Annotated in this window: 51 protein-coding genes (1 of these 51 only partly in view); 16 read left to right on the top strand and 35 right to left on the bottom strand. The window is 75.1% G+C overall.

Annotated features, from left to right (window positions below; translation table 11 throughout):
- Both JQN70_RS16475 and JQN70_RS16470 read right to left on the bottom strand, forming a co-directional pair.
- Positions 1–1,021, bottom strand: partial view of a Mur ligase family protein gene (locus JQN70_RS16475; RefSeq protein ID WP_204132466.1) — the 5' portion only. 278 nt of this gene lie to the left of the window's left edge; the window shows 1,021 of its 1,299 coding nt (coding positions 1–1,021); it begins with the start codon at positions 1,019–1,021; the stop codon falls past the left edge of the window.
- 55 nt (positions 1,022–1,076) lie between these two features.
- Positions 1,077–2,003: an alpha/beta hydrolase gene (locus JQN70_RS16470; protein WP_204132465.1), complete on the bottom strand. Its 927-nt coding sequence runs from the start codon at positions 2,001–2,003 to the stop codon at positions 1,077–1,079.
- An 86-nt stretch (positions 2,004–2,089) separates the two neighbouring features.
- Between JQN70_RS16470 and JQN70_RS16465 the strand changes: the two genes are divergently transcribed.
- Entirely contained in the window at positions 2,090–2,500 is a 411-nt protein-coding gene (locus JQN70_RS16465) for a hypothetical protein (RefSeq protein ID WP_204132464.1), read from the top strand.
- A 259-nt stretch (positions 2,501–2,759) separates the two neighbouring features.
- Here the strand turns inward: JQN70_RS16465 and guaA are convergent, their stop codons facing one another.
- The 3 genes from guaA to JQN70_RS16450 form a co-directional block, all read right to left on the bottom strand.
- Positions 2,760–4,334, bottom strand: a complete 1,575-nt coding sequence (gene guaA / locus JQN70_RS16460) for a glutamine-hydrolyzing GMP synthase (protein WP_204132520.1) — start codon at positions 4,332–4,334, stop codon at positions 2,760–2,762.
- Between the two features lie 88 nt (positions 4,335–4,422).
- Positions 4,423–4,803: a DUF3817 domain-containing protein gene (locus tag JQN70_RS16455; RefSeq protein WP_434063751.1), complete on the bottom strand. Its 381-nt coding sequence runs from the start codon at positions 4,801–4,803 to the stop codon at positions 4,423–4,425.
- Complete coding sequence (locus JQN70_RS16450; RefSeq protein ID WP_204132463.1) at positions 4,790–5,548, bottom strand: SURF1 family protein; 759 nt, start codon at positions 5,546–5,548, stop codon at positions 4,790–4,792. Before JQN70_RS16450 ends, JQN70_RS16455 begins: the two co-directional genes overlap by 14 nt.
- Positions 5,549–5,622: 74 nt before the next feature.
- Between JQN70_RS16450 and JQN70_RS16445 the strand changes: the two genes are divergently transcribed.
- The 3 genes from JQN70_RS16445 (at position 5,623) to JQN70_RS16435 (ending at position 9,807) form a co-directional block, all read left to right on the top strand.
- Positions 5,623–6,168: an MOSC domain-containing protein gene (locus JQN70_RS16445; protein WP_204132462.1), complete on the top strand. Its 546-nt coding sequence runs from the start codon at positions 5,623–5,625 to the stop codon at positions 6,166–6,168.
- 145 nt (positions 6,169–6,313) lie between these two features.
- Entirely contained in the window at positions 6,314–8,035 is a 1,722-nt protein-coding gene (locus tag JQN70_RS16440) for an ABC transporter transmembrane domain-containing protein (RefSeq protein ID WP_204132461.1), read from the top strand.
- A complete protein-coding gene (locus tag JQN70_RS16435) occupies positions 8,032–9,807 on the top strand; it encodes an ABC transporter ATP-binding protein (protein WP_204132460.1) in 1,776 nt (591 codons plus the stop codon). The genes JQN70_RS16440 and JQN70_RS16435 overlap by 4 nt, the downstream gene beginning before the upstream one ends.
- 9 nt (positions 9,808–9,816) lie before the next feature.
- Here the strand turns inward: JQN70_RS16435 and JQN70_RS16430 are convergent, their stop codons facing one another.
- The 7 genes from JQN70_RS16430 to JQN70_RS16400 all read right to left on the bottom strand — a co-directional run bounded on the left by JQN70_RS16430 (position 9,817) and on the right by JQN70_RS16400 (position 16,588).
- The gene (locus JQN70_RS16430) at positions 9,817–10,530 is read right to left on the bottom strand and encodes a DedA family protein (protein WP_204132459.1); all 714 of its coding nucleotides are present in this window, start codon (positions 10,528–10,530) and stop codon (positions 9,817–9,819) included.
- Positions 10,531–10,568: 38 nt separating this feature from the next.
- Positions 10,569–10,880, bottom strand: a complete 312-nt coding sequence (locus JQN70_RS16425) for a DUF1905 domain-containing protein (protein ID WP_204132458.1) — start codon at positions 10,878–10,880, stop codon at positions 10,569–10,571.
- On the bottom strand, positions 10,877–12,568 hold the full coding sequence (locus JQN70_RS16420) for a GMC family oxidoreductase (protein ID WP_204132457.1): 1,692 nt from the start codon (positions 12,566–12,568) through the stop codon (positions 10,877–10,879). Before JQN70_RS16420 ends, JQN70_RS16425 begins: the two co-directional genes overlap by 4 nt.
- 5 nt (positions 12,569–12,573) lie before the next feature.
- Positions 12,574–14,157, bottom strand: coding sequence for a succinic semialdehyde dehydrogenase (locus JQN70_RS16415; RefSeq protein WP_204132456.1), 1,584 nt, complete (start codon positions 14,155–14,157; stop codon positions 12,574–12,576).
- Between the two features lie 83 nt (positions 14,158–14,240).
- Positions 14,241–14,852 (bottom strand): DUF305 domain-containing protein, encoded by a 612-nt coding sequence (locus JQN70_RS16410; protein WP_204132455.1) that lies wholly within the window; start codon positions 14,850–14,852, stop codon positions 14,241–14,243.
- Between the two features lie 55 nt (positions 14,853–14,907).
- Entirely contained in the window at positions 14,908–15,384 is a 477-nt protein-coding gene (locus tag JQN70_RS16405) for a hypothetical protein (RefSeq protein ID WP_204132454.1), read from the bottom strand.
- A gap of 82 nt (positions 15,385–15,466) precedes the next feature.
- Positions 15,467–16,588 (bottom strand): GuaB3 family IMP dehydrogenase-related protein, encoded by a 1,122-nt coding sequence (locus JQN70_RS16400; RefSeq protein ID WP_204132453.1) that lies wholly within the window; start codon positions 16,586–16,588, stop codon positions 15,467–15,469.
- A 203-nt stretch (positions 16,589–16,791) separates the two neighbouring features.
- Between JQN70_RS16400 and JQN70_RS16395 the strand changes: the two genes are divergently transcribed.
- Together JQN70_RS16395 and JQN70_RS16390 are read left to right on the top strand one after the other, a co-directional pair.
- On the top strand, positions 16,792–18,441 hold the full coding sequence (locus JQN70_RS16395; protein ID WP_307836039.1) for a DHA2 family efflux MFS transporter permease subunit: 1,650 nt from the start codon (positions 16,792–16,794) through the stop codon (positions 18,439–18,441).
- A 77-nt stretch (positions 18,442–18,518) separates the two neighbouring features.
- A complete protein-coding gene (locus JQN70_RS16390) occupies positions 18,519–19,553 on the top strand; it encodes a P1 family peptidase (RefSeq protein WP_204132451.1) in 1,035 nt (344 codons plus the stop codon).
- A 153-nt stretch (positions 19,554–19,706) separates the two neighbouring features.
- Here JQN70_RS16390 and JQN70_RS16385 read toward each other — a convergent pair whose 3' ends face one another.
- The 3 genes from JQN70_RS16385 to guaB are packed head-to-tail and all read right to left on the bottom strand — an operon-like array spanning position 19,707 to position 22,877.
- Positions 19,707–20,639 (bottom strand): serine hydrolase, encoded by a 933-nt coding sequence (locus JQN70_RS16385; RefSeq protein WP_204132450.1) that lies wholly within the window; start codon positions 20,637–20,639, stop codon positions 19,707–19,709.
- Between the two features lie 47 nt (positions 20,640–20,686).
- Positions 20,687–21,271: a hypothetical protein gene (locus JQN70_RS16380; protein WP_204132449.1), complete on the bottom strand. Its 585-nt coding sequence runs from the start codon at positions 21,269–21,271 to the stop codon at positions 20,687–20,689.
- A 4-nt stretch (positions 21,272–21,275) separates the two neighbouring features.
- Positions 21,276–22,877 (bottom strand): IMP dehydrogenase, encoded by a 1,602-nt coding sequence (guaB, locus tag JQN70_RS16375; protein ID WP_239111735.1) that lies wholly within the window; start codon positions 22,875–22,877, stop codon positions 21,276–21,278.
- Positions 22,878–23,092: 215 nt separating this feature from the next.
- Here guaB and JQN70_RS16370 point away from each other — a divergent pair, with 215 nt between their 5' ends.
- Positions 23,093–23,383 carry a WhiB family transcriptional regulator gene (locus JQN70_RS16370; protein ID WP_204132448.1) on the top strand — a complete coding sequence of 97 codons (291 nt, stop codon included), beginning with the start codon at positions 23,093–23,095 and terminating at the stop codon, positions 23,381–23,383.
- A gap of 230 nt (positions 23,384–23,613) precedes the next feature.
- Positions 23,614–23,841, top strand: a complete 228-nt coding sequence (locus tag JQN70_RS16365; RefSeq protein WP_204132447.1) for an RNA-binding S4 domain-containing protein — start codon at positions 23,614–23,616, stop codon at positions 23,839–23,841.
- A gap of 75 nt (positions 23,842–23,916) precedes the next feature.
- Here the strand turns inward: JQN70_RS16365 and JQN70_RS16360 are convergent, their stop codons facing one another.
- The 6 genes from JQN70_RS16360 to groES form a co-directional block, all read right to left on the bottom strand.
- On the bottom strand, positions 23,917–24,624 hold the full coding sequence (locus JQN70_RS16360) for an aspartate/glutamate racemase family protein (protein WP_204132446.1): 708 nt from the start codon (positions 24,622–24,624) through the stop codon (positions 23,917–23,919).
- A 22-nt stretch (positions 24,625–24,646) separates the two neighbouring features.
- Entirely contained in the window at positions 24,647–26,056 is a 1,410-nt protein-coding gene (locus JQN70_RS16355) for an FtsX-like permease family protein (protein ID WP_204132445.1), read from the bottom strand.
- A complete protein-coding gene (locus JQN70_RS16350) occupies positions 26,053–26,781 on the bottom strand; it encodes an ABC transporter ATP-binding protein (protein ID WP_204132444.1) in 729 nt (242 codons plus the stop codon). The genes JQN70_RS16355 and JQN70_RS16350 overlap by 4 nt, the downstream gene beginning before the upstream one ends.
- Positions 26,778–27,311 carry a PadR family transcriptional regulator gene (locus tag JQN70_RS16345; protein WP_204132443.1) on the bottom strand — a complete coding sequence of 178 codons (534 nt, stop codon included), beginning with the start codon at positions 27,309–27,311 and terminating at the stop codon, positions 26,778–26,780. Before JQN70_RS16345 ends, JQN70_RS16350 begins: the two co-directional genes overlap by 4 nt.
- 183 nt (positions 27,312–27,494) lie before the next feature.
- Complete coding sequence (gene groL / locus JQN70_RS16340) at positions 27,495–29,114, bottom strand: chaperonin GroEL (protein WP_204132442.1); 1,620 nt, start codon at positions 29,112–29,114, stop codon at positions 27,495–27,497.
- A gap of 141 nt (positions 29,115–29,255) precedes the next feature.
- Positions 29,256–29,549, bottom strand: coding sequence for a co-chaperone GroES (gene groES, locus JQN70_RS16335; RefSeq protein ID WP_055810586.1), 294 nt, complete (start codon positions 29,547–29,549; stop codon positions 29,256–29,258).
- A 247-nt stretch (positions 29,550–29,796) separates the two neighbouring features.
- Between groES and JQN70_RS16330 the strand changes: the two genes are divergently transcribed.
- The gene (locus JQN70_RS16330) at positions 29,797–31,059 is read left to right on the top strand and encodes a class I SAM-dependent methyltransferase (RefSeq protein ID WP_204132441.1); all 1,263 of its coding nucleotides are present in this window, start codon (positions 29,797–29,799) and stop codon (positions 31,057–31,059) included.
- A 15-nt stretch (positions 31,060–31,074) separates the two neighbouring features.
- Here the strand turns inward: JQN70_RS16330 and JQN70_RS16325 are convergent, their stop codons facing one another.
- The 3 genes from JQN70_RS16325 to JQN70_RS16315 are packed head-to-tail and all read right to left on the bottom strand — an operon-like array spanning position 31,075 to position 34,922.
- Entirely contained in the window at positions 31,075–33,060 is a 1,986-nt protein-coding gene (locus tag JQN70_RS16325; protein ID WP_204132440.1) for an acyl-CoA dehydrogenase family protein, read from the bottom strand.
- 57 nt (positions 33,061–33,117) lie between these two features.
- The gene (locus tag JQN70_RS16320) at positions 33,118–33,954 is read right to left on the bottom strand and encodes a ribokinase (protein WP_204132517.1); all 837 of its coding nucleotides are present in this window, start codon (positions 33,952–33,954) and stop codon (positions 33,118–33,120) included.
- Positions 33,948–34,922 (bottom strand): nucleoside hydrolase, encoded by a 975-nt coding sequence (locus tag JQN70_RS16315; protein ID WP_307836037.1) that lies wholly within the window; start codon positions 34,920–34,922, stop codon positions 33,948–33,950. Before JQN70_RS16315 ends, JQN70_RS16320 begins: the two co-directional genes overlap by 7 nt.
- Before the next feature lie 112 nt (positions 34,923–35,034).
- On the opposite strand from JQN70_RS16315, the gene JQN70_RS16310 reads away from it, so the two are divergent.
- On the top strand, positions 35,035–36,687 hold the full coding sequence (locus JQN70_RS16310; RefSeq protein ID WP_204132438.1) for a serine/threonine-protein kinase: 1,653 nt from the start codon (positions 35,035–35,037) through the stop codon (positions 36,685–36,687).
- Between the two features lie 235 nt (positions 36,688–36,922).
- Here the strand turns inward: JQN70_RS16310 and JQN70_RS16305 are convergent, their stop codons facing one another.
- The 4 genes from JQN70_RS16305 to JQN70_RS16290 all read right to left on the bottom strand — a co-directional run bounded on the left by JQN70_RS16305 (position 36,923) and on the right by JQN70_RS16290 (position 38,551).
- Positions 36,923–37,270: a type II toxin-antitoxin system PemK/MazF family toxin gene (locus JQN70_RS16305; RefSeq protein WP_204132437.1), complete on the bottom strand. Its 348-nt coding sequence runs from the start codon at positions 37,268–37,270 to the stop codon at positions 36,923–36,925.
- Complete coding sequence (locus tag JQN70_RS16300) at positions 37,257–37,487, bottom strand: ribbon-helix-helix domain-containing protein (protein WP_204132436.1); 231 nt, start codon at positions 37,485–37,487, stop codon at positions 37,257–37,259. The genes JQN70_RS16305 and JQN70_RS16300 overlap by 14 nt, the downstream gene beginning before the upstream one ends.
- Positions 37,488–37,655: 168 nt before the next feature.
- Positions 37,656–38,180, bottom strand: a complete 525-nt coding sequence (locus tag JQN70_RS16295) for a GNAT family N-acetyltransferase (RefSeq protein ID WP_204132435.1) — start codon at positions 38,178–38,180, stop codon at positions 37,656–37,658.
- Between the two features lie 74 nt (positions 38,181–38,254).
- Positions 38,255–38,551, bottom strand: a complete 297-nt coding sequence (locus JQN70_RS16290) for a putative quinol monooxygenase (RefSeq protein WP_204132434.1) — start codon at positions 38,549–38,551, stop codon at positions 38,255–38,257.
- Positions 38,552–39,049: 498 nt separating this feature from the next.
- On the opposite strand from JQN70_RS16290, the gene JQN70_RS16285 reads away from it, so the two are divergent.
- The gene (locus JQN70_RS16285) at positions 39,050–40,090 is read left to right on the top strand and encodes a DNA polymerase III subunit beta family protein (protein WP_204132433.1); all 1,041 of its coding nucleotides are present in this window, start codon (positions 39,050–39,052) and stop codon (positions 40,088–40,090) included.
- 194 nt (positions 40,091–40,284) lie between these two features.
- Here the strand turns inward: JQN70_RS16285 and JQN70_RS16280 are convergent, their stop codons facing one another.
- Entirely contained in the window at positions 40,285–40,731 is a 447-nt protein-coding gene (locus JQN70_RS16280; RefSeq protein ID WP_204132432.1) for a MarR family winged helix-turn-helix transcriptional regulator, read from the bottom strand.
- 62 nt (positions 40,732–40,793) lie between these two features.
- Between JQN70_RS16280 and JQN70_RS16275 the strand changes: the two genes are divergently transcribed.
- From JQN70_RS16275 to JQN70_RS16255, 5 genes are read left to right on the top strand one after another with little or no spacing between them, the layout of a single operon-like run.
- Positions 40,794–41,162: a VOC family protein gene (locus JQN70_RS16275; protein ID WP_204132431.1), complete on the top strand. Its 369-nt coding sequence runs from the start codon at positions 40,794–40,796 to the stop codon at positions 41,160–41,162.
- Positions 41,163–41,216: 54 nt separating this feature from the next.
- Positions 41,217–41,666, top strand: a complete 450-nt coding sequence (locus JQN70_RS16270) for a VOC family protein (RefSeq protein ID WP_204132430.1) — start codon at positions 41,217–41,219, stop codon at positions 41,664–41,666.
- Positions 41,663–42,250, top strand: a complete 588-nt coding sequence (locus JQN70_RS16265) for a dihydrofolate reductase family protein (protein ID WP_204132429.1) — start codon at positions 41,663–41,665, stop codon at positions 42,248–42,250. Before JQN70_RS16270 ends, JQN70_RS16265 begins: the two co-directional genes overlap by 4 nt.
- A gap of 28 nt (positions 42,251–42,278) precedes the next feature.
- Positions 42,279–43,217: an NAD(+)--rifampin ADP-ribosyltransferase gene (gene arr, locus JQN70_RS21065; RefSeq protein WP_307836036.1), complete on the top strand. Its 939-nt coding sequence runs from the start codon at positions 42,279–42,281 to the stop codon at positions 43,215–43,217.
- Positions 43,217–43,858, top strand: a complete 642-nt coding sequence (locus tag JQN70_RS16255) for a class I SAM-dependent DNA methyltransferase (protein WP_204132427.1) — start codon at positions 43,217–43,219, stop codon at positions 43,856–43,858. The genes arr and JQN70_RS16255 overlap by 1 nt, the downstream gene beginning before the upstream one ends.
- 31 nt (positions 43,859–43,889) lie before the next feature.
- On the opposite strand, the gene JQN70_RS16250 is transcribed toward JQN70_RS16255, so the two are convergent.
- The 6 genes from JQN70_RS16250 to JQN70_RS16225 form a co-directional block, all read right to left on the bottom strand.
- Positions 43,890–44,678, bottom strand: coding sequence for a uracil-DNA glycosylase family protein (locus JQN70_RS16250; RefSeq protein WP_204132426.1), 789 nt, complete (start codon positions 44,676–44,678; stop codon positions 43,890–43,892).
- A 116-nt stretch (positions 44,679–44,794) separates the two neighbouring features.
- Positions 44,795–47,113: a fibronectin type III domain-containing protein gene (locus JQN70_RS16245; RefSeq protein ID WP_204132425.1), complete on the bottom strand. Its 2,319-nt coding sequence runs from the start codon at positions 47,111–47,113 to the stop codon at positions 44,795–44,797.
- A gap of 2 nt (positions 47,114–47,115) precedes the next feature.
- Complete coding sequence (locus JQN70_RS16240) at positions 47,116–49,338, bottom strand: transglutaminase-like domain-containing protein (protein WP_204132424.1); 2,223 nt, start codon at positions 49,336–49,338, stop codon at positions 47,116–47,118.
- Positions 49,335–50,519 (bottom strand): DUF58 domain-containing protein, encoded by a 1,185-nt coding sequence (locus JQN70_RS16235; RefSeq protein WP_204132423.1) that lies wholly within the window; start codon positions 50,517–50,519, stop codon positions 49,335–49,337. Before JQN70_RS16235 ends, JQN70_RS16240 begins: the two co-directional genes overlap by 4 nt.
- A 10-nt stretch (positions 50,520–50,529) precedes the next feature.
- Positions 50,530–51,519, bottom strand: a complete 990-nt coding sequence (locus JQN70_RS16230; RefSeq protein ID WP_204132422.1) for an AAA family ATPase — start codon at positions 51,517–51,519, stop codon at positions 50,530–50,532.
- Positions 51,516–55,820, bottom strand: coding sequence for a type VII secretion EssC family protein (locus JQN70_RS16225; protein WP_204132421.1), 4,305 nt, complete (start codon positions 55,818–55,820; stop codon positions 51,516–51,518). The genes JQN70_RS16230 and JQN70_RS16225 overlap by 4 nt, the downstream gene beginning before the upstream one ends.
- Between the last annotated feature and the right edge of the window lie 133 nt (positions 55,821–55,953).

The following is a 55,953-nucleotide window of genomic DNA, read 5'->3' as shown; positions in this document are numbered from 1 at the left end:
AGACGTCCCGGCCGTCGGCGTCGTTGTCGTTGATGGCGACCATCGTCGCGACGGGGGTGCTGCCGTAGGTCGAGAGCGCGACGCCGAAGCCGGCCGGGTTCTTCACGAGGACGAGCTCGAGGGGCTGCCCGTCGACCATGACCACCTCGCCGCGGCCGAACGGCGGGCGGACCTTCGCGAGCGCGTCGACGCAGGTGGCAGGGTCGAAGGCGTCGCCGAGGAGCATCCGGGCGGTCGTCGTCGCGGCGGTCGCGTTGATCATCGCCGCGAGCCCGCGCTGCTGGAGGGTGACCGGGCCGACGACGAGGTCGTCGAAGACGATGTCGAAGGCGCGCTCGTCGTGCGGGCGCAGCCGGGCGTCGCCGGGGCCGGGGTGCCGCTCGGAGGGGCCGTCGTCGAAGCGGGCGTCGTGCTCGGTCAGCTCGGGGAGCCGGTCGGCGATGGAGGCGTCAAGCCCGAACCAGCGCACCGGGACGTCGACGGCGTCGGCCGCCCGGGCGATGAACGGGTCGTCGCAGTTGGCGACGACGCCCTCGGTGCTGGCCTTCCCGAGGCGGGCGAGGAGGTCGGCGGTGTGGTCGATCTCGGCGAACCGGTCGAGCTGGTCGCGGGCGACGTTGAGCAGGAGGGAGTGGGTGGGCGGCACCTCGGCGATGAATCGCATCGCGTGGGCCTCGTCGAGCTCGACGACGGCCATGTCGCTGCGCAGCCGGCCGCTGACGGGGAGCTGCGGGAGCATCTCGGAGAGGACGCCGCGGGTGAAGTTCGACCCGGTGGGGTTGGTGAAGACCGTGCGGCCGTGGGCGCGCAGCAGGGCGACGAGCATCTTCGTCGTCGTCGTCTTGCCGTTCGTGCCGCTGACGACGACGATGCCGCCGCGCACCTCGGCGAGGGCGTGCCGGAGGATGCCGGGGTCGATGCGCTCGGCAACGAGGCCCGGGAAGGCCGAGCCGCCCCCGCGGCGGCGGGCCAGGGCGCGCACGGTCTTGCCCGCGACGACGGCGGCGGCCGTTCTCAGCATCCGCCAACCCTAGCCAGCCGGGGGCGCCGGCCCCGCATCCGGTCCGGGCCGCCGCTCAGGACGGGAGGTGGGCGTCGAGCCAGCGGACGACGTCGGCGGTGACCTCGTCGCGGTTGGTCTCGTTGAACAGCTCGTGCCGGGCGTCCGGGTAGAGCGTGCACGTGACGTCGGTGAGGCCGGCGTCGCGGTACTGCTGGGCGACCGCGCGCGGGCCCTTGCCGCCGTCGCCGACGGGGTCCTTGTCGCCGGAGACGAGCAGCACCGGGAGGTCCCGGCGGACGCCGGCGACCCGCTTCGCGTCGTTGATTCCGGCCAGCCCGCCGAGCAGGTCCTTGAAGAACCCGGAGGTGAAGGTGTTGCCGCACAAGGGGTCCGCGACGTAGGCGTCGACCTCGGCGTCGTCTCGCGAGAGCCAGTCGAAGTCGGTGCGGTTGGGCTTGAAGGCGGCGTTGTACTGGCCGAAGGTCAGCTTGTCGAGCAGCGTGCTCGTGTGCCGGCGGCCGCGCAGGCGGGCCTCGGCGGCGGCGATGCCGGCGCCGACCCTGCCGAGCGCGCCGGGGTCGCCGGCGGTGCCGGAGAGGACGAGCCCGGCGAGGTCGCGGGAGTCCTCGATGACGTAGGCCCGGGAGAGGAACGAGCCCATGCTGTGCCCGAGGAGGAAGACCGGCAGGCCGGGGTGCTCGTCGCGCGCGTGGGTGGTGACCGCGCGCAGGTCGGCGACGACGGTGTCCCATCCGTCGGCGTCGGCGAAGTAGCCGTGGTCGGCGGCCGAGGCGGTGCGTCCGTGGCCCCGGTGGTCGGGGGCGTAGACCGCGTAGCCGGCGCCGGTGAGGGCCTCGGCGAGGCGGGCGTAGCGGGCCGAGTGCTCGGCCATCCCGTGGGCGACGACGACGACCGCCTTCGGGGCGCCCTCCGGCAGCCAGCGGTGGGTGAAGACGGCGGTGCCGTCGCTGGCGGTGACGCTCGTCGTCGAGCTCTCCATGGGGTCCGTCCTCGGGGATGGGTTACCGGCGGGTACTCGGGGCAAGCCTGCCACGGCGAGGGGGCGTCGTCGCTAGGGTCGTGCGCATGTCACAGGTCACGGGGGGACCGGGGGCCCCGCAGCCCCCGACGGGGACGATCCGGTTGACGCTGCACGGCAGCGGCCCGATGGCGGGTCTGACGCCGACCGTGCTGGTCGGCGGGCACCAGGTCCGGGCCCGGTTCGGGGTGCAGGACGTACCGGTCTGGGCCGGCCGGGTACGCGTCGAGGCGTGGTCGCAGTGGATGCGCCGGTACGGGCAGGCCGAGCTCGAGGTGGAGGTGGCGCCGGGCGCCGTCGTGCCGGTGTTCTACGCCGTGCCGTGGCACCAGTTCACGCGCGGGGCGATCGGCACGACGCCGCAGAAGCGCCCCGGCGCGTGGATGCTGCCGGCGACCTTCGGGGTCTTCGCTCTGGCGCTGGCCGTCACATTCGGGATGATCTACCTGCTCGACTGAGGAGCGGCGCGGCCGGCCGCTCGCCGAGCCCCGCCGACCACACCCCTGGTGCTCCAGCTCTCCGTGCCTCACGCAAGCGATCCCTTGCACCCGGCAAGCGATCCCTTGCGGCTCGCAAGCAATCCCTTGCACCGGGCAGGATATCCCTTGCGGCGCGCACGGGATACCTTGCGACCGGCACGGATGGCTGGTGACCCCACAGTCACTCTGGCCGCTCCGGCCCGTGCGCCATCGGGCCACACCCCTCAGGCGGCCCGGCTCACTCCCACTCGATGGTGCCCGGCGGCTTGCTCGTGACGTCGAGCGCGACCCGGTTGACCTCGCGCACCTCGTTGGTGATCCGCGTCGAGATCTTCGCGAGCACCTCGTAGGGCAGCCGCGTCCAGTCGGCGGTCATCGCGTCCTCGGACGACACCGGCCGCAGCACGACCGGGTGGCCGTACGTGCGCCCGTCGCCCTGCACCCCCACCGACCGCACGTCGGCGAGCAGCACGACCGGGCACTGCCAGATCTCCCGGTCGAGCCCGGCCGCCGACAGCTCCTCGCGCGCGATCCGGTCGGCCGCCCGCAGCACCTCGAGCCGCTCGTGCGTCACCTCGCCGACGATGCGGATGCCAAGCCCCGGCCCCGGGAACGGCTGACGCCACACGATGCCCTCCGGCACCCCGAGCTCCAGCCCCACCTGCCGCACCTCGTCCTTGAAGAGCAGCCGCAGCGGCTCGACGAGCGTGAACTGCAGGTCGTCCGGCAGCCCCCCGACGTTGTGGTGCGACTTGATGTTCGCCGTCCCGGTGCCGCCCCCGGACTCCACGACGTCCGGGTACAGCGTCCCCTGCACGAGGAACTCCACCGGGTGGTCCTCGGCGCCCGAGTGCGACCCCACGATGTCCCGCGCCGCCTGCTCGAAGACCCGGATGAACTCGCGCCCGATGGCCTTGCGCTTCTCCTCGGGGTCGCTGACGCCCGCCAGTGCCGCGAGGAAGCGGTCGGCCGCGTCGACGGTCACGAGGTCGACCCCCGTCGCCGCGACGAAGTCCTGCTGCACCTGCTCGGCCTCGCCGGCCCGCAGCAGCCCGTGGTCGACGAACACGCACGTCAGCTGGTCGCCGACCGCCCGCTGGACGAGGGCCGCCGCCACCGACGAGTCCACCCCGCCGGACAGCCCGCAGATGACCCGCTTGTCACCGATCTGCTCCCGCACCGCCCCGACGAGCTCCTCGACGACGTTGGCCGCCGTCCACTCGCCGGCCAGCCCCGCACCCTTGACGAGGAAGTTCTCGAGCACCCGCTGCCCGAAGGTCGAGTGCATCACCTCGGGGTGCCACTGGACGCCGTAGAGCCGGCGCTCGTCGTCCTCGAACCCGGCCACCGGCGCCCCGGACGTCGTCGCCGTGACCCGCATCCCCTCCGGCGGCTCGGCCACCGAGTCGCCGTGGCTCATCCACACCGACTGCTCCGCGGGCTGGCCGTTGAAGAGGGTCGACTCGGTGTCGAGCACCGTCGCCGGCGTCGCCCCGAACTCCGAGAGCCCGGTCTTCTCGACGACGCCGCCGAGCGCGAGGGCCATCGCCTGGAAGCCGTAGCACATGCCGAACACCGGGACGCCGGCCTGCAGCAGCGCGGGGTCGAGGCGCGGCGCGCCCTCCTCGTACACCGACGACGGGCCGCCGGACAGGACGATGGCCGCCGGGTCCTTGGCGAGCATGTCCTCGGCGCTCATCGACGACGGCACGACCTCGCTGAAGCAGTTCGCCTCGCGCACGCGCCGCGCGATCAGCTGCGCGTACTGGGCGCCGAAGTCGACGACGAGCACCGGCCGGTCGGCGAGGTGGATGGGCTCGCCACCCTCGACGACGGTGTGGCTCGGGTCGACGGGCGAGGGGTCGGCGGGCAGCTCGGGGGCGTCGCTCACGCGGCCAAGGCTATCGGCGCGCGGCGGCGAGTCCCGCCTCGACCTCGCGGGCCACGCGGCGCTCGACCCAGAAGGAGAGGAACGGCACGCAGCCGGCGAGCATGACGAGCACCATCTTGGTCAGCGACCAGCCCACCTTGAAGCCCAGCAGCGCGGTCGCCACGAGGTAGACCATGTAGATGAACCCGTGCGGCTGGGGCCACCAGTGCAGCGGGTTGTCGTCGCCCTTCATCCCGAACGCGTAGGACAGGACCATCTCGACGACGAGGACGAGCAGGCCGATGCCGACGACGAAGGCCATCACCTCGAAGAAGCGCAGGCGGGGACGGACGGCGTCGACGTCCTCGGGGGCGATCGCGGTGCCGGCCGGGCCGGCCTCAGGGGTGCTCACGCGCACCATTGTCGCCCGCGCCCGCGAGCGCCGGGGCACCGGCCCGGCGCTCCTCCTCGCGGACCATCCGCCACCAGAGCCAGAGCCCGAACGCGGCGAAGACCCACCACTGCACGGCGTAGGCGGCGTTGCGCCAGCTGAGCCCGGTCGGAGCGAGCGGGGTCGGCACCTTGGTCAGCTGCGGCCCGGCGGCGGGGTCCTCGGTCTCGAGGAAGAGGAAGGCGTTGTAGAGGTCGCCCGGCCAGGTGTTCGCGAGCACCGAGGTGTCGACCGAGCCGATCTCGCCGGATGCGACCGGCGCCGACACCGGCGACTCCGGGGGCGCGAGGCCGCCGGCCAGGGTGAGGGTGCCGGTCGGTGGCGCGCCGGCCTGCCCGGGGTCGGTGACGAAGCCGCGCAGCACCGGCAGGGTCGCGCCCGTGCCGTCGACGACGAACGGCGTGACGACCCACGAGCCGGCCCGGCCGTCGAGCCGGCGGTCCGGCACGAGCAGCTGGCCGTCGGTGTAGCGGCCGGTGACCGTGACCGGCCGGGACGAGAGCTCGCCGGGGAACGACGTGTGCGGGCGCAGGGCCGACGTGAGGGCCAGCGGCGCCGCCGCGCGGGCCTCCTCGACGGCCTCCTGGTGGGCCTTGCCCTCCGCGACCCCGAGCTGCCACCGGCCGAGCTGGACGAACACGACGCCGACGACGAGGGCGAGGGCGAGCAGCCCGAGGTACCGCGGGGTGAGGGCGGTCCGGAGCACGACGTCGAGGGTACGTGACCCCGCTGGGCGCCCGGCCGGCCCGTCGCGCGGCCCGCCTGCCCGATGATGGTCGGGTGCCCGAGCCCGCCGACGATCTCCCGGTCGTCACCGCCATCCACCTCGCGCCCGGCCGCCGGCTGCCGGTGCGCGCGGTCGAGCACGCCGTGGCGGAGGCCGGGGCCGGGCTCGTCGGCGACCGGTACCACGGCTCGCGGCACCGGCACGTGACCGTGCAGTCGGCCGAGCAGCTGGCCGAGGCGGCCGAGCGGCTCGGCGCCGAGGTCCCCGCGTCCGGCACCCGGCGCAACCTCACGGTGTCCCGCGACAGCATCGTGCGGACGCCCGGGGCACGGGCACGGGTCGGCGAGGTGCTCCTCGAGGTCGTGCGGGTGGCGGCGCCGTGCCGCATCCTCGACGACGAGATCGGTCCCGGGGCCGCGGCCGCGCTCCACGACCGGGCCGGGACGGTGTTCCGCGTCCTCGAGGGCGGGCGCGTCGCCGTCGGCGACCGCTACGAGGAGCTGCCGTTCGAGGCGTCCGAGGCCGCCCAGCGCGCCGCCGCCTCCCGGGCCGCCGCGTCAGCCGCCTCCGCTGCCTCCGGGCACCGTCCACTCCCCTGAGCCCCTGCCCCTCGCTGGTGACGGGGTTGTCGGCGGCCGGCGCGGTTGTCTCCCCGTCCGCCGCCGACAACCCCGCCGGCGCGCAGGGGTGGGCCCGAAAACGGTTCGCCGGGCGCCCGGCCCGCGCCGTAGCGTGGACGGCACCATGCCGAGCCGCCGACCCCCCTGGCCGTACGGCGTGCGACCCGACGACCAGCCGCCGGCCGACGCCGACCGCCTGCTCGTGTGGCTCGCGCGCCGGCAGTGGCGCTCGCTCGCGGCCGGGGCCTGCTTCGGCATCCCCTGGATGCTCTCGATCGCCCTCGTGCCGGCGGCGATCGGCCGGGCCGTCGACGACGGGATCGTCGCCCGCGACGGACGCGCCCTCGTCCTCTGGTCGCTCTCGGTCGTCGGGCTCGGGCTGCTGTCGGCGGCCGCGGGCAACGGGCGGCACTGGTTCGCCGTGAAGAACTGGCTCACCGCCGCCTTCCGCGCCGGGGTCGTCGCCGACCGGGCCGTCCGGCGCACCGGCCCCGCGCTGACCCGCACCATGCCCGCCGGGGAGGTGCTCGCGAGCTTCACGAGCGACTTCGGGCGGATGGGCCACTCCTTCGACGTCCTCGCCCGGTTCATGGGCGCGGTCGTGTCGTTCGTCGTCGTGGCGGTCATCCTCCTGCGCGGCTCGCTCCTGCTCGGGATGGTCATGCTCCTCGGCGGCCCGCTGCTCGTGGCGTCGCTCGCCTTCGTCATGAAGCCGCTGCAGCGCCGCCAGACCGCCCAGCGCGAGGAGGCCGGCCGGCTCACCGCGCTCGGTGCCGACACGGTCTCCGGGCTGCGGGTGCTGCGCGGCATCGGCGGCGAGGAGTCCTTCCTCGACCGCTACCGCGCCCAGAGCCAGACCGTGCGTCGCGCCGGGGTCCGGGTCGCCGGCACCCAGGCCACCCTCGACGCCGCCCAGGTGCTCCTGCCCGGCCTCTTCGTCCTCGTCGTCACGGCGGTCGGGGCGAACCTCGCGGTGGCCGGCGAGATCACGCCGGGCCAGCTCGTCGCCTTCTACGGGTACACGGCCTTCCTCACCATCCCCCTCCAGACCGCCGTCGAGATGGCCGACAAGCTCATCACCACGCGCGTCGCCGCGCGCCGCGTCGCCCGCATCGTCGGCACCGACCCCGACCATCCGGCCGAGGCGGCCCGCGGATGGACGCCGCCGGACGCCGTGCTCGCCGACCCCGAGTCCGGCGTCACCGTCGAGCCCGGCGTCCTCACCGCGCTCGTCGGCGCCCGGCCCGAGGAGACCGCCGCCGTCGCCGGCCGGCTCGGGCGCACCGCCCGCGGCCGGCACGGTGTCACGTGGGGCGGTACCGCCCTCGACGACCTCCCGGTGGCTGACGTCCGCGCCCGGATCCTCGTCTCCCAGGCCGACCCCCGGCTGTTCAGCGGAGCCGTGCGCGACGAGCTCGGCGGCCCGGACGACGACGCGCGCCTGGCCGCGCTCACCGTGGCCGACGCCGACGACGCCCTCGCGGCGGTCGACGAGGGGCTCGACGGCGAGCTCGAGGAGCGCGGCCGCTCGCTCTCCGGCGGCCAGCGCCAGCGCCTCGCCCTGGCCCGGGCCCTCCTGCGAGACCCCGACGTCCTCGTCCTCGTCGAGCCGACGAGCGCCGTCGACGCCCACACCGAGGCCCGCATCGCCGTCCGGCTCGCCGAGCACCGGAAGGGCCGGACGACCGTGGTCGTCACCGCCAGCCCGCTGCTGCTCGACCACGCCGACGTCGTCCACCTCGTCGAGGACGGACGGGTCGCCGCCACCGGCACGCACCGCGAGCTGTCGCGCACCGACCCGCGCTACTGGGCGGTCGTCGTCCGCGGGGAGGAGGAGGACCGATGAGCCCGCTCTCGCTGCGGACCGACCACGCCCGCCGGACCCTCCCGATCGCGTCCGGCCGGGTGGTGCGCGAGCACGTCGGGGTCCTCCTGCGCGAGCACCGGCGGCCGCTGCTCGCGGTGCTGCTGTGGCACCTGCTCGCGGCCGTCGTCGGCCTCGCCGGGCCGTGGGTCATCGGGCAGGTCGTCGGCACGGTGACCACCGGCCGCGCGGCGATCACCGACGTCCGCGTGCTCGTCGGGCTGCTCGCCGCGGCGGTGCTCGCCGAGACGGCCGTCACGTGGGTCGCCCGGCGCAGCTCCTTCGTCCTCTCCGAGCAGGTCTTCGCCCAGCTGCGCGAGGGCTTCGTCGCCTCTGCGGTCCGCCTGCCGCTCTCGACCGTCGAGCGCGCCGGCACCGGCGACCTGCTGGCCCGGACGACCAACGACATCGACGCCATCAGCTACGTCATCCGTTTCGGCATCCCGACGGTCGTCGTGTCGTGCACGACCGTGCTCGTCACCGGGGTCGCCACCGTCCTCGCCTCCCCGCTCGCGGCCCTGCCGCTTCTGCTCACGCCGCTCGTCTGGTTCCTCCCGACCCGCCGCTACCTGCGCCTCGCCGGCCCGGGGTACCTCTGGGAGCACGCCACGTACGCCCGGCTCAACGGGGTCGCCGCCGAGACCGTCGAGGGCGCGGCCACCGTCGACGCCCTCGGCCTGTCCGCCGAGCGCGAGGCCCGCTTCGCCGAGGCGATCCGCGAGAGCCACGACGCCGAGCGCTACACCGTCGGGCTGCGGCTGCGCTGGTTCCCGTGGCTCGAGGTCGGGTTCTTCGCGCCGGTCGCGGGCACGCTGCTCTGGGGTGGCTGGCTCGCGTGGGAGGGCACGATCGGGGTCGCCACGGCCACCGCCGTCGTCCTCTACGTCCAGCGCCTCCTCGACCCGCTCGGCGAGCTGATGAGCATGCTCGACGAGATCCAGTTCGCCGCGACCTCGATGTCGCGCATCCTCGGGGTCGCCGAGGTGCCCCCGGACCGGGTCGCCACCGGGGCCGCGCCCTCCGACGACCGGCTGGCGGTCGACCACGTCCGCTACGCCTACCGCGAGGGCCGCGACGTCCTCCACGGCGTCTCGCTCGACCTGCGGCCCGGCGAGCGGCTCGCCGTCGTCGGTCCGTCGGGCGCCGGCAAGTCGACGCTCGGCCGGCTGATGGCCGGGGTCGACGGCCCGCGCACCGGGCGGATCACCGTCGGCGGCGTCCCGCTCGTCGACCTCGAGCTCGACGAGCTCCGCGGGCAGGTCGCGCTCGTCACCCAGGAGCACCACGTCTTCGTCGGCACCCTCGCCGACAACCTGCGCCTGCCCCGCCCGGCGGCCACCGACGACGAGCTGCTCGCCGCGCTCGACGCCGTCGACGCCCTCGACTGGGCCCGGGCCCTGCCCGAGGGGCTCGCGACGACGGTCGGCTCGGGCGGGCACCCGCTCACCGAGGCCCAGGCGCAGCAGCTGGCGCTGGCCCGGCTCGTCCTCGCCGACCCGCACACCCTCGTCCTCGACGAGGCCACCTCGCTGCTCGACCCGCGGGCCGCCCGTCACCTCGAGCGCTCGCTCGGGGCGGTGCTCACCGGGCGCACGGTCGTGGCCATCGCCCACCGCCTGCACACGGCCCACGACGCCGACCGGGTGGCCGTGGTGGACGGCGGCCGGGTCGCCGAGCTGGGCTCGCACGACGAGCTGCTCGCCGCCGACGGCTCGTACGCCGCGCTCTGGCGGTCCTGGCGCGACGAGGGCTGAGCCGGCCCGTCAGTCCTCGGCGCGCACCCGGGCGCGGTCGGAGCCGTGGTCGGCGCCGCGGGCGCGGTCGGCGCCGGGGTGGAACGGCTCGGCCTCCTCGGCCTCCGCACCGCCAGCCCGCCGGTCGCGCACCCGCCGGACGACGAGCCACACGAGGACGATCGCGCAGACGACGAGCACGCCCCGGCTCACCGGCCCCATGTACTGCTCGACGACCTCGTAGTCCTCGCGCAGCCGGTAGCCGAGCGCGATGAACGCCGCGTTCCACACCCCGCTGCCGAGCGCGGTGAGGGCGAGGAAGCGCGGCAGCGGCATCCGGTCCATCCCCGCCGGGACCGAGACGATGGAGCGGATGAGCGGGACGAACCGGCCGACGAGGACGACGACCGAGCCGTGCCGGTCGAAGAACCGGAAGCCGCGGTCGAGGTCCTTCTGGCCGAAGAGGAAGAACCACGGCTTGCCGGCCAGGTGGTAGAGGCGCTCGTAGCTCAGCGCGTGGCCGAACCAGTAGAGGATGCCGGCGCCGAGCAGCGACCCCACCGTCGCGCAGGCCCAGGCGAGCGGCGCGTTGAGCCGTCCGTCGGCGGCGGCGAACCCGGCGAACGGGAGGATCACCTCGGACGGGATGGGCGGCAGCACCGTCTCGAGGGCGATGAGGCCCCCGACCCCGACCTCGCCGACGGACTCGATGACGTCGACGACCGGCCCGGTGATGCTCTGCATGACCGAACGCTACGGGACCCGGCCGAGCGCCCCGCGCGTCACCCGGTGACGAGGCGGACGGTGACCTGCGCGGGCTCGCCCTCGAGCAGGCCCTCGGCGGTGCGGACCGCCTTCTTCACCGGGAGGACGTAGGCCGCCTCCTCGGTGGACGGGAAGAGGCTGGTGCGCCAGACCGTCGCGCCGACCGTGACCTCGACCCGCACGGACCCGAAGCCGCCGGTGGCGTCGCCGACCGCCTCGTCGACCTCGTCGCTGACCGCCTGGGGGACGGTGACGAAGTGCCACGACCCCTCGCGCCACCGCCACAGCGGCGCGCTGAAGCTCCACCCCTGGGCGCGGCCCGTGCTCACGCCCCCACGGTGGCAGGGCCCACCGACACCCGGTCCGCGAGCAGCGCCTCCTGGCGGGGGCGCTCGTCGGGCTCGCCGGCCCGCGGCCAGTGGGCCATCGCCCGCTCGGCCTGCGCCGTGATGGTCAGCGACGGGTTGACCCCGAGGTTCGCCGAGATCGCCGAGCCGTCGAGCACCGAGATGCCGGGGTGACCCCAGACCCGCTGGTAGGGGTCGAGGACGCCCTGCTCGGGCGAGCCGCCGATCGCCACGCCCCCGAGGAAGTGCGCCGTCATCGGCACGTCGAGGACCTCGGGCCACGATCCGCCGGCGACCGTGTACTCGCCGGTGGCCTCGGCGAGCCGGGCGGCGAGGGCCTGCATCGCCACCTGGCCCTGGGGGATGTACGACGGGTTCGGCTCGCCGTGGCCCTGCGTCGAGGTGAGCGTCCGGCGGCCGAACCGGCGGCGCAGCGAGACGCGCAGCGAGTTGTCGCGGCTCTGCATCACGAGGCCGACGACGATGCGCTCGCTCCAGTCGCGGGTCGTCGGGAGCATCCGGCGCAGCGGCTCGGGGTCGCGGACGACCATCCGGACGAACTCGCGCCAGCGCGGCCGCCCCGTGCCCCCGGGGACCGCGAGGGTGGCGAGCAGGCCCATCGCGTTCGAGCCCTTGCCGTAGCGGCAGTTCTCGACGTGGGTGTCGTCGTCGACGTGGAACGAGGTGGTGATGGCGACGCCGCGGGTCAGGTCGACGTCGCGCGGGGCGTGCTCGGTCATCGCGCCGACGAGCGCCTCCGAGTTGGTGCGCGTCAGGTGGCCGAGTCGCGGTGAGAGGGACGGCAGCTCGCCCTCGTCGCGCATGGCGTGCAACAGCGTCTGGGTGCCCCACGCCCCGGCCGCCACGACGACCCGGCGGGCGGTCACGACCTGCCGGTCGCGGCCGCCGCGGGGCCCGGTGCGCTCGTGGAGCACCCGGAGGAGCGGCTCGCCGTCACCGGCGTCCGACCCCGGCACGGCGCCGAGGCGGGTGACGGTGCGCATCGGCCGGATCTCGACCCCGAGGTTCTCGGCCAGCGCGAGGTAGTTCTTCATCAGCGTGTTCTTCGCCCCGACCCGGCAGCCGACCATGCAGTTGCCGCACTCGGTGCAGCCGGTGCGTCGCGGCCCGGCCCCGCCGAAGTACGGGTCGTCGACGGTCTCGCCGGGCTTGCCGAAGAACACGCCGACCGGGGTGCGGCGGAACGACTCCCGCACGCCGAGGTCACCGGCCGTGGCCTCCATCGCCCGCTCGACCGGGCCGTCGCAGGCGTTCGTGACGACACCGAGCATCCGGCTCGCGGTGTCGTAGTGCGGCGCGAGCTCGGCCTCCCAGTCGGCGAGGTCGCGCCACTGCGGGTCGTCGTAGAAGGCGCGCGGCGGACGGTAGAGGGTGTTCGCGTAGTTGAGGCTGCCGCCGCCGACCCCGGCGCCGGCGAGGACGACGACGTCGGGGAGCCGGTGGATGCGCTGTACGCCGTAGCAACCGAACCGGGGGGCCCAGAGGAAGCGGCGCAGGTCCCACGAGGTCTCGGCGAAGTCCTCGTCCTCGAACCGGCGTCCGGCCTCGAGCACGAGGACGCGGTACCCCTTCTCGGCCGCCCGCAGCGCCGCGACCGACCCGCCGAAGCCCGACCCGATGACGACGAGGTCGACGTCGGGGGCGTCCACCGCCGTCACGGGAGCCTCGCCGCCCGCATCGCCCGCAGCGCGCCGGTGAGGGTGCGCGCGTACGCCTCCCCCGCGAGCCCCGGCACGTCGGCGATGTTCACGAGCCCCTGGACCGACACGTTCTGCGCCTCCGTGTACTTGAGGATGCCTTCGCGCCCGTGCCGCCGGCCGACCCCGGAGGCCTTCATCCCGCCCATCGGCGACCCGATGCTCCCCCAGGCCGCGGCGTAGCCCTCGTTGACGTTGACCGTGCCGGCCTCGATGCGTGCGGCGAGCGCCCGGCCGCGGGCGACGTCGCGGGTCCACACCGAGGCGTTGAGGCCGTACTCGGTGTCGTTGGCGAGCGCGACGGCGGCGTCGTCGTCCGGGACCCGGTAGACGGCGACGACCGGGCCGAAGGTCTCCTCGTCGCGGCAGGCCATCGCCGAGGTGACGCCGTCGAGGACGGTCGGCTCGACGACGTACGGCCCGACGTCGGGTCGCGCGCGTCCTCCGGTGAGCACGGTGGCGCCCTTGGCGACGGCGTCGTCGACGTGCCCGAGGACCCGCTCGAGCTGGGCCGGCCCGACGAGGCTGCCCATGTCGGCGTCCCAGTGCAGGCCCGTGGAGAGGCGGATGCCGGAGACGGCGTCGAGGAAGCGGCCGAGGAACTCGTCGGCCACCGCCTCGTGGACGACGAGCCGCTCGGCGCTGACGCACAGCTGGCCGGCCGAGGCGAAGCAGGCGCGCAGGACGCCCGGCACGGCCCGGCGCAGGTCCGCGTCGTCGGCGACGTAGACGGTGTTCTTGCCACCGAGCTCGAGGCTGGCGCCGACGAGCCGCTTCCCGGCCGCCGCGGCGACCGTGCGTCCGGTGGCCGTCGAGCCGGTGAAGCAGACGTAGTCGGCGCGGTCGACGACGGCCGCTCCCGTGGGGTCGCCCGGGCCGAGGGCGACCTGGACGAGGTCGTCGGGGAACCCCGCCTCGACGAGCAGCCGGACGGCGGCGAGCGCGGTGAGCGTGCCCTGGGGGTCGGGGCGCAGGACGACGGCGTTGCCCGCGAGCAGCGCCGGCAGGGCGTCGGTGACGGCCAGGCTCAGGGGGTAGTTCCACGGCGAGACGATGCCGACGACGCCCTTGGGCCGGTGGTGCTCGGTGCTGCGGGTGAGCACCGGGAAGACGCCGAGGTGGCGCTGCGGGGCGAGGTGCGCCGGGCCGCGTCGCGCGTAGTACCGGCAGACGATGGCGACGTCGGCGACCTCCTCGAAGGCGTGGCTGCGGGCCTTGCCGGACTCGAGCTGCACGAGGTCGAGCAGCTCGCCCTGGCGCTCGAGGACGAGGTCGTGGACGTCGAGGAGGAGGCGGGCCCGGCGCTCGAGGGGCACCGGCGCCCAGCGGCGCTGCGCGGCCCGGGCCCGGTCGACCGCGACGCCGACGTCGGTGGCGGTGGAGGTCGGCAGGACCGCCAGGGGCGCCCCGGTCATCGGGGTATGCGTCGTCATCGGTTCGCCCGAGGCCACCACCCCCGCCGTCAGGGCGCGCACCCTCGCGGGGTCGACCGCGTACGTGGCGCGGGGGTCGGTCTCCGGGTCGGCGATGACGTCGGGCATTACCCGAGGGTAACCACCGGGGGGCGCCGCCGTCACGCGGTCGCGTGGCGGTGCCGGTCGTCCCACCGGCACCGCCACGGCGCTCAGCCGGCGAGCATCGCCTGCATCTCGTCGATCTCGCGCTGCTGGGCCTTGACGATCGCCAGGGCCAGGTCCTTGGTCCCGGCGTGGGTCCCGCGACGCAGGACGTCCTCGGCCATGTCGATGGCTCCCTCATGGTGCTCGACCATCATCCGCAGCCAGGTCCGCTCGAACTCGGCGCCCTCCAGCGACGCCAGCTCGCGCAGGTCGGCGGCGGACATCATCCCGCCCATGTCGTGACCCATCGAGCCCATGCGGTCCATGGAGCCCGCCCCCCAGTCCTCGAGCCAGCCCTCCATCCGGTCGATCTCGGGCTGCTGCCCGGCCTCGATGCGGCGGGCGAGGTCGAGCAGGGCGGGGTCGTCGGACCGGGTCGGGACGAGGGCGGCCATCTCGAGGGCCTGCTCGTGGTGCGGGACCATCATCATCGAGAACATGACGTCGGCCTGGTCGTGGTCGGCCGGGGAGCCGGCGGTCGACGGGCTGCGGGAGCCCATCATCGAGCCCATCGGGGCTCGGTCGTCGTCCGTGGTCGTGACGCAGGCGGTCAGGCCGAGGACGAGGAGGGCGGGGGCCGCGAACAGGGCGGCGCGCCGAGACGTGGTGGTGCGCATGGTGGAACTGCCTCTCTCTGGAACGTGCTGTGCGGGAACGGGACCGGAGAGCGGTCTAGGTCCGCGAGACGCAGAGGAGGAGCGGGAGCGGGACGGATGGAGGGGCTCGGGCAAGGCGTCGTCGGACCCGGGTGTGGTCGACGGTGGTCGAGGTGGAGCGCGGCGCGAGGCCGCCGCGGCGACGCAGGACCAGCGCGACCACCGCGCCCAGCACGGCGAGGCAGACGACCGCGGTCGTCGCCGAGCGGTCCGCGACGGCACCGCCCCGGGCGGCGGACACGAGCATCGTCCCGACGGCGCCGACGTCGGCGGCCGCGGACGTCGGCGCATGCGCCGTCATCGCGGGCGCCGCCATCGCGGGCGCAGCCGGGACGGCGGCCGGCGCGTGCCCCACGTGTCCCCCGTGGCCGCCCTCCCCGGCTCCGTCGGAGCACAGGAGCAGCACGTGCATCGCGAGCACGCCGGTGAGCAGGGGCAGCAGCAGACCGGCCCGCAGGATGCGGCCCCGTCCGTCGACCACGGCGCTCCTCATACCCCTGAGGGTACGTCGGGCGCGCGGCTCGCGCAGTGCGTCGCGCGTCATGTCGGTGGGTTCGGGTCGGCGCCGGCCGCGGTCAGCTGCGCTGGTACGGCGCGACGACGACCTCGACGCGCTGGAACTCCTTGAGGTCGAGGTAGCCCGAGGTGGCCATCGCCCGGCGCAGGGCGCCGACGAGGTTGGTCGTGCCGTCGGCCAGCCGGCTCGGCCCGAAGAGCAGCTCCTCGAGCGGCGCGACCGCCCCCACCTCGACCCGCTCGCCGCGCGGCAGCTCGGGGTGGTGGGCCTCCGGACCCCAGTGGTACCCGCGGCCGGGGGCGTCGGTGGCACGCGCGAGGGCGGCCCCGAGCATCACGGCGTCGGCGCCGCAGGCCACGGCCTTGACGATGTCGCCGCTCGTGCCGACCCCGCCGTCGGCGATGACGTGGACGTACCGGCCGCCGGACTCGTCGAGGTAGTCGCGGCGGGCCGCGGCGACGTCGGCGATCGCGGACGCCATCGGGGCGTGGATGCCGAGGGTCGTGCGCGTCGTGTGAGCCGCCCCGCCGCCGAAGCCGACGAGGACGCCCGCCGCCCCGGTGCGCATCAGGTGGAGGGCGGCCGAGTACGAGGCGGCCCCGCCGACGATGACCGGCACGTCGAGCTCGTAGATGAAGCGCTTGAGGTTGAGCGGCTCGGCCCGGCCGGAGACGTGCTCGGCCGAGACCGTCGTGCCGCGGATGACGAAGAGGTCGACCCCCGCGTCGACGACGGTCTTCCACAGCTCCTGGGTGCGCTGCGGGCTGAGCGCCCCGGCGACGGTGACCCCCGAGGCCCGCACCTGGCGCAGCCGCTCGGTGACGAGCTCGGGCTGGATCGGCTCGCGGTAGATCTCCTGCATCCGCTGCGTGGCGAGCGCCGGGTCGAGCGTCGCGATCTCGGCGAGCAGCGGCGTCGGGTCCTCGTAGCGGGTCCACAGCCCCTCGAGGTCGAGCACCGGCAGGCCACCGTGCTGGCCGAAGGCGATGGCCGACTCGGGCGACATCACCGAGTCCATCGGGGCCGCGATGACCGGCAGGTCGAAGTGGTAGGCGTCGATCTGCCAGCCGGTCGACACCTCCTGCGGGTCGCGCGTGCGCCGCGACGGCACGATGGCGATGTCGTCGAAGGAGTACGCACGGCGTCCGCGCTTGCCACGGCCGATCTCGATCTCGCTCACCCGGGCAGCCTACCGACGCCCGCATCGACCGTTCGGACGGCGTCCTGAGGGTCCGGGAAGAGCCGGGAACCCAAAAACGTTTCCGCGCTGTCGGACCCCTCCGGCAGACTTCTCCTCGGCACCGTCGCCACTCCCCCCGCGGGGACGACGGGCCGACCCACGGCGCGGACCACCCGCCCAGACCACTCGACATGGAGCCACACGTGTCAGCAACAGCCTCCGCGCCCCCGGCGCCCCCGGAGTACCCCGAGAAGATCGACGCGGCCGTCCTCAAGGTCGCCGGCGTCGTCGTCCTCGGGGCGATCATGTCCATCCTCGACATCACCGTCGTCAACGTCGCCCTGCGCACCCTCCAGGTCGACTTCGCCAAGGACGGCGTCCCGCTCGACTACTCCACCGTCGCGTGGACCGTCACCGGGTACACGCTCGCGCTCGCGACGGTCATCCCGCTCACCGGCTGGGCCGCCGACCGGTTCGGCACCAAGCGCCTCTACATGCTCGCCGTCGCGCTCTTCACGGCCGGCTCGGTGCTCTGCGCCACCGCCACGAGCATCGAGATGCTCGTCGGCTTCCGGGTCCTCCAGGGCCTCGGCGGCGGCATGCTCATGCCGCTCGGCATGACGATCATGACCCGCGCGGCCGGCCCGAAGCGGATGGGCCGGCTGATGGCCGTCCTCGGCATCCCGATGCTCCTCGGCCCGATCTTCGGCCCGATCCTCGGCGGCTGGCTCATCGACCACTACAGCTGGCACTGGATCTTCCTCATCAACCTGCCGATCGGCATCGTCGCCCTCGCCTACGCCTGGTTCGCGCTCGCCTCGGACCGTCCGCACCCGTCGGAGACCCTCGACTGGAAGGGCGTCCTCATGATGAGCCCCGGTCTGGCGCTCTTCCTCTACGGCGTCTCGTCGATCCCGGGCGAGGGCGGCATCGGGCACACGAAGGTGCTGCTGCCGGGCCTGGTCGGCCTCGCGCTCATCGTCGCCTTCGTCGCGTACAGCTTCCGGCCGCAGCACCCGCTGCTCGACTTCCGGCTGTTCAAGAACCGCAACCTCACGGTCGCGATCGTCACGATGTTCATCTTCGCCGCGTCGTTCTTCGGCGGCCTCCTGCTCATCCCCCAGTTCCTCCAGCAGGTCCAGGGCGAGACCCCGCTGTCGGCCGGCTGGCTGATGGCCCCGCAGGGCCTCGGCGCGATGCTCACGATGCCGATCGCCGGCGCGCTCGTCGACCGCTTCCCGGTCGGGCGCATCGTGCCGTTCGGGCTGCTGCTCATCACCGGTGGGATGTTCGCGCTCACCCAGATCGAGGCCGACTCCTCGCACTGGGGCTTCCTCATCCCGGTCCTGTTCGTCATGGGTTTGGGCATGGGCGGCACGATGATGCCGATCATGACCTCGGCGCTCAAGACGCTGACCCACCACGAGGTCGCCCGCGGCACGACGCTGCTCAACATCACGCAGCAGATCGCCAGCTCGGTCGGTGTCGCGACCTTCTCGGTCATCCTCACCAACGCGTTCAAGGACCGCCCGCTCGTCGGGCAGGCCGGGCAGTACTTCGAGGCCGTGCAGACCAAGGGCCCGGAGGCGGCCCAGGGTCTCGTCGGGCAGCTGCCGCTCGTCGGCCAGTTCCTGTCGCAGGCGGGGTCCGACCCGCAGGCTGCGGTCGCGGCGCTCGGGGCCCGGGTCGCCGAGCTCTCGGCCGACGCGTACTCGCACACGTTCTGGTTCGCGGCCGGGTTCGTCACCCTCACGCTCGTGTCGGCGGCGTTCCTGCCGCGCAAGCACGAGGAGTCGCACCTGCTCGACGACGGTGCGCTCGACGAGGCGGCGCCCCCGGTGATCGTCCACTGAGGCCCTCCACGTCCTGACCGGTGCCGGTCCCGCACGCCGCGGGGCCGGCACCGTCGCGTCGGGGGCATGCTGGGGTCGTGCACCCCGGACCCCTCAACGCCATCACCGACGTCGCCGGCGTGCGCGTCGGTCAGGTCACCCGCGACGACCCCGGCTGGCTCACCGGGGTGTCGGTCGTCGTCCCGCCGCGGGGCACGGTCGGTGGGGTGGACGTGCGCGGCGGCGGACCGGGAACCCGCGAGACCGACCTGCTCGACCCCGCGAACTCCGTCGACGCGGTCGACGCCGTCGTCCTCTCCGGCGGGAGCGCGTTCGGGCTGGGCACGGCCGACGGGGTGGCCGACGCGGCTTGGGCGGACGGGCGCGGCTGGCCGGTCGGACCCGGCGAGGACGAGCGGGTGCCGATCGTCCCGGCGGCCATCCTCTTCGACCTCGGACGCGGCGGCATCTGGCGCCACCACCCCGGACCGGCCGAGGGCGCCGCGGCCTACGCCGCCGCGAGCGACGGGCCGGTGGCGTGCGGGGCGGTCGGCGCCGGCACCGGGGCGCGGGCCGGGGGGCTGCACGGCGGGGTCGGCACGGCGTCGGCGGTGCTCGAGTCCGGACTCACCGTCGGCGCGCTCGTGGCCGTCAACGCCGTGGGCTCGGCGGTCGGTGACGACGGGTCGCTGCTCGGGGCGGCGTGGGGTCTGGGTGAGGAGTTCGCGGACCTCCCCGCCCCGGACCCGGCTGCCGCGCAGGCCTACTGGGAGCGTCGGCGGGCCGAGGCAGAGGCGCTGAGGGCCGGCACCGCGACGACGCTGGTCGTCGTCGCCACGGACGCGTCGCTGGGCAAGGGCGGCTGCCGCCGGTTGGCGACGGTGTCGCACGACGGCATCGCCCGGGCGCTCTCGCCCGTGCACACCCCGTTCGACGGCGACACCGTCTTCGCCCTCGCGACCGGTGCACAGACCGCGCCGGCCGGGCTCGACCTCGTCGACCTCCACGACGCCGCGGCGCGCTGCGTCACCCGGGCGATCGTCACGGCCCTGCTCGCCTCGACGTCGGTCGACCGGTCGGAGGACGGGGGGCTCGTCGCCGCGTCCTGGCGCGACGCCCTGACCCGCGCCTGACCGGTCCTGCCTCCGGCGACGCCGACATCACCCCGAGCCGGACGACATCAATCGACGAAAGTGTCGAATGCTGCTCTCCGCCCGCCCGAGCCGGACGACATCAATCGACGAAAGTGTCGATTGATGTCGTCTGCGTCGCCGCCGGAGTCCGGGTCAGCCGAGGCGCTTGGCGAGCAGCGCGGCGAGCCGGTTCATCTGCTGCACGTGCGCGGAGTCGCCGTCGGTCTGGACGACGGCCGGCCCCTCCCCGACGGTGATGATGGCGACCGCGTAGCCGCCGACGATGCCCATCTGGCGGGTCTCCGACTCCGAGGTGAGCCAGCCGCCCTTGAACGCCGAGGCGCCGATCGTGCCGAGGCCCCACCGGTGGGCCGAGATCGGCTGCATCTGCCCGAGCAGCCACGAGCTCGCCGACCCGCTGACCACGCGCCCGGCGGCGAGCGCGGCCATGAAGCGCACCTGCTCGCGCGGGCTCCACGACATCGAGCCCTGGGAGCGGTCCGGAGCCGCGGTCGCCGTGTCGCCGATGGAGCGCAGCACGGCGGTGATGGCGGCGCCGGGGCTGCCGGGGATCTTCTCGCGGATGGCGACGACCGCGTCCCCGTCGCTGCGGGTCAGCGCGGCCCGGATGAGGTCGCGGTCGCCGCTCGGGATCTTGCCGGGGTCGCCGTCGACGACCGTGTCGAGGTAGGCCGCGACGACGAGGACCTTGGAGGTCGACCACGCCTTGTAGCGCGACACCGACCCCTCCGTGCGCACCGCCGACGGGTTCGAGAGCGGCGCCCAGACGATCTGGTTGCGGGTGTTGCCCTCGAGGCTGGTCAGCCCACCCGTGCCGGTGCCCTGCGCGGGAGCGCCCCCGGAGCCGCCGGAGGACGCCACCTCGGTCGGGTCCGGCACCGCCCGCACCAGCTCCTCGGCCTTCGTGGCGACGGGCCGCGGCTTGGGCGTCGGCGCCGTCGAGGGCACCGCCTCGCCGTCGGCGGTGGACCCGCTCGGTGACGGCGTCGTCGACCGCCCCGCCGTCCCGCACCCGCCGGCGAGGACGAGCGCGAGCAGCGGGAGGAGCACCAGGACGCGTCGCACGCGCCAGACCCTACGTCGGACCGGGCCCCGGCACGACCCGGCGCCCGTCAGCCGTGCCGCTGCTCGGCGGTGCGCCCCAGCTCGGCCTCGTGGTCGAGCACCCACGCCGCCCGCGTGGCGCCGAGGGCCCGGACGAGGTCGTCCTGGTGGCGCGCACCGTCCTGCGGCGCCCAGAGGTGCCCGTGCCGGATGCCGACGACGCCGGAGCTCATGCTCGTCGCCCCGCCGTACTCCGTGCTGCAGAACCCCCAACCGAAGACGTCGTCACCCCGGGCGGCCACGCGCACCACGCCGCAGGTCGACGGCGGGAACGCCTCGCCCTCCCCCTGCGCCAGCCGCTGTGCGAGCCGCAGCTCGAGCGGGTCCATCGTCGCGTCGGCGCGCGGCGGCAGGTCCGCCGGCCCGGTGGCGGTCGTCGGCGCCGGCGGGAGGGTCGGGCTCGCCGTGGAGGTGGCCGGAGCGCCGGACGGCCCGGCCGTCGCGGCGGGGTCGGCCGCCGTGGCGGGGTCGGCGGTCGCGGCCGTCACGGACGGCGACGCGGAGCCCGCGGCCCCACGGTCCCCGTCGGCGCTGCAGCCGGCGGCCAGCAGCACGCCGGCGGTCAGCATCCCCGCCCACGCCCCCCGGCGCACGGTGTCAGCCCTTGCCGCTGTAGTTCGGCGCCTCGACGATGCCGGTGATGTCGTGCGGGTGCGACTCGCGCAGGCCGGCCGTCGTGATGCGGATGAACCGGCCGCGCTCCTTGAGCTCGGGGACGGTGCGCGACCCGACGTAGAACATCGACTGGTGCAGGCCGCCGACGAGCTGGTGCACGACCGCCCCGACCGGCCCGCGGTAGGCGACCTGGCCCTCGATGCCCTCGGGGACGATCTTGTCGTCGGAGGTGACGTCGGCCTGGAAGTACCGGTCCTTGGAGTACGACTTCTTGCCGCGCGAGCTCATCGCCCCGAGCGAGCCCATGCCGCGGTAGGCCTTGAACTGCTTGCCGTTGATGAAGACCAGCTCGCCGGGCGACTCCTCGCAGCCGGCGAGCAGCGAGCCGACCATCACGGTGTCGGCCCCGGCGACGAGCGCCTTGGCGATGTCGCCGGAGTACTGGAGGCCGCCGTCGCCGATGAGCGGGACGCCGGCCGGACCGCAGGCGAGCGAGGCCTGGTGGATGGCGGTGACCTGCGGGACCCCGACCCCCGCGACGACGCGTGTGGTGCAGATGGAGCCCGGCCCGACGCCGACCTTGACCGCGTCGACCCCGGCGTCGACGAGGGCCTGGGCCCCGGCGCGCGTGGCGATGTTGCCGCCGATGACCTGGACGTGCCGCAGCGCGGGGTCGTTCTTGACGCGCTGGACCATCTCGAGGAGGAGGCGGGCGTGCCCGTGCGCGGTGTCGACGACGAGGACGTCGACCCCGGCCTCGACGAGCGTCGTGGCGCGCTGCCAGGCCTCCCCGAAGTAGCCGACCGCGGCGCCGACGAGCAGCCGGCCGGAGCCGTCCTTGCTCGCGTTGGGGAACTGCTCGGACTTCACGAAGTCCTTGACGGTGATGAGCCCGCGCAGCCGGCCCTCGTCGTCGACGATGGGCAGCCGCTCGCGCTTGTGCTGGCGCAGCAGGCGGGTGGCCTCGTCGTGCCCGATGCCGACGTGGCCGGTGATGAGCGGCATCGGCGTCATGACGTCGCGGACGAGGGTGTGGCCCCACTCGGCGACCGGGGTGAAGCGCAGGTCGCGGTTGGTGACGATGCCGAGGAGGTGCTCACCCGGGTCGACGACCGGCAGGCCGGAGACGCGGTAGCGGCCGCAGATCTCGTCGAGCTCCTCGAGGGTGGCGTCGGGGCCGATGGTGACCGGGTTGGGGATCATCCCGGTCTGGGTCCGCTTGACGAGGTCGACCTGGTAGGCCTGGTCCTCGATCGAGAGGTTGCGGTGGAGGATGCCGAGGCCGCCGTGGCGCGCCATCGCGATGGCCATCCGGGCCTCGGTGACGGTGTCCATGGCCGCCGAGACGATCGGCATCCGCAGGGAGATCTCGCGGGTCAGCCGGGAGGTGGTGTCGACCTCGCTCGGGATGACGTCGGTCTCGCCCGGCTGGAGCAGGACGTCGTCGTAGGTGAGGCCGAGCTCGGCGAACGGGCCGGCGGGCACCGGCTCGGCCGAGGCGGCGGGCACGCCCTCCGACCGGGGGGAGGCGGGGCGCGCGGGGGTGTCGGTGACGGGGGCCGTCTCGTCGAGTCCGAGGCTCATCGCCCGATTCTACGGCCCCGTGGCCGAGCGGCCGAACCCGGCACGCGCCCTCCGGACGAGGCGCCCATCAGCCGTTCGGAGGGGTTCCGGGCCCGCGGGCGCCACCCTTGACCAAAGCCTTACCCAACGCTTGCCCACCCCTTCACAAACGCCACCTAGCGTGAGATCCGTTGCCGCTGGAGGGACGCGGTGCGCTAGTGCGTGGAGGTAGACACATGGCCGAGATCACCCGGCTCCCGGGCCCCGTGGCCGACCTGTGGGACTGGCAGCTCGAGGGCTCCTGCCGCCGCGTCGGGCCCGAGGTCTTCTTCCACCCCGAGGGTGAGCGCGGCAGCAAGCGCCACCGCCGGGCGACCGCCGCCAAGGAGGTCTGCCTCGGCTGCCCCGTCATCCAGCAGTGCCGCGAGCACGCGCTGGCCGTCCGCGAGCCCTACGGGGTCTGGGGCGGTCTCACCGAGGACGAGCGCGAGAGCGTCTACTCGCGCGAGCGTCACCTGGCGTCCTGACCGACGCCACCACCTGAACTCGGCCCCGTCCCCACACGGGTGCCAGGCGGCCCTCCGGGGGCCGCACCCGGGCCGCCCGGGGACCGTGGGGGCGAGAGCCCACGGTCCGTCCGGCGGCCTACCGGCCGCAGGTGCCGGTCGTGGGGGCGAGAGCCCACGACCGGCCCTGCGGCTCCTTCGTGCCCGGGCCTGCCCGGTCCGCGGTCCGTCCGGCGGCGTAGCCTGACGCGGTGCCCGACGACGCCCTTGAGGTCCCCATCCGTGACGAGTCGATCCGGCTCGGCCAGCTGCTCAAGCTGAGCGGCCTGGTCGACGACGGCGCGAGCGCCCGGGAGGTCGTCGAGCGCGGGCTCGTCGCCGTCAACGGGGAGGTCGACACGCGGCGGGGGCGTCAGGTGCGGGTCGGTGACGTGGTGTCGCTCGACGGCGGCGGCAGCATCCGCGTCACCTCCGACTAGCGGACTTCCCGACGTCTTGCCCGGAACCCACCTCGGAGGGCCCGGATCCGGGCGTTCTGGGTGGGTCGTGGGCAATCAGTCGGGGTCCGAGGGGTCGGCGCAGAGCCAGTCGACGCCGGCCGCCACGTGCAGCGCGGTCGTGTCGAGGAGGGGCACGTCGGCGTCGCCGTCGGTGAGCAGCAGGCCGATCTCGGTGCAGCCGAGGACGACCGCGTCCGCCCCGTCGGCGACGAGCCGCCGGACGACCTCGAGGTAGGCGTCGCGCGAGCGGTCGCGCACGACGTCGTGGACGAGCTCGTCGTAGATGACGCGGTGGACGAGGTCGCGGTCGGCGTCGCCGGGGACGACGACATCCAGCCCGCGAGCCCGCAGCCGCTCGACGTAGAAGTCGTGCTCCATCGTGAAGTGGGTCGCGAGCAGCCCGACGCGTCGGTGCCCGCCCGCCAGCAGGGCGTCGGCCGTGGGGTCCGCGATGTGCAGCAGCGGGATGCCCGCCGCGGCCTCGACGGCGCCGGCGACCTTGTGCATCGTGTTCGTCGCAAGGAGCAGCGCCTCCGCTCCCCCGGCGGCCAGGCCCCGGGCGGCGTCGCCGAGGAGGCGCGCCGTGGCGTCCCAGTCGCCGTCGTGCTGCGCCTGCGCGACCGGCGCGAAGTCGACCGAGTGCAGCAGCAGCCGGGCCGAGTGCAGACCCCCGAGCCGGGCGGCGACGCCCGCGTTGAGCCCCCGGTAGTAGGACTCCGTGGAGGTCCAGCTCATCCCGCCGAGCACGCCGAGCAGCCGCATGCCGCCCACCCTACGGCCGGGCTCAGGCGGGGACGCGGGCCTCCGAGACGTCGGTGCTCGCCGGCAGGGCCAGCGTCGCGAGGCCGGCGGCCACGACCGCCGCGAGGCACACGACCCCGGCGAAGCCGAGCACGGTCCCGGCGGGGAACGGGCCGTACGGGTCCGCGACCGAGACGAGGTAGGTCTTCGCGGCGAGCGCCCCGACGAGGGTCGTGACGACCACGGCCGGGACGACGGGGAGCACCGCCTCGACGACGACCGCCCGCGCGACGACGGCGCGAGGCACCCCTGCCGCCACGGCCGTCGCGAGGCTGCGGCGCCGCTCGACGACTCCCTCGACCTCGGCGACGAGCAGCCCGAGCGCGCTGGCCGCCGTCGCGAGGCCGAGCGCGACGAGCACGAGGGTGTAGGTCTGCGCGAAGAAGCCGCCGTAGTCGCCCTGCTGCTCGCTCATCGCGAGCGCCTCGGAGCGCAGCACGAGCGCCCCGCCGCCGACGAGGCAGCCGAGGAGGAGGGTGAGGCGCGAGGCGCCTCGCCGCTGCTGGGCGGCCATCCGGCGGCCGGCGAGCAGGAGGTCGGCGCGCCCCGCCGCCACGGCGAGCCGCGCGCCGACGACGACGGCGAGCTCGGCCGCCAGCCCCGCGGCACCCAACGAGAACGCGACGACGGCGACCAGGAGCAGCACCGAGAAGAGGAGGGTGGTCAAGGACGTCCCGGAGACGACCCGGGGCGCAGAGGCGGCGACGAGCAGGCCGAGCACGGCGAGCGCGGCCGAGCGGAGGGTCCGCCGGCTGCCGGCGTGCGTCACCTCCCCCGCCCCGTCCCGACGGGCGGCGCCGACCGACGCCGCCCAGGTGACGAGCAGCGGCAGCAGCAGGAGCCCGGGCACGACGACCCACCAGGTCGGCACCCGGTCGGTCGGGAGCAGGAGGGCGTCGTCCATCCACCGGGTGCCGACCGGGATGGGGTCGACGTCGCGGTACACCTGCACCGGACCCCCGACCGCGCCCACGACCAGCGCGAGCAGGCCGTAGAGCGGGATGCCGACCAGCACCCCTGCGGCAGAGGCGATCCCGGCCTCCAGCGCGACGAGGCGCCGCAGCTCGGCCGGCGTCGCCCCCAGCCGCGCGAGGTCGGCCAGGCGCCGCTCGCGGGCCGGCGCCCCGATCCGCGAGCACTGGGCGGCGAAGGCGAGGAACGGCAGGCAGAGCAGCGCGAGCGCGAGCACCGTGCCCCCCTTGAGCCCGGACTCGGTCCAGAGGACGGCGTTGGAGTAGACCGTCGTGCTGTGCAGATCGTCCGGGGCGACCACCGCGCCGGCGAGGATGACGAACACGGCGGCGACCGCCACCGAGGCGACGGTGAGGACGATGCGCAGCCGGTCGGACCGACCGCCGCGGAAGGCCAGCCAGGTGGCGCCGGACCAGGTCATCGCCCGCTCCCGGCCTCGACGACCCGCCCGTCGCGCAGCCGGACCTCGCGGTCGCAGTAGGCGGCGACGGTGGCGTCGTGGGTGACGACGACGAGGGTCGTCCCGCGCTCGCGCACCGCCCCGAGCAGCGTCGCCATGACCCGCTCGCCGGAGACGCTGTCGAGGGAGCCGGTCGGTTCGTCGGCGAGGACGACGTCCGGGGCGGTGACGAGGGCGCGGGCGATGGCCACCCGCTGCGACTGCCCGCCGGACATGTCGACCGGTCGCCGGTCGGCGACGTCGCCGACGCGCAGCTCGTCGAGGACCGCCCGGGCGGCCTCGAGGGCCTCCCGCCGGGACCGGCGCAGGAGCAGCAGCGGCAGGGCGACGTTCTCGACGGCGGTGAGGTCGGGGATCAGCTGGCCGTACTGGAAGACGATGCCGAACCGGGTGCGGCGCAACCGGGCCCGGGCGGCCTCGCCCTGCGTCGAGAGCGGCGTGCCGTCGAGGTCGACCCGCCCCGACGTCGGCGCGAGCACCCCGGCCAGGGCCAGCAGGAGGGTGGACTTTCCCGAGCCCGACGCCCCGGTGACGGCCAGCCGCTCCCCCGCCCGCAGCTCGAGGGCGACGCCGTCGACGGCCCGGGTCGCTCCCTGGTCGACGACGAGGTCGTGCGCGGCGAGCCGCGGGACGCCGTCGGTCCACGGCTCGGCGGTCGCGGCGGCGGGCTGGTCGAGCGGGGTCATCGGAGCTCCTCGGTGAGGTCGACGACGCGCAGCGCGGCGGCCTCGAGCCACCGCACGTCCGCGTCGAGGTGGGCGATGGCGTGGTCGGTGGCGAGCAGCTCGCCGACCGAGAGACCGGGGCGGGTCTTGTGGGCCGTCAGCTCGCGCATCCGGTCGACGACGGCGACGCGCTGGCGGTCGAGGAGGTCGCGGGCGGCGTCGGGTCCGACGGCGAGCATCGCGACGGTGGCGCGGGTGGCGAGCGGGTGGGCGACGAGCCGCTCAGGGGCCTCGGGGGTCGAGGTCCAGCGCGCCAGCTCCTCGCGACCCTCGGGCGTCACCTCGTAGACCGTCCGGTCCGGGCCGCCCTCGCGCTCGACGGCGACGGCGCGCACCCAGCCGCGCCCCTCGGCCCGGGCCAGCGCCGCGTACACCTGGCCCGCGGCGATGGGGCGCGCCGACGGGAAGGCGGCGTCGTGCGCCTTCTTGAGGTCGTAGCCGTGCTGCTGCCCCCTCGACAGCAGCCCCAGCAGGACGTGACTCGTCGTCATGGCTCCACTATTCACTGTGTGACTAGTTGAGTCAAGAGGTACTTCTGGCGAGTTCAGCCGCTCCGACCGGCCGGGGGTGGCGTGTCGAGCGGTCGAACTCGCAAGAAGTGGCAGGCGACACGCGACGCCGCCCGGCCCCTTCCGGGGCCGGGCGGCGTGCGTGGTGCGAGGGAGGGAGCAGCCTCAGTGGCCGTGCCCGTGGCCGTGGCCACCGGCGGCGGCCGGCTCCTCCTCCTCCTTCTTCTCGACGACGAGGGTGTCGGTGGTCAGCACCATCGAGGCGATGGACGCCGCGTTGCGCAGCGCCGAGCGGGTGACCTTGACCGGGTCGATGACGCCGGCCTTGACGAGGTCCTCGTACTCGCCCGTGGCGGCGTTGAGGCCCTGGCCCGCGGAGAGCTCGGAGACCTTGGCGACCGCGACGTAGCCCTGGAGGCCGGCGTTCTCGGCGATCCAGCGCAGCGGCTCGGCCGAGGCCTTGCGGACGATGTTCGCGCCGACCGCCTCGTCACCCTCGAGGGCGAGGGTGTCGAGGGCCGCGACGGCCTGGATGAGGGCCGAGCCGCCACCGGCGACGATGCCCTCCTCGATGGCCGCGCGGGTCGCCGAGATGGCGTCCTCGATGCGGTGCTTCTTCTCCTTGAGCTCGACCTCGGTGTGCGCGCCGACCTTGATGACGCAGACGCCGCCGGCGAGCTTGGCGAGGCGCTCCTGGAGCTTCTCGCGGTCCCAGTCGGAGTCGGTGCGCTCGATCTCCTGCTTGATCTGCGCGACGCGGCCCTCGACGTCGGCGGCCTCGCCGGAGCCGTCGATGATCGTCGTGTTGTCCTTGGTGACGACGACGCGACGGGCCTGGCCGAGGGTCTCGAGCCCGACCTGGTCGAGCTTGAGGCCGACCTCCTCGGCGACGACCTGGCCGCCGGTGAGGGTCGCGATGTCCTGGAGCATCGCCTTGCGGCGGTCACCGAAGCCGGGCGCCTTGACGGCGACGACGGTGAAGGTGCCGCGCATCTTGTTGACGACGAGCGTCGAGAGCGCCTCGCCGTCGACGTCCTCGGCGATGACGAGGAGCGGCTTGCCGGACTGGACGACCTTCTCGAGCACCGGGAGGACGTCGGCGATCGCCGAGATCTTGCCCTGGTTGACGAGGACGTAGGCGTCCTCGAGGACGGCCTCCATCCGCTCGGGGTCGGAGACGAAGTACGGGGAGATGTAGCCCTTGTCGAACTGCATGCCCTCGGTGAACTCGAGCTCGGTGGAGGCGGTCGAGGACTCCTCGACGGTGATGACGCCGTCCTTGCCGACCTTGTCGAACGCGTCGGCGATGATGCCGCCGATCTCCTGGTCCTGCGCCGAGAGCGAGGCGACCTGGGCGATCTCGTCCTTGGACTCGATCTCGCGGGCGGTCTCGAGCAGGCGGGCCGAGACGGCCTCGACGGCCTGGTCCATGCCGCGCTTGAGGCCGGACGGGGCGGCGCCCGCGGCGACGTTGCGCAGGCCCTCCTTGACCATGGCCTGGGCGAGGACGGTGGCGGTGGTGGTGCCGTCGCCGGCGACGTCGTTGGTCTTGGTCGCGACCTCCTTGGCGAGCTGGGCGCCGAGGTTCTCGTAGGCGTCCTCGAGCTCGACCTCACGGGCGATGGTCACGCCGTCGTTCGTGATGGTCGGGGCGCCCCACTTCTTGTCGATGACGACGTTGCGGCCCTTGGGGCCGAGCGTCACCTTGACGGCGTTCGCGAGGGCGTCGACGCCCCGCTCGAGCGCCTTTCGGGCGGAGTCGTTGAACTCCAGTTCCTTGGCCATTGCTGTCCTTCTCGGTGGAGGGTGCCGGGGCGACGAGACGCCCGCCGGCGGTGGGTGCTGTGCGTCAGGAGAACCGGACGCGCCCCGGTGGCACCCGGTCGGGTGCACACCGGGGCGCGGTCACGGCAGAGGGTGCGTGCGTCAGCCGACGACGGCGAGCACGTCACGGGCGGAGAGGATGAGGTACTCCTCGCCGCCGTGCTTGATCTCGGTGCCGCCGTACTTGCTGTAGATGACGCGGTCGCCGACGTTGACGTCGAGCGGGACGCGGTTGCCCTTGTCGTCGATGCGACCCGGGCCGACCGCCAGGACCTCGCCCTCCTGGGGCTTCTCCTTGGCGGTGTCCGGGATGACGAGCCCGGACGCGGTGGTCTGCTCGGCCTCGAGGCTCTTGATGACGATGCGGTCCTCGAGCGGCTTGATGGAAACCGACACGGTGTGCTCCTCCCCTGTGGGATGAGTCGAAGTGGACGGGGACTGCGCGGGCCGGACCGTGTCACGCCGTCGCGGGGGTCGATCCCCGGACCGGGCTGCGCTGGCACTCGCCGGTGACGAGTGCCAATAGGGCAAATCTAGGACGCCGTTAGCACTCGGTCAACTCGAGTGCCAGCGGGCGGGCGTCGGCCCCGGGTCGTCGGGGTTCGCGCCGGACGGTCGGGTCCGGATGGCAGGATGTCCGGCCGTGGACGTCGGCACCGTACGAGCGCTCGGGTCGCCCGACGGCAAGGCCCTCCTCCGCTCCCTGCCGCCCTACGACGAGGCGGCGGTGTTCGGGCTCCGGGACCGGCTGCGCCGTGAGGGCCACTCGGCCGACTTCGTCGCGGCCGTGCTCACCCAGCAGCGGCTGCGCGCGCGCGCCGAGGCGAAGTTCGGCGAGTTCGCCGCCGACCTGCTCTACACCGCCGACGGCCTCGAGCAGGCCTCCCGCCTGGAGGTGGCCGCCACCCACGCGGGGCGCTTCTACAACGCCTCGCTCGCCACCGTGCACGACCTCGGCTGCGGCATCGGGTCGGACGCCGTCGCGATGTCGGCCCTCGGGGTCACCGTGCAGGGCGTCGACATCGACCCCGTCACGGCGGCCGTCGCCGACACCAACCTGCGGCCCTGGCCCGACTCGCGCGCCCGCGAGGGGTATGCGGAGGAGTTCGAGCCACCGCGCGACCCGCTGCGGGCCCGCGTCGGCGTCTGGCTCGACCCCGCGCGCCGCGTGCCCGGCAAGACCGGCCGGCACGGGCGCATCAAGCGGGTCTTCCGGCTCGACGAGATCCGCCCGACCTGGGACTTCGTCCTCCAGGTCGCGACCTCGGTGCCGGCCACTGGCGCGAAGCTGTCGCCGTCGATGCCGCACGACGCGATCCCGCTCGGCACCGAGGCGCAGTGGACCTCGTACGCCGGCGACGTGCTCGAGTGCGCCGTCTGGTGGGGTCCGCTCGCGCAGCAGCCCGGCCGCAGCGCCCGCATCCTCGCCCCCGGCCGCTCCCCCGTCGAGGTCGACCAGACGATGGCCGAGCCCGACCCGCCCGTCGCCGAGGGGTCGGGCTCGATCGGGGCGTGGCTCTACGAGCCGGACCGGGCGGTCACCCAGGCCGGCCTGCTCGGGGCGGTCACGGCGGCGACGCTCGGGGTCGAGGTCGACCGGGGGCTCGGGTACGTCCTGTCCGAGGCCGAGGTCGACATCCCGTTCGCCCGCCGCTACGCCGTCCGCGAGTCGATGCCGTTCACCGTGAAGACCCTGCGGTCCTGGCTGGTGCAGCACGGCGTCACCGGCCTCACCGTCAAGAAGCGCGGCGTGCGCCTCGACGAGGACGAGCTGCGCCGCCAGCTGAAGATCGGGCGCAAGGCCGGCGACGGCGCGCAGGCCACGGTCATCCTCACCCGCGTCGCCGGCCAGCAGACGGCCATCGTCGTCGACCCCGCGCCGGTCGACGCCCCCGCGAGCAGCTGACGCGAGCCGACCCCGTCAGGGGCCGACGAGGTCGCGCGCGCCGAGGACCTCGGACGGGATGCCGAACGCCTCGACCAGCTCGAGCGCGACCGGCCGCAGCCGGCGCAGCAGGGCCGACACCTCGCGGGTGATGGCCTTCGAGCGCGGCGCCGACAGCCGTCCGTGCTCGAGGAACCAGCCGCGGTCGGCCTCGATGGTGGCCAGCGCGTGGAGGTCGCAGAGCGCGGCGAGGACGTCGCGGCTCGGCGACGGCGGCTCGGCCCGCACCCGCTCGACGAAGGCCTCGAGGACCAGGCGCTCGACGTGCGAGCGGGCGGCGGCGATGACGTGGTCCTGCACCGCGCTGAACACCTCGCCGGCCGGTGTCCCCGCACCCACGCCGGCCTTGAGCCGGCGCGCGACCCCGGCGATCTGGTGCTCCTCGCGGAACCGGAGCATCGCCAGCTGGTAGTCGGGGTCGAGGATGCCGGCCTCGGTGTCCCAGGAGTCGCGGCCGCCGGGGAGCACGTCGCGGATCCGCTCGAGCAGCTGGTGGGCGGCGGTGCGCTCGACGAGGGTGTCGACGGCCAGCCCCGTGACGAAGCGGACCATCCCGAACTGGTCGAGGTCCTCGAAGTCGGACGAGTAGTCGGTGAGCAGGCCCTTGGCGACGAGCTGGAGCAGCACGTGGTTGTCGCCCTCGAACGTCGTGAAGACGTCGGTGTCGGCCTTGAGCGCGGCGAACCGGTTGGCGGCGAGGTAGCCGGCGCCGCCGCACGCCTCGCGGCACTCCTGGATGGCCTCGCTGGCGTGCCACGTGGTCAGCGCCTTGGTGCCGGCCGCCCGCGACTCCAGCGCGCGCCGGGCCCGGTCGTCGGCCTCGGGGGTGTCGTGCGAGAACACCTCGTGCAGCCGGCGGGCGACCTCCTGCTGCGCGCAGCTCAGCGCGTAGGTGCGGGCCAGCAGCGGCAGGAGACGCCGCTGGTGCATCCCGTAGTCGAGGAGCAGGGTCTCCTCCGAGCCCGCCCCGGCCTCGAACTGCCTGCGCCGCAACGCATACCGGACGGCGATCTCCTGCGCGACCTTCGAGGCCGCGACCGCGCCGCCGCCGACGCTCACCCGGCCCTGGACGAGCGTGCCGAGCATCGTGAAGAACCGGCGGTTGGGGTTCTCGATGCTCGAGCGGTAGGTGCCGTCGGGGTCGATGGTCGCGAACCGGTCGAGGAGGTTCTCGCGCGGCACGCGCACGTCGTCGAACCAGAGTCGGCCGTTGTCGACGCCCTCGAGCCCGAGCTTGGCGCCGCAGTCCTCGACCCGCACGCCCGGCAGCACCTCGCCGTCGCGCCGGATGGGGACGAGCACGGCGTGCACCCCGTGGCCCTCACCGCCGACCTCGAGCTGGGCGAAGACGACGGCCAGCTCGCCGTCCTCGGCGGCGTTGCCGATGTAGTCCTTGCGCGAGGCGTCGTCGGGGGTCCGGATGACGAGCTCGTCGGTGTCGGGGTCGTAGGTGGCGGTCGTGCCGAGGGCCTGGACGTTGCTGCCGTGGCCGGTCTCGGTCATCGCGAAGCAGCCGAGGAGGCGGCCGGTGAGGACGTCCGGCAGGTAGCGCTCGTGGTGGCGGCGGGTGCCGAGCTGGAGCACCGCCCCGCCGAACAGCCCGAACTGCACGCCCGACTTCACGAGGACCGAGAGGTCCCCGTACGCGAGGGTCTCGAACGAGGCGATGGACGCGCCGATGTCGCCACCCCCGCCGTACTCGCGCGGGAAGCCGTGTGCCGCACGGCCGCTCGAGCCGATCTCGACGACGAGGTCGCGCACGCGGCGGCGCAGCTCGGCACGGGGCAGGTCGAGCCGCTCGTCGAGGAGGGCGGCGTGCTCGACGAGGGCGTCGCGGACCTCGTCGCGCACGGCGGCATGCGGGCCGTCGAGGAAGGCGCGCAGGACGGCCGGGTCGGCGGCGAGGGGTGCCGGCGCGCGGCGGGTGGGGTCGTCGGTGCGGACGGCGTCGGTGGCGGCCATGTCGTCACGATGACACGACGGGCACGCCCTCCGGGGCCTCAGGGGTCAGGAAGTTACTCACAGGTAGGGATCGGGCTGGGCGCCCTCCCGGCGCACGGCGGCGGCCCCGGCGGCCAGCGCGGCGTCCATCGCCTCCTCGCGGTCGGCGCCGCGGGCGAGGGCGGCAGCGAGCGCCCCGCAGAACGCGTCGCCCGCGCCGGTCGTGTCTGCGACCTCGTCGGCCGCGACCGCGTGCGCCGGCACCGAGACGCCGTCCCACGAGGCGCCGTTGGGGCCGAAGGTCACGAGGAGGGAGGCGGGCTGGGCGCCGGCCTCGGCGAGCGCGGCCATCTCGAGCTCGTTGGCGACGACGGGGTCGGCGAGCGCGACGACGTCCGGGGGCAGGGAGGCCCACGGGGCGACGTTGAGGACGACCCGCGCCCCGCGGCCGGCGGCTCGTCGGGCCGCGGTGCAGACGACCGCGAACGGCACCTCGAGCTGGAGGACGAGGACGTCGCCCGGGCCGAGCGCGTCGACGGCGGCGACCTCGCGCTCGTCGAGGGCGTGGTTGGCGCCGGGGACGACGACGATCGAGTTCTCGCCGTCGTCGGAGACCTGGATGAGCGCGTGCCCGGTCTCGAGGCCGTCGACGACGCGGACGGCCGTGACGTCGACGCCCAGGCGCTCCAGGCGCGCCCGGTAGGCCCGGCCGCCGTCGTCGTCGCCGACGCAGCCGGCCATCGCGACGTCGGCGCCGGCCTCCACTGCGGCCACGGCCTGGTTGGCGCCCTTGCCACCGGCGAGTCGGCGCAGCCCCTCCCCCAGCACCGTCTCGCCGGGGCGCGGATGGCGCTCGACGCGCGTCACGAGGTCGACGTTGAGCGACCCGAGGACGAGGACCCGCCCGCTCACCAGTCCTCACCGCCGACCGTGCGCAGCCAGACGTCGGCGAGCCAGGGCCCGTTGACCTCGAGGGCGACGTCGACGCTCGCGGGCGCCGGTCCGTGGGGGTCGTGGGCCATGTCACCGCTCCAGTCCCGGGTGTCGACGATGGTCCGGCCGCGGGTCCACGTGCCGGAGAGCTCGACCCGCACGGGCCGGCGCTCGGTGCGCACGGCGTCGGGGGCGAGGAGGGTGGCCACCGCTCCGGCGTCACCGATGGTCGCACCGTCGCTGGCGAAGCGCCGGTGGTGGAAGGAGATGAGCGCCGCGGCGAGCTGGGCGGCGGCGGTGTCGATGCCGCGCAGCCGGGCGACGTGGGCGTCGGTGACCTTGGGCTCGTAGAAGACGTCGAGGCCGTACATCGTCACCGGCACCTCGTGCACGGCGCAGGCGTCGAGGACGACGGCGGCGGCCTCGGGGTCGTGGAAGACGTTGAACTCGGCTGCGGCGGTGGCGTTGCTGACGTTCGCGCCGCCGCCCATGAAGACGACGCGGCCGAGGCGCCGGAAGGCGTGCGGGTGCAGCCGGGCGAGGAGGGCGATGTTGGTCATCGGTGCGAGGGGCACGAGCGTGAGCGGCCGGCCCTCGTCCGCGGAGGCCTCGATGGTGTCGCGCAGCAGGTCGACGGCGATGCGCTCGTCGGGGCGCATCGCCGGGCTCGGCAGGCCGAGGTCGGCCATCCCGTCCGAGCCGTGCACGTGGCGGGCGTCGACGGGGTCCTCGAGGAGGGGTCGCGCGGCCCCGATGCCGACGGGGACCTCGGTGCGCCCGACCATCTCGAGCACGGTGAGGGTGTTGCGGACGACGTCGACGAGCGGGGCGTTGCCGCCGACGCAGGTGACGGCCCGCAGATCGAGCCCCGGGTGGAGCGCGGCGAGCAGCAGGGCACAGGCGTCGTCGACGCCCGTGTCGACGTCGAGGACGACCGGGATTCCCTGCACGGGGACGATCATGGCCGATCGGGCGGGCTCGGCGTCAGGGCCATACCATGACGGCGAGTCGCAGCGGACGCGGAAGGGGATCGGTGGAGAGCAGCCTGTCGGGGGGTGCACGGTGAGCACCGACGACGCCTGGCGTCCCCCGGAGCCCTCGGCCGCGCCCACCGCCGGCCCCGAGCTGCTGCCCGGGTACGACGGCGCGGTCGAGGTCGCCCGCGGCGCCGACAGCGTCGTGTACCGCGCCCGGCAGAAGGCGCTCGGGCGCGACGTCGCCGTCAAGGTCCTCCAGGTCGACGACCCCGCGACGGCGGCCCGCTTCGCGCGCGAGCTCGAGCTGACCGTTCGGCTCGGCCGGCTCCACCCGCACATCGTCACGGTCCTCGACACCGGCACGACCGCGGACGGCCGGCCGGCCATCGTCATGGAGTACCTCGAGCGAGGGTCGTTGCAGGACACCCTCCGTGCCACCGGTCCGCTGCCCGCGGCCGACGTCGTGCGGGTCGGGAAGGTCATCGCGGATGCCCTGGCCTTCGCGCACGGGCAGGGCGTGCTGCACCGCGACGTCAAGCCGCAGAACATCCTCGTACTGCCGACGTCGTGGGTGCTCGCCGACTTCGGCATCGCCCGGCTCGCCGACTCGGGGGCGACGGCGTCGGTCGAGCAGTTCTCGTACCGGCACGCGGCGCCGCAGGTGCTCGACGGTCTGCCGCCCACCGCGGCCGACGACGTGTGGTCGCTGGGGTCGACGCTCTTCACGCTGCTCGACGGGCGTCCGCCGTTCGCCTCCGACGACCCGGCCGACGACACCGCGCTGGCCTACCTGCGCCGGGTGCGCACCGAGGCTCCGCGGGTGCTGGCGCGGGGTGACCTGCCGCCCGGGCTGGCCGATGTCATCGGGCGGTGCCTCGCGAAGGACCCGGCTCTGCGCATCGCGACCGCCGAGGAGCTGCTCCACGAGCTGTCCCGCGTCGAGGGTGCGTCGAGCGGATGGGCCCCCACGGCTGGCTCTTCGGTGACCACGCCGGTCGAGGCCCCCGAGCCGGTGACGAACGACCGGTCGGCACTCACACCGCTTGTGCCAGAACCCACTTCGGTGCCCGTTCCGGTCGACGAGCCCGTGACGCCGTCCGTCCCGCCGGGCCCGCCGCCGGAGGCTGTTGCGGCACCCGCCCCGGCGGTCTCTGCCTTGGCCCACACCGCTGCTGAGCCCCGCGACGCCGAGCCGACCGGTGCCGTACCGGCTCCGCCCGCGGACGACCCGTCGACGGTGGTCGCCCCGGCGGCTCCGTCGCGGCGCGGGATGCTCGGCACCCCCGGCCGACGGGTCGCGCTCGGCCTCGTCGCCGGCGCCGCCATCGGCATCACCCTTGTCCTCGTCACCGACGGGAACGGCACGCCGGCCGCGCAGCCGTCACGCACCCCGACGGCGAACACGGTGCCGACGGCCAGCCTCGACCCGAGCATCTCCGCGACGCCGGTCCCGCCGGTGCAGGAGCCGGCGCTGCGGCCGGTCATCGTCGACGCCCGGGCCGGCGGCACGAGCGTGGCGCTCGAGTGGACCGACCCGTCGCAGGGGAAGGTGACCTTCTTCGTCACCCAGGTCGGGCTGCCCGAGCCGAAGGTCGTCGCGCAGTTCCCGCCAGGCACGACCAAGGGCGTCGTCGAGGGCGTCGATCCGTCGGCGACGCAGGTCTGCTACGTCGTCGGCGCCTTCGACGGCTCCGCCGCCGCCACCAGCGCCCAGCGCTGCCTCGACCCCTCCCCCTGACCGACGGCCCCCCATTTCACGTCGCGCAGATAGGGCTCCCGCTCAATGGCGTCGGATTGATGGGAGGATCGACCGGGTCATGAGGCGGTCGATCCTCCCATCGGGTGTCCGAAGGCAGTGGCAGCGATCCGCAACGCGACGAGGCGGGGTCCCGACCACCGTTGACCGTGCCGTTGTCGCACCGGACGAGGATGCCCCTCTCCGCTGCCCGAGGGGCGACGTGGCCGGGGCGCGGTCAGAGCTGGAGGTGCAGTCGAAGCGCGTCGTCCAGCTTCTCCATGAGCGGGATCGGGACGAGCCCCAGGGGTTGCCCGAGGCGCTCGACGGAGACGGAGCGGACCTGCTCGGCCTGCGCCTTGGAGTCCACCCGCAGCCCCGTCTCCTCGGCGGGCAGGGCGACCTGGAACGGGTAGACGGTGGCCAGGTTGCTGGTCACGGGCACGACCGTGACGACGCCGCGACCGAGACGGGCGGCGGTGGCGTTGGCGCGGTTGTTGCTGACCACCACGGCGGGCCGGCGCTTGTTCGCCTCACCGTGGCGGGCCGGGTCGAGGTCGACCAGTCGGATCTCACCGCGCAGCATCGGTGAGCCCGTCCGCCGTGGTCTCCTCCCATGTGGCGGCGTCGCCGGAGGCCTCCCACTCGTCCCAGGCGGCGGCATAGGCGTCGTCGAGCTCCGGCTGGCTCAGGAGTCGGATCGCACGCTGGATGGCCGCGGAGCGGCTGGTGATTCCGGCGGCTCGGGCGTAGCGGTCCAGAGCGACGACGTCCTCGTCGGGGAGGCTGATGCTGAGTTTCACACCCTCATCCTACTCGGGTAGTACCGCAATACCGTCCGAGAGGACAGGCGTCCGCGATACGCGGCACTCCGCCGCGAGTCGACCGAGCCGAGCCGCCAGGCAGGTTGGCTCCGGCCCCGGTGGCCGGGGGTCGGAGTTGCCATCCACCGACGTCAGCCGGTGGATGCCCTACGACAGGACCCTGTTGGTGTAGGCCCAGTCCAGGCCGTCTTCGCCGTGTTCGTCCAACGCGATGTCGCGACGGAGCCCGACCTTCACGGCGACGTTCTGGCTCGCCAGGTTCCCGGGCCGTACGCGCGCCAGGATCACCTCGGCCGGCATCTGTTCCGTGACTCTGGACACGACGCCCGCGACGGCCTCGGTGGCGAGCCCCCGCCCCCAAGCGTCGGGCGCCAGACGGTAGACGAGGTTCAGGACCGGCCGGTCCCGCACGGTCATGCGCTTCACCCCGACGTAGCCGATGATGCGGTCCTCGCCAAGGAGCCGTGCGTACCAGTAGCCGAAGCCGTGCTCGTCCCAATGGCGGATCCACCGGCCGACGAGCTCAGCGGCCCCACCCTCGTCACTCAGCAGCTCCGAGGGGTTGTGCTCAACGGTTCGCGCATCCCCGAGGATCGCAAGCACCCCGGGTGCGTCGGTCGTGAGGGGCCGGTCCAGCCGCACACGCTCCGTCTGCGGCTCGGCGACACCCATGTGCTCATACTCGCAGCCAAGGACCTGCCCACTCCGCCGCCAAGGGGCGACGGTCCAGCCGAGCGGGCGGATCGCTACTTGACCGCGAGCACGTCGATCGGTGAGATCACGGCATCCTCGGCCAGCAGATCTGAGGCGACATCCTGGAGTGCCGCCGGGATCTGGCCGTTCACGTGGGCCTGGCGAGCGTCTTCGCTCTCGAAGGTGTCGAAGATCCCGTACGTCGTGTCGTCGAGTCGAAACGCGTACCAGGTGACGGTGCCGTCCTCCTGAGCTGCCAGCCCTCGGCCCTTCCTCAAGAACTCTCCCAGCTCATCCCCCTTGCCGGGCTTGGCCTTCAACGTCGCCAACAGTCCTCGGTCGACAGCCATGACTGGTCCTCTCATCGGGATACCCCGTAACCGGCAGAGCGATGTCGGATGTGGCATCGCGGCTCGGCGGTACTTTGACCGTACGCCCTCGGTGACACTCACGAGACCCTCCCGAGCGTGCGCGTCCATGCCACGACCGAGTCGAGCCCCGGGACGCTGATCAAACGACGTGCCCTCGCTCGCTGGACCGAAGGCCTCCAGGACCTGGGGCGTCACCGGGACCGCATCGCGACGCGCGCCAGGGGCACCACGGCATCGACTACCAGAGCGCTGCCACCACCGAGCCGAGGCGCACCCCTGCGTCCTCCGCAGAATGGGACCTCGCGCCCTGCGTCTCTTCGCCGCCTGACGGGGCTGTTCCACACCGACTGTCGGGTCTAGCGTTCGCGTGGTCCGGATGTGCCGTGGATGTCGCGGACGGCGACAGGCCTGTCGGGCGACGCTGTGATGATGGCCGGGCTTGACCCTCGAGCAGGTCGAGACGGAAGGGTCCGGGACATGGAGAACGAGCTGCTGGGGATCGGTCGGCTGTCCGCACTGAGCGGCCTGCCCGTCAGTGCCCTGCGCTTCTACGACACCGCCGGCGTGCTGCCGCCCGTGGTGGTCGACCCGTCGTCCGGGTACCGCTACTACCTCCCGAGCCAGGTCCGCCCGGCTCGGGTGGTGGCGCACCTGCGACGGGTCGGGCTGCCGCTGGACGACATCCGGGCCGTGCTGGCCGCGCCACACGAGGCGCCGTCCATCCTGGCCGCCCACGTCGGGCGTCTGGAAGCCGGGCTGGCCGATGCCCGCAGGGAGATCTCCGCCGTCCATCACCTGCTCGAGACCACGGAGACCCCCATGCACCGATGCACCCTGCCCGCCGCCGACCTCGTCCGCGCCCTGCACGAGGTCCGGCACGCCGTCAGCGACGACCCCGCCGAGCCCCGCCTGAACGGGGTCTACCTCGACAGCGAGGACGGCCTGCTCCGCGTCGTCGCCACCGACCGGTACCGGCTCAGCACGACCACCGTCCCCACGGACGGCGACCCGGGCCTGCACCTGCTGCTCCCCACCGAGGCCGTCGACGCGCTGACCGAGGGCCGGCACACCGGCACCCTCGACGTCGTCATCGACCGCGGCACCATCACCCTGACCGGCGCGGGCGGCACCGTCCGGGCCGAGGTGTCCGACGTCGACTTCCCGGCCTACCGCAGCCTCCTCGAGGTCGGCCAACAGCCGGTGCCCGTCGACGCCGCCGCCCTGCGCGCCGCCCTCGACGCCGGCGGCACCGAGACCCAGACCCGCGAGCGCGACGGCGTGACCTTCGACGTCAGCCGCCTCGGCCTCGGCGCCGACGGCGTGCACGTCGGCCCGTCCGACGACCCCGAGGTGCTCGTCGTCGGCGTGAACCGCGACTTCCTCCTCCAGGCGCTCGGATCCAGCGGCCAGCTGACCCTCGCGATCGACGACCCCATCTCGCCCCTGGCCATCCGGGACCCGGCACGGCAGGACGCGCTCTCGATCCTCATGCCGGTCCGGCTCGACCAGCCGGCCTGAGCGTCCCGGAGCGGTCGGCCGCGTCACCACGGCCGACCGCTCCGGTCGTCGGCGCCCCCCGTCCGGTGGTGACGGTGAGGGTGTGCCGTCCGGCGTGCGTCCGGACGGTGACCTCGGTGCCGCGGTTGGTCCGGCGCACCGTGTAGTCGTGGACGACGCGTCCGTCGAGGCCGTCCCTAGGCCCCGGTGTCGACTCAGTCGGCGCGGAGGGCGGTGACCATGCTGCGCAGGATGTCGAGGGCGGCCGTGCGCTCTGCGTTGGTGAGGCCGGAGAGCATCCGCACCTCGACCTCCCGGACCGCCTTCGACGCCCGGGCGAGTCGGCGCCGGCCGAGGGGCGTGAGCCGGGTGGGTAGCACCTTCCCGACCGGCGCCTCGGCGGGCCGGGTCACGAGCCCCTCCGCCTCCAGGGCCCGCAGCAGGACGTTCATCGACTGCCGCGTGACGAACGCACCGCGCGCGAGCTCCGAGTTGGACAGCCCCGGCCGCTGCGCCAGCAGCTCGAGGCAGGAGTAGCGCGTCACCGTCATCCCGAGCGGGGCGAGCACCTCCTCCATCGCCGACCGCAGGGCGCTCGAGGCTTCCTTGAGCAGGTAGCCGTGGGAGGTCTCGAGGTCGACGCCGACTCGGTCAGGGGCCATGTCAGTAGCCTGACATACCGTCATAGGTGTCAGAAGGACTGACACACAGTGAGGAGACCACCATGCCTGCCACCGGACCCGACTTCATCTCGCTCCAGGCCCGCGACCTCGACGCGTCGCAGGAGTTCTACGAGCGCTACCTCGGCCTCGTCCGCTCCCCCGAGGGGCCGCCGCACGCCGTCGTCTTCGCCACCACCCCGATCGCGTTCGCGCTGCGCGACGTGGTGCCCGGCACCGACCTCGACGCCGGCCCGCGACCCGGCCTCGGCGCCGCGATCTGGTTGCACGCCAACGACGTCCAGGACATCCACGACGCCCTCGTCGCCGACGGCCACACCATCGTCAGTGACCCCATCGACGGCCCCTTCGGCCGCACCTTCACCTTCGCCGACCCCGACGGCTACCACGTGACGCTCCACGACCGCGGCTGACACCGGGCGGGCCGGGACCGATGAGTTCGCGGCCCGCCACCGGTCGGTCCGTGCATGAAGGTCCTGTTCCCCGCCCTGCGCGTCGGCGCCCTCGAGCCGTCCGTCGACTTCTACGAGACGGTCGGCCTCGAGGTGGTCGGACGCGTCGAGACCGACGACACCCGGATGGCGATGCTCGCCGCCCCAGGCGCCGAGGAAGTGTGCCTCGAGCTCGTCGAGACCCCGGCCCGAGGACCCGTGCACCCGGGCGGCCTCGACCACCTCGCGGTGCAGGTCGACGACCTGCGCGCCACCCGGACCCGCCTGCTCGCGGCCGGCCTGCCCGTCGGCGAGCTCGAGACGCCCGGCGGCCCGGACGGCCCGCTCACCGCCACCGTGCCCGACCCGGACGGCCACCACCTCGAGCTCGTCGAGTGGCCGGCCGGCCACCCCGTCGCGATGACCCGCGCCGACTTCGCGCCCCCACCCGAGCGCACCACCGACCCCGAGGAGCCCACCGCATGAACGCCATCCGCCTCGACATGACGATGTCCCTCGACGGCTTCTGCGCCGGCCCGGACGACCGGCCCGGACAGGAGATGGGCAGGGGCGGCTTCCGCCTCTTCGACTGGCTCGACGACCGCGACGGGCCCGGACCGGACGGCGAGGTGTACGCCGAGAGCGTCGCGACCGGCGCGATCATCTCCGGGCGCCGCACCTTCGAGCTCGCCGGCCGCTGGGGCGGCGACCACCACGACGGCGTCCCCATCCTCGTGCTCACCCACCACGTCGACGAGGGCGACGTGCCCCCGGGGACCGCGCGCTTCGACACCGACGTCGCCGAGTGTGCGGCCGAGGCCCGCGAGGGCGCCGGCGACCGGGACGTGATGGTCCACGGTGCCGGGGCCGCCCGCGCCCTCATCCGCGCCGGCGAGCTCGACGAGGTCCAGGTGCACGTCGTGCCCGTGCTCCTCGGCGCCGGGCGCCGGCTCTTCGACGGCCTCGACGACCTCGCCGGCCCGGTCGAGCTCGAGCCGCCGCGCGTCGTGCAGGGGCGCGAGGTGACCCACCTGCGCTACCGCGTCCGCCGCGATGCCCATCCGGTGTGAGGCCCCGCGCCGTGCCAGACTCGAGCGGGTGGCCGACTTCGAGCTGACGGCGGACGAGCTGCGCGCGGTCGCCGGGTACGCCGCCGACTGCGCCGAGCAGGCCCTCGTCGTCTGGGACCGCACGCATCCCGACGACGACCGGCCGCGGGCGGCCATCGCCGCGGCCCGGGTGTTCGCCGAGGGGGCGCCGCGCTCGAACCTCCAGCGGCACACCGCGACCGACGCCCACCGCGCCGGACGGGAGGCCGCCACCGAGGCCGCCCGGCACGCGGCGACGGCTGCCGGTGACGCCGCCGCATCCGCCTACCTGCACCCGCTCGGCAACGCCACGCAGCTGCGGCACCTCCTCGGCGCGGCCGCGCACGCCGCACGGGCCGCCGAGCTGCACCGTGGCGACGACCCGGTGGTCGCCGAGTACGTGGTCGACGCCGCGGCACGGCGCGCCACCCCGGTAGTCCTCGACGTCCTGTCGCGCTACCCGCGGGCGCCGGAGGGGCGCACCCGGGTGGCGGCGCTCGTGCGGCGGCTCGACGTGCTGCTGCGCGACCCTCCCCCGCCGCGGCGGGTGGTCGACGACCCTGGCCCGTTCTTCCACGGCACCCGCGCCGACGTCCGGCCCGGCGACGTGCTGGCGCCGGGGTGGCGCTCGAACTACGGGACGGGCCGTCCCCTGAAGCACATCTACGTCACGGCCTCGGCGAACGGCGCACCCCTGGCGGCCGAGCTCGCCCGCGGCGACGGGCCGCCGCGCGTCTACCGGGTCGAGCCGCTCGGCGAGCTCGAGGACGACCCCAACGTCACCGACAAGCGCTTCCCCGGCAACCCGACCCGCTCGTACCGCACCACCGAGGGGGTCCGCGTCGTCGAGGAGGTCATGGACTGGGAACCACCGGACGCCGTTCTCGTGCAACGGATCCGCGACTCGTCCGGTGAGCTGGCCGAGCTCGGCATCGAGGCGATGGACTGATGCCCGACGACTGGCTCGACGAGGCCCGCGACTCCTACGACACAGACGCCGACGCGTACGCCGAGGTCGTCACCGGCCTCCTCGACGGCAACCCGGCCCTGCGCGCGGGCCTGGCCCTCTTCGCCGACTCGGTCGCCGACGCCGGCGGCGGGCCGGTGGCCGACGTCGGCTGCGGCCCGGGCTACGTCACCCGCCACCTGTGCGACCTCGGCATCGACGCGTTCGGCATCGACCTCTCACCCGGGATGGTCGCCCGCGCCCGGCAGGACCATCCCGACCTCGACTTCACCGTCGGGACGATGACCGGCCTCGCCCTCGCCGACGCCTCGCTCGGCGGCGTCCTCGCCTTCTGGTCGGTCATCCACGTGCCCGACGACGCCGTCCCCGGCGTCTTCGACGAGTTCGGCCGCGTCCTGCGCCCCGGCGCGCCGGTGCTCGTCGGCTTCCACGTCGGCGATGGCACCCGGCGGACGACCGAGGGCCACAGCGGCCGGTCCATCGGCGTCGACACCCACCGGCGCACACCCCGTCAGGTGTCGACGTGGTTGCGGGACAGCGGGTTCGAGATCGACGCCGAGCTGCTCCTGCGCCCGGACGACGACGTGCCCGGGGCCATCGTCTTCGCGCACCGGCCCGCCTGACCCGCACCGACCGCGGCCCGACCCAGACGCTCTACGGCACCTCGACCGAGATGTTCGCCCGCTCGGTGCCGGGGGTCGGCGACATCGACGCCCAGAAGTCGGTGCTGCGCATCCACGCCGGGAACCCGAACGACAGGTCGCGGGCGGGGATCTCCGGCAGCTCGGCGGGGGTGAAGTCGCTGCCGTACGGGACGAGCGGCTTCTTCACGTCGGGCTTCTGCACCTGCGGGTGGAGGAACTGGAGGGCGACGTTCCAGTTGTCGAGCAGGTCCTGGCGCGTGATCGGCCCCCCGGGCTTGTCGGCCGTCGGGTGCAGCGCCTTGTGGAACAGCACGCCGGCGCTCGCCGCGGCCCCCGCCGGCGTCGCGGTGAAGGCCGTCCAGGCATTGAAGGCCGGCGTGCCGAAGGTGACGACCGTCTCGACCTTGCCCGGCGCGAGCGCCGCGAGGAGCCACGCGTCGCGGTAGGCCTGGATGGCGGGGTCGAGCAGGTGCGGCAGGGCCATCGACTGGTTGTAGATGCCGTAGAGGAAGGCGTTGACCATCAGGTAGCGCCGCGTGTAGCCGAGCTTCTCGACGAAGCCCTGCACCCGCCGGCCGGCTTGGCCCGAGAGGCAGCGACGGGTCACCGCCTCGGTCTGCGCCGGGTCCTGCCCGATGACGAGCAGCCGGGCGGTGCCGTTCGCCCGGCCGCGGTAGAACACCGGGCCCCACAGCGACCGGAAGCCGTCGGCGCCGCGGAAGACGGTGCCGTCGGGGTAGTCACGGCACAGGGCACGGAAGGTGCCGGTCGGGCCGGTGTCGAACGGGTCGGTGGTCATGGCGGGCTCCGTCCTGGAGGAGTGCACGGGGTGCACCTCCAAGAGGCCGCGTGGCCGGCGGCTGATACCTTCCGCGCCGCGACGTCCGGCCCGGCGAGCCGCGGCGACCCGCCGGGTCAGGGGCAGATCTTGCCGCCGGTCCCGCAGACGTCGATCGGCCAGACGAGGCTCCACGTGAAGGTCGCGGACTCGACGTACGTGCCGGGCGTGGCCGGGTCGTAGGCGCGGATGACGACGCCGTGGTTGCTGCGGCGGCTGGCCTCCGAGAGCCGGGTCGAGGTGACCTGCAGGCTCGTCGCGCTGCAGGGCACCGTGGCCGGACCGCTCGTGTACGCGGTCGTGTAGCGGACCGAGCACACCCCGCCGAAGCTCGCCCACCCGGCCGGGGGCGTGAGGGTGAGGGTCGTGACGCGCTCGTAGTCGAACTCGTCGTCGGCGCCCTCCGACACCTGCGAGGCGACGACCGTCGCACCCGCCGGCGGCAACGCCAGACCCGGCGTCGGGCTCACCGCGGCCGAGGCGGTGCCGGCCGGACCGGTGCCGACGGCGTTCGTGGCGGTCACCGAGACGCTGACCGAGCCGCACGACGCCGACCCCGAGTCGCAGGGCACGGTGACGCTGGCCGAGCGGGTCGAGCCGCTCCAGGTGTCCGACCCGTGGGCGCCGGTCGCGGAGACCGCGTACCGGGTGACGGCGCTGCCGTTGTCACCGGCGGCGTTCCAGGACACCGCGAACGTCGCGGACGTGCGGCTGCGGGCGGTCTCCGAGAGCGCGACCCCACCCGGGGCGCCCGGCGCACCGGCCGGCGTCACCGCGGCCGGGGCGGAGGCGACGGTCCGGCCGCCGGCGTACGTGCCGCGGACGGTGATCTGCACGGTCGAGCCGGTCGCGAGGCCGGTGAGCGTCGTCGAGGTGGTCGACCCGGACACGGTGACGGCCACCGAGCCGCCGACGAGGACGTCGTACGAGCTGGCCCCCGCACCCGGCTGGGTCCACGTGACCGAGGCCGAGCCCGAGCCCGTGGCCCGCGCGTCGGTGATGACCGGGGCCTTCGGGGCCGGGGTCGGCGCGGACGGCGGCTCCTCGGACCCGCCGGTGCCACCGGGCGTCGGGGTCGTCGTGCGCGTGCTCGTGTGCGTCGGCTTCGGGCCGTCCGGGGTGTTCGTCGGCAGGCCGCCGCTGCCGGGGTCGTAGCGCGGCGGGTCCTTCTTCGGGCGGTCGCGGTCCTTCTCCCGGTCCTTCTTCGCCTTCTCCTCGGCCTTCTTGTCGTCCTTGGCCGGGTCGCGGTCGACGTCCGCGGGCTTGATCGTCTCGTCGAAGCGGACGAACGAGGTCGTCGTGCCGTCGGCCGAGACCTTGACGCCCTTGGTCGAGCCCGGGACGTTGACGAGGAGCGCGCCGTCGTCGACGACGAGCTCGGGGGCGCCCTTGCCGGTGAGGATGTCCGGGCCGGCCTTTGCGCCGTTGCCGTCGAGCCGGATGACCCGCCCGGTGCTCGGGCAGGGGACGTACACCACCCCGTGGAGCTCGACGGGGGCCCCGGGCCGGGGGCATCCCAGCGCGGCCGTGCGGACCTCGGAGACGGTCGCGCCGTCGCGGACGATGACGACGACGTCGCGCTCGGGCACCGAGACCGGCACGAGGCTGCTCGAGGAGGACTGCGCCGGCGAGATCGGGCCGCGCATCTGGGGGGCGGCGCTCACGAGGTCGTGTCCGGTGCCGACCTGGACGATGGCACCGGTGCTCGGGCTGACAGCGGTGACGCCCCGCTCGTGCGCGACGAGCCGCACCGTCGTGCCGACGCGGGTCAGCGCGTGCGTCTCCTCGGAGGTGAACGCGAGCGAGGCCTCGGACCAGGTGAGCCGGGTCAGCGCGTCGTCACCGGAGGCGACCCACATCGAGCCCTTGCCGTCGATCGTGGCGTCCCGCAACCCCTTCGGCGCGAGCCAGACCCGGCCGCGGGTGGCGAGGGTGACGGGGTCGATGCTCGCGACGAGGCCGACGCCGCGGTCGACGAGGAAGGCCCGGCCGTGGTCGAGGAGGACGGTGACGGCGTCGCCGGGCGTGGCGTCGCGGCGGCCGCTGGCCAGCAGGGTCGCGAGGTCGATGGAGGTCAGGGCTCCGGTGGCCCGGTTGGCGACGACGAGCCGGCCGCGGTCCTGGGAGAGCACGAGCTGCTGGCCGGGCAGGCCGACGAGGGCGGCCGACTGCGGCTCGAGGGTCGACGGGTTGATCTCGACGACCTGCCCGGTCGGCGAGTCGGCGAGCCACGTGACGCCGTCGGTGACCTCGACGGCCGTGCGCGCGACCCCGGTGCCGACGAGCGAGCCGGCGACGACCGCCGCCGCGACGAGGGCGACCCCGATCTCGGCCGACCCGCGGTCGCGCGAGCGGCGCAGCATCGGCGGCACCAGTCGCTGGGGCAGCAGGCGCATCGTCAGTCCTCCCGGTCCGCGCGGGACTCCGGGGCCCAGCGCTCGTGGTCATCCTGCGGGACGGCGGCCGGTTCCCTCAACCGCTGTGGGAGCGGAACCTTCCGGGTGCCTCCGGCGCGCAGCGGGCGCGGGTGGACGCCCCAGGTGGCCCGGCGCCCGGCGGAGGTCCGCCGCCGGACGGCCCGGGCGATGCTCCGGGCGGTCTGCCAGGGGTCGCCGGCGGCCGGCGAGGACCCCTCCGGCGACCACGCCTCGGCCTCCGCGGCGGCGACGACCGTGGCCGCGCGCCGCCCGTCGCCCGCGCGGGCGTCGAGGGCGGTGGCGAGCTCGCGGGCGTCCTGCCCGGGGTGGGCCCGCAGGCCGGCGAGGTCGGCGACGTCGAGGAGCTCGGCCCACGACCCCCGCGCCCCCGCCCGCCGGTGGGCGCTCCGCCGCCGGGCCCGCAGCGCCCCGAGGACGAGCAGCGGGGCCGCGACGACGAGGAGCACGGCGCCGCCCCCGAGGACGAGCGGCGTGAGGTCAGGACCCGACGCGGCGGCACCGGGGGCCGTGACGTCGACGGTGACCGCGGTCGACGGCTCGGGGACGGGGGTCGGTGCGGCGCTGGGGATCGGGGTGTCGTCGGGCACGTCGGGGCCGAGGTCGGCGAGGTCGGGTGTCGGAGAGAACGGCACCCATCCGGCGCCGGTGAAGTAGACCTCCGGCCAGGCGAGGGCGTCTTCGCCGCGCACCGTGCGGACCCCGGTGCGGGTGTCCTCGGTGCCCGGGGTGAAGCCGACGACGACGCGGGTCGGGAGGCCGGCCGCGCGGGCCAGCACCGCGAACGCCGTGGCGAACTGCTCGGAGCCGCCGGCCTGCGCGCCGGGCGTGCCCTCGTCGCCGAGGAGGAAGGTCTGCATCCGACGGTAGGACGAGCCCCCGGGGGCGGTGGGGTCGAGCGTGCGGTTGCCCCGGACCGCCGCCTCGACGGCCTTGGCCCGCGCGAACGGGGCGGCCGTGCCCTCGACGGCGGAGAGGGCGTACTGCCGCAAGCCGTCCGGGAGACCGCGGGTCGCGAGCAGGCCGCCGACCGTCGCCGGGTCGGGCAGGCCCGCGGCGGTCGCGGCGGCCTCGTCGGGGGCGTCGACGAGCCCGAGCGCCCGGTACGCCGTCCCGCTCCGGACGCGGGGGTCGATGAGCGAGCCGGAGTCGACGTCGACGAGGGCGCTCGCCCGGTCGACGGTCTCCGGTGACCCGCTGACCGGCAGCCACGGCGCCGGGAGGTTGACCACGGTGACCTGCGCGTCGACCTCGGCCTGCCTCTCGCCCGCGGGCAGGAGCGCCTCGGCCTCCCCGAGCGGGCGGAACGCCGACGGGGCCGCCCAGGCCGCCCCGTCGTACTCGGTGAGGACGGCGAGGTGCAGCGGGAAGACGGCACCCTCGACGGTGAAGAGCTCGCGCTGCGGGTCGCGCGCCCACGCGTCGAGCATCGGCATCGGGTTGGCGACCGTGACGTCGGTGACCGGCGGCTCGACGACGCTCCGGGGGTCGAAGGCGTCGTCGCGGGCGAGGACGGCCCCGCCGACGACGACCGGGACCGCGACGAGGGCCAGCGCCACCGAGGCGACGACGAGTTCCCGGTTCCGGTGCGGGACAGCGCCGGGCGAGCGCTGGGGTCGGTCGAGCAGACCCCAGCCGAGGACGGTGACGACGACGAGCACGACGGCGAGCAGACCGTACGGGTCCGCGGCCCCGGCGGTCAGGGCGGCGCCGGCCACGAGGAGGACGGCCGCCCCCACGGGCGCGCTGGCCCGCAGCCGCGAGGGACGTCCGAGGCGCACGCCGGCCAGCACGGAGACCAGCCCGGTGAGCAGGACGCTCGGCGCGAGGAGGTCGGGGGCGGCGGGGGCCGGACGCGGACCGGTGACGAGCCGCGGCACGGCGTCGGCGAGCAGGCGCCAGGGCTGCTCGCCTGCGGCGGTGTCACCGGCGCGCAGGAGCAGGGTCGTGCCGAGCACGAGGAGGGCGAGCGCCGCGAGCGTCGTGACGAGGGTCGAGGTGCGCAGGGCCCGCCCGGCGAGGACGACGAGGACCCCGGCCGCGGCGGTGCCCCCGAGGACGAGCGCCGGCAGCCATCCCCGGTAGGCCTGCGCGAGGCCGACGGCACCGACGACGAGGACGAGCACGGCCCAGCCGACCTCCGGGACACCGGCAGTGGAGCGCGTCGGCGCGGACTCGGCGGTCATCCGTGGACCACCTCCCACGCCGCGGCGAGCAGCCCGGCCGCCGCGCCGCGCACGACCGGCACCGACCCGACGGCGCCGAACGGCGACTCCGGAGCAGGCTCGACCTGCGCGAGCACCGGTACGGCCGAGGACGCGAGCACCCCGGCCACCTCGGTGGCGGCGATGCCCTGCCCCGTGACGAGCACGGCGACGTCGAGGTCGCGCGAGCTGACCGACGCGACGTGCGCGGTGTCGGCGAGGGTGACCTCGGCGAGGGCGTGCGACGCGCGGCGGTCGGCCGGCCCGCCGGCGAGCGCGGTGCGGGCGGGGACGTCGACGTCGACCTGCCCGCCGAGGGTCTGGAGGCGGACGTGCCGGCCGTCGGCGACCGCACGCTCGACGAGCCCGGCGGCGAAGTCGACCGCCTCCTCGAACGACTCCTCGTCGTCGGCGTACGACCCCGCGCGGTCGTCGAGGAGGACGAGGACGTGCGGGAGGGCGGGGTCGGCGTCGTCGCGGACCATGAGGGTGCCGGTGCGCGCGCTGCTCGCCCAGTGCAGGCGGCGCAGGTCGTCGCCGGCGACGTACTCGTGGAGGCCGACCAGGTCGGTGCCGCCCTGCTCGACCCGCTCGTCCTGTCCGGTGGCGGCCCGCCGCGTGCCGCGGGGCAGGGTGTCGAGGCGCACCGGCCGTGGCAGCACGCGCAGCTGCCGGACCTGCCCGACCTCCTGCACGACGCCCGCGAGCCCGAGCGGCGCGAGGCTGCGGACGACGAGCGGGCCGATGGTCACGAGGCCGCGGCGCGGGGTCTCGACGTCGTACGCGGCACCGGCCGGCCCACCGGCGCGCGGGCCGTCGAGCGCGACCGGCCGCCGGGCGCCGTCGACGAGGTCGACCGCCTCGCGCCGCAGCGGCAGCCGCGCGCCCGGCAGGTGGGCCGTGACGACGCAGCGGGCCGGGGTGCCGCGCTGGACGACGAGCGGCTCGACGGTGCGGGTGGCGACGAGCCGGCGCTCGCCCCGGACCGCCGCGACCTCGACGGCGACGAGCACGACGAGGGCGGCACCGACCCCGAGCAGCCCCCACCACCGGGTCACGACGGCGAGGGTGACGAGAGCCAGGCCGGCGAGCAGCGCGACGGCACCGCGACCGGTCAGCGTCGACCGGCGCAGCGTCCTCGCGAGCAGGCGGCCGGGGCCCATCGGGGCGTCCTCAGCCCGCCGTGGGCTGCGGCGCGGGCACCTGCTCGAGCGCGGCACCGAGCACGTCGGCGGTCGTGTGACCGGCCAGTGCGGCGTCGCGGGTGAGCATCATCCGGTGCGCGAGAACCGGTTCGGCGAGGCGCTGCACGTCGCTGGGAACGACGTAGTGCCGGCCCTGCGCGGCGGCGTGCACCTGGAGCGCCCGGACGAGTGAGCGCAGGCCGCGGGTGCTGGCGCCGAGCCGCACGCGGTCGTCGGCGCGGGTGGCCGCCCCGAGCTCGCGGACGTAGCGAAGGATCGGCTCGGCGACGTGCAGGCGAGCGAGGGCGGCCGACCAGCGCTCGACCTCCTCCGGGTCGGTGACGGTCGGGACGTCGTCGACGTCGCCCGCGGTGCTGCCGGGGCGCAGGACGTCGAGCTCGTGCTCGGAGTCGGGGTAGCCGAGCGCGGTGCGCACGAGGAAGCGGTCGAGCTGGGCCTCGGGGAGCCGGTAGGTGCCGTCGAGGTCGACCGGGTTCTGGGTCGCGACGACGAGGAAGGGCCGGGGCACCGGGTGGGCCGTGCCGTCGACGGTGACCGTGCGCTCCTCCATCACCTCGAGGAGGGCGGCCTGGGTCTTGGCCGCGGCGCGGTTGACCTCGTCGGCGAGCAGGACGTTGGCGAACACCGGCCCGGGGCGGAACCGGATGGACCCGTCCGCGGGGTGGAAGACGGTCGTGCCCGTGACGTCGGAGGGCAGCAGGTCGGGGGTGAACTGGACGCGACGGGCGGTGCCGCCGAGCGAGGCCGCGACAGCCCGGGCGAGCGTCGTCTTGCCGGTGCCGGGGACGTCCTCGAGGAGCACGTGACCGCCGGCGAAGACCGCGAGGAGGCAGAGGTCGACGACGTGCCGCTTGCCGTGCACGGCGACCTCGACGGCGTCGGCGACCCGCTCGCGGACGGCCCGGAACTCGGCGACCTCGCTCTCGGTCGCCCAGGGGCTCGTGGCGGCGGCGGTCATCGCGGTGCTCCTTCGACGTCGGTGACGGCGTGGACGGGGGTGACGACGCCGTCGGCGCACCAGGTCCCCCGCCCGGGGCCGGTCAGCGGCTCCACCGACTGCGTGGGGACCGTGACCGCGAGAACCGTACCGTCGAGACCGTCCGGTTGCAGCAGGAGACCGCGGCGTGACCGACGGACGGACTGGACCACTCCGGGGCTCATCGAGCGGGTGCGGGCGTCGTCGGCGTCGGCGGCGACGACGACCGCCACCCGGTGCTGGGCGGCCCGCTCGACGAGGGCCACGAGCGCGGCGAGCTCCGGGCGGTGCTCGAGGTCGCGGTCGAGGCGGTGCGCGTCGTCGACGAGCAGGAGGTCCCAGGCGGCCCCGGCGCGCTGGGAGGCCAGCCGCTCCTCGAGCCACGTCGTCAGGGCGTCGGGGTCGGCGAGGTGCTGGGGGCCTTCGGGCGCCCGGATGCCGAACCACGCTGCGGCCGAGGGCGGCTCGCTGCTGCGGGACGCGAGCGAGGCGAGCCCGGCCAACACCGACGTGCGACCGGAGCGCGCCCGCCCGGCGACGAGCACCGGCCCGCCGAGCAGGTCGACGACGAGCGGCGAGACGTCGTCGGCGAGCACACCGACGGCCACCCGCGAGCCCTCGGGGGCGGGGAGCGCGTGGGCCGGCACGAGAGTCGGCATCGGTGGTACGGCACCGGAGGCCCGGCCGTCGACGGCGGTCCGCAGCAGGGTCGCGACCTCCTCGAGCTGGCCGGGTTCGACGGTGCCCGCTCCCCCGGCCACCGTCGCGACCTGCGCGCGGCGCCCGGACCAGACCGCCGCTCCCGCAGGCGACTCCGCGTCGAGCAGCCGGTGCGGGACGCCGAGCATCACGTAGTCGTCCTCGGTCGGCATCCGCAGCGTGAGCCGGGTGCCGAAGGCCGCCGCCATCGCCGTCGGCACGCCGCCCCGGCCCGGTGCGGTGGCCGTGACGTGGATGCCGACGCGACGTCCGTTCTGCAGGACGGCCTGGAGCATCTCGGTGTGCGCCCGCCGCACCGCCCCGCCCCCGTCGAGCAGGTCGAGCAGGGCCGGGAGGTTGTCGACGAGCAGGTGCACCCGGGGCAGCGGGCGGCCGGCGCGGGCCAGCGCGGCGAGGTCGGCGGCGCCCGCCGCGGCGAGGGCGGCCGACCGGTCCTCGACGGTCGCCCGCAGCACGCGGACGAGCCGCATGATGCGCCCGACGTGCTGCTCGCCGACGACGCTCGCGGCGGTGGGCAGCGCTTCGAGGACCCCGAGCCCGCCGCCGGCCAGGTCGATGCCGTAGACGTAGGGCGCGACCGACCCCGGGGCGTGCGCGTCGACGAGCGAGGCCGCCGCCGCGACGCTGCGCAGCAGCTCGGTCTTGCCGCTGCCCGAGGCGCCGTGGACGAGGAGGTGCCCGGTCGCCGCGTAGTCGACGACGAGCCCCGGCTGGGTCTGGCGCTGCGGGTCGTCGGCGCGCCCGAGGGGCACCCGGCCGCTGCCCGTGGTGGTCGCGTCGGCGACGACGGCCGCCGGGTCGAGGAGCAGCTCGGCCGGCAGCGCGGGCAGCCACGGGCGGCGCGGGTCGGGCGAGCCGAGCCGGTCGTGCGCGGCCCGGATGGTGCGCACGCAGCGGTCGAGGTCGGTGCGCGGGTCGAGCCGCTCCGAGCCCGTGCCGCGCCCGGTGCCCTCGGCCGGCCGGGCCGCGGTGAACGGCCGGACGAGGGCTGCGGCGCTCTCGGTGCGCAGCGGCTCGCGGGCGCCGACCCAGGCGGCCTGCACCATCTCGGCGGTGCCGTGGCCGGTGCGCCGCACCCAGGCCCGGCCGGGCGTCCGGCGCGAGATGTGCGCGGCGTCCGGGGTGTCGATGACGTCGCGGCTGTCCTCGTCGGAGGCGATGCGCAGCGCGATGCGCAGGTCGGTGTTCGCGCGGATGGCCGGCGTGACGACGCCCGCCGGCCGCTGGGTCGCGAGCAGCAGGTGCATCCCGAGCGAGCGCCCGCGCTGGGCGAGGTTGACCATCCCCTCGACGAAGTCGGGGACCTCGGCGGTCAGCGCCGCGAACTCGTCGATGCAGATGAGCAGGCTCGGCGGAGCGAGCTCGGGGTGCTCGCGCTCGAGGTGGACGAGGTCCTTGGCGCCGTGCTCGGCGAGTAGCTCCTCGCGGTGGGCGATCTCGGCGCCGAGCGAGGTGAGTGCCCGCTGCACGAGGGCCGGCGTGAGGTCGGTGATGTAGCCGACGGTGTGCGGCAGGTCGGCGCACTCTCGGAAGGCGGCGCCGCCCTTGTAGTCGACGAGGAGGAAGGTCAGCCGGCTCGGCGGCGTGTTCGCGGCGAGCGAGCAGAGCAGGGTCTGGAGCAGCTCGGACTTGCCCGAGCCGGTCGTGCCGGCGACGAGACCGTGCGGGCCGTCCTCGCGCAGGTCGAGGGTGACGACGCCGTCGACGCCCGCACCGACCTGGGCCCGCAGGCCGGTGCTCGACCCCCAGCGGCCGATGACCGCCTCGACGTCGTCGAGGTCGGCGAGGTCGGCCATCAGCTCGGGGAGGCGGACGCGGGCCGGGAGGGCGGAGTCGGCGGGGAGGACGGCGGCCTCGTCGACCTTGGAGGTCACGAGCCGGGCTGCGCGCCAGGCGTCCCCGAGCGCGAGGGCGTCCGTGGAGCCGAGCCCCTGGCGCCCCCCGCGGTCCCGAACGGAGAGGTGGCGCTCGGTGAGGTCGAGGAGCAGGTCGGTGCTCGCGGGCACGGTGGCGGCGTCCTCACCGAGGACGACGAGGTGCAGCCGGCGCTCGGCGGCGACGGCGGCCGCGGCCTCGAGGCTGCGCCGCTGGAGCCCGGCCGAGGCGTCGACCACGAGCACCGTGTGGCCGTGCCCGCCGTCCTCGGCGAGCAGGCGGTCGAGGAGGCGCTGGCCGTCCGGCGCGCCGACCGCGATCGACGGCTCGCCCCCGACGCGCGGGCGGGCGTGCGGCATCCACCGCAGCCACGTCTCGTGGTGGGCGCGGGCCGGCGAGAGGACGGCGGCCACCGAGACGTCGACCGGCGAGTGGTCGAGGCAGACGCGGGTCACCATCGCCCGGACGGCGGCGTCGACCTCGTCGGCCGGTCCGACGACCGCGACGAGCCCGCCGAGGGCCATCGGGGCGAGCACCGGGGTGTCCGGGACGGTGCGGCGCCGCTCGAGCTCGGCCTGCACCTCCTCGGTGACCTCCTCGTCGCCGCCCTCGCGCAGCGTGGCGGTGAGCAGGGCCGGCACCGGCCCCCGCCCGACGCGCACCGCGAGGAAGTCGGGGCCGTCCTCGCGGCGCACCCAGAGGCTGCCGTCGCGGTTGCCGGCCCGCCGCAGCAGGACCGGCGGGTCCGGATGGTCCTCGACGGCGCGGCGGTGCTGCTCGGCGGCCTGGGCGTCGAGCCGGTCGGTGGTGCGGGCCAGCCGGCGCCGCCAGGCCGCGAGCGCCGCCTCGTGCTCCTTGCGGGCGGCCCGGCGCTGCTGCCACCAGCCGGTGGCCATGACCATCGGCCAGGCGAAGACGTAGGTGAGCGCGAACGGGCTGCGGGTCTGGAGGTAGAGCCCGACGCCCATGACGACCGGCAGCGCGACCATCGCCCACTGCAGCGGCGTCGGCTTCGGCTTCGTCGGCGGCGACGCCACCTCGAGGTCGTCGACCTCGAGCGCCGGCCCGAAGCGCGGGCTGCGGTAGACCGAGTCGGAGGCCGGGTCGGCGGTGGCGTCGCGGTCGAGGACGAACGTCGTGCCGCCGACGACGACCGGGGTGCCGACGGGCAGCGGGGTGGCGCGGGTGACGCGGACGCCGTCGACCAGCGTGCCGTTGGCCGAGCCCTCGTCGACGACGGTCGGCTCGCCGGTGAGGTCGAGGCGGGCGTGGCGGGCCGAGACGAGCGGGTCGGTGAGGCGAACGGTGGCGTCGGCGGCCCGGCCGACGACGACCGACGGGGTGGTGATGCCGACGGTGCGCCCGGCGTCGGGACCGTCGACGACGCGCAGGACCGCCCGGACCTCGCGGGCCGGCGCGGGGCGCTCGAGCCATCCGGCCGGGACGGTGACGACGTCGACGAGGTCTCCGGTGCGCATCGCGCACTCGCTGAGGCGGGTTGCCGCCGGCCAGGGGCGGCCGGCGCTGGTCGGCACGACGAGCAGTTCGCGGCGGTCCGGGGCGAGGTGGCCGCCGAGGGCCCGGGCGAGGTCGGCGACCGTGGCGTGCGGCTGGGCCTCGACGGTGACGTCGACGGCCGGCAGGGCGGTCTCCGCGGCGGGGCTGACCGAGAGCGTCCACGTGGGCATCGGCGGCGGTCCTCTCGGGTGGTGGTGTGGGTCTGACGACGGGTGGGACGGGCGGGGGGGGGGGCGGCCCCCCCGGCCGCCCCCCCCCCCCCGCGGGGCGGGGGGGGCGGGGGGGGCCGGGGGCGCGGGCCGG

The sequence above is a fragment of the Phycicoccus sonneratiae genome, from assembly GCF_016887965.1.
In the GTDB taxonomy this organism is placed as follows: Bacteria; Actinomycetota; Actinomycetes; order Actinomycetales; family Dermatophilaceae; genus Phycicoccus; species Phycicoccus sonneratiae.
Note: the sequence above shows the minus strand (reverse complement) of the source record. Positions and strands in the feature narration are given on the sequence as shown.

What these genes read in the sequence shown, in the direction of transcription:
- JQN70_RS16470 (WP_204132465.1), bottom strand. Translation starts at nt 2,003, where the DNA reads ATGGAGAGCTCGACGACGAGCGTCACCGCCAGCGACGGCACCGCCGTC.
- JQN70_RS16465 (WP_204132464.1), top strand. Translation starts at nt 2,090, where the DNA reads ATGTCACAGGTCACGGGGGGACCGGGGGCCCCGCAGCCCCCGACGGGG.
- JQN70_RS16440 (WP_204132461.1), top strand. Translation starts at nt 6,314, where the DNA reads ATGCCGAGCCGCCGACCCCCCTGGCCGTACGGCGTGCGACCCGACGAC.
- JQN70_RS16435 (WP_204132460.1), top strand. Translation starts at nt 8,032, where the DNA reads ATGAGCCCGCTCTCGCTGCGGACCGACCACGCCCGCCGGACCCTCCCG.
- JQN70_RS16430 (WP_204132459.1), bottom strand. Translation starts at nt 10,530, where the DNA reads ATGCAGAGCATCACCGGGCCGGTCGTCGACGTCATCGAGTCCGTCGGC.
- JQN70_RS16415 (WP_204132456.1), bottom strand. Translation starts at nt 14,157, where the DNA reads ATGCCCGACGTCATCGCCGACCCGGAGACCGACCCCCGCGCCACGTAC.
- JQN70_RS16410 (WP_204132455.1), bottom strand. Translation starts at nt 14,852, where the DNA reads ATGCGCACCACCACGTCTCGGCGCGCCGCCCTGTTCGCGGCCCCCGCC.
- JQN70_RS16405 (WP_204132454.1), bottom strand. Translation starts at nt 15,384, where the DNA reads ATGAGGAGCGCCGTGGTCGACGGACGGGGCCGCATCCTGCGGGCCGGT.
- guaB (WP_239111735.1), bottom strand. Translation starts at nt 22,877, where the DNA reads ATGAGCCTCGGACTCGACGAGACGGCCCCCGTCACCGACACCCCCGCG.
- JQN70_RS16370 (WP_204132448.1), top strand. Translation starts at nt 23,093, where the DNA reads ATGGCCGAGATCACCCGGCTCCCGGGCCCCGTGGCCGACCTGTGGGAC.
- JQN70_RS16360 (WP_204132446.1), bottom strand. Translation starts at nt 24,624, where the DNA reads ATGCGGCTGCTCGGCGTGCTCGGCGGGATGAGCTGGACCTCCACGGAG.
- JQN70_RS16355 (WP_204132445.1), bottom strand. Translation starts at nt 26,056, where the DNA reads ATGACCTGGTCCGGCGCCACCTGGCTGGCCTTCCGCGGCGGTCGGTCC.
- JQN70_RS16350 (WP_204132444.1), bottom strand. Translation starts at nt 26,781, where the DNA reads ATGACCCCGCTCGACCAGCCCGCCGCCGCGACCGCCGAGCCGTGGACC.
- JQN70_RS16345 (WP_204132443.1), bottom strand. Translation starts at nt 27,311, where the DNA reads ATGACGACGAGTCACGTCCTGCTGGGGCTGCTGTCGAGGGGGCAGCAG.
- groL (WP_204132442.1), bottom strand. Translation starts at nt 29,114, where the DNA reads ATGGCCAAGGAACTGGAGTTCAACGACTCCGCCCGAAAGGCGCTCGAG.
- JQN70_RS16325 (WP_204132440.1), bottom strand. Translation starts at nt 33,060, where the DNA reads ATGGCCGCCACCGACGCCGTCCGCACCGACGACCCCACCCGCCGCGCG.
- JQN70_RS16305 (WP_204132437.1), bottom strand. Translation starts at nt 37,270, where the DNA reads ATGCTGCGCGGTGAGATCCGACTGGTCGACCTCGACCCGGCCCGCCAC.
- JQN70_RS16295 (WP_204132435.1), bottom strand. Translation starts at nt 38,180, where the DNA reads ATGGGTGTCGCCGAGCCGCAGACGGAGCGTGTGCGGCTGGACCGGCCC.
- JQN70_RS16290 (WP_204132434.1), bottom strand. Translation starts at nt 38,551, where the DNA reads ATGGCTGTCGACCGAGGACTGTTGGCGACGTTGAAGGCCAAGCCCGGC.
- JQN70_RS16285 (WP_204132433.1), top strand. Translation starts at nt 39,050, where the DNA reads ATGGAGAACGAGCTGCTGGGGATCGGTCGGCTGTCCGCACTGAGCGGC.
- JQN70_RS16280 (WP_204132432.1), bottom strand. Translation starts at nt 40,731, where the DNA reads ATGGCCCCTGACCGAGTCGGCGTCGACCTCGAGACCTCCCACGGCTAC.
- JQN70_RS16275 (WP_204132431.1), top strand. Translation starts at nt 40,794, where the DNA reads ATGCCTGCCACCGGACCCGACTTCATCTCGCTCCAGGCCCGCGACCTC.
- JQN70_RS16270 (WP_204132430.1), top strand. Translation starts at nt 41,217, where the DNA reads ATGAAGGTCCTGTTCCCCGCCCTGCGCGTCGGCGCCCTCGAGCCGTCC.
- JQN70_RS16265 (WP_204132429.1), top strand. Translation starts at nt 41,663, where the DNA reads ATGAACGCCATCCGCCTCGACATGACGATGTCCCTCGACGGCTTCTGC.
- JQN70_RS16255 (WP_204132427.1), top strand. Translation starts at nt 43,217, where the DNA reads ATGCCCGACGACTGGCTCGACGAGGCCCGCGACTCCTACGACACAGAC.
- JQN70_RS16250 (WP_204132426.1), bottom strand. Translation starts at nt 44,678, where the DNA reads ATGACCACCGACCCGTTCGACACCGGCCCGACCGGCACCTTCCGTGCC.
- JQN70_RS16245 (WP_204132425.1), bottom strand. Translation starts at nt 47,113, where the DNA reads ATGCGCCTGCTGCCCCAGCGACTGGTGCCGCCGATGCTGCGCCGCTCG.
- JQN70_RS16240 (WP_204132424.1), bottom strand. Translation starts at nt 49,338, where the DNA reads ATGACCGCCGAGTCCGCGCCGACGCGCTCCACTGCCGGTGTCCCGGAG.
- JQN70_RS16235 (WP_204132423.1), bottom strand. Translation starts at nt 50,519, where the DNA reads ATGGGCCCCGGCCGCCTGCTCGCGAGGACGCTGCGCCGGTCGACGCTG.
- JQN70_RS16230 (WP_204132422.1), bottom strand. Translation starts at nt 51,519, where the DNA reads ATGACCGCCGCCGCCACGAGCCCCTGGGCGACCGAGAGCGAGGTCGCC.
- JQN70_RS16225 (WP_204132421.1), bottom strand. Translation starts at nt 55,820, where the DNA reads ATGCCCACGTGGACGCTCTCGGTCAGCCCCGCCGCGGAGACCGCCCTG.